The organism is Pseudomonas monsensis (assembly GCF_014268495.2).
GTDB classification, from domain to species: Bacteria; Pseudomonadota; Gammaproteobacteria; order Pseudomonadales; family Pseudomonadaceae; genus Aquipseudomonas; species Aquipseudomonas monsensis.
Genome location: NZ_CP077087.1, coordinates 874,045 through 931,119, shown reverse-complemented (window position 1 = coordinate 931,119; position 57,075 = coordinate 874,045). Strand labels below are relative to the sequence as shown.

At 60.5% G+C, this 57,075-nt stretch carries 53 protein-coding genes (2 of these 53 cut by a window edge); 29 read left to right on the top strand and 24 right to left on the bottom strand.

Annotated elements, in window-relative coordinates:
- From urtA to ureC, 11 genes are all read left to right on the top strand, one after another.
- Positions 1–788, top strand: the 3' portion of a protein-coding gene (gene urtA / locus HV782_RS03960; protein WP_123471008.1) for an urea ABC transporter substrate-binding protein. 478 nt of this gene lie to the left of the window's left edge; only the last 788 of its 1,266 coding nucleotides appear in the window; the start codon falls outside the window, past its left edge; the stop codon is at positions 786–788.
- Positions 789–1,466: 678 nt separating this feature from the next.
- Positions 1,467–2,969 carry an urea ABC transporter permease subunit UrtB gene (urtB, locus tag HV782_RS03955; RefSeq protein WP_186747498.1) on the top strand — a complete coding sequence of 501 codons (1,503 nt, stop codon included), beginning with the start codon at positions 1,467–1,469 and terminating at the stop codon, positions 2,967–2,969.
- A complete protein-coding gene (gene urtC, locus HV782_RS03950; protein WP_123471004.1) occupies positions 2,969–4,048 on the top strand; it encodes an urea ABC transporter permease subunit UrtC in 1,080 nt (359 codons plus the stop codon). Before urtB ends, urtC begins: the two co-directional genes overlap by 1 nt.
- Positions 4,045–4,914, top strand: a complete 870-nt coding sequence (urtD, locus tag HV782_RS03945) for an urea ABC transporter ATP-binding protein UrtD (protein WP_123471002.1) — start codon at positions 4,045–4,047, stop codon at positions 4,912–4,914. Before urtC ends, urtD begins: the two co-directional genes overlap by 4 nt.
- A 116-nt stretch (positions 4,915–5,030) precedes the next feature.
- A complete protein-coding gene (urtE, locus tag HV782_RS03940; RefSeq protein ID WP_128616172.1) occupies positions 5,031–5,729 on the top strand; it encodes an urea ABC transporter ATP-binding subunit UrtE in 699 nt (232 codons plus the stop codon).
- A 43-nt stretch (positions 5,730–5,772) separates the two neighbouring features.
- Positions 5,773–6,612 (top strand): urease accessory protein UreD, encoded by an 840-nt coding sequence (locus HV782_RS03935; protein ID WP_186747500.1) that lies wholly within the window; start codon positions 5,773–5,775, stop codon positions 6,610–6,612.
- A gap of 755 nt (positions 6,613–7,367) precedes the next feature.
- Positions 7,368–7,670 carry an urease subunit gamma gene (gene ureA, locus HV782_RS03930; protein ID WP_003221215.1) on the top strand — a complete coding sequence of 101 codons (303 nt, stop codon included), beginning with the start codon at positions 7,368–7,370 and terminating at the stop codon, positions 7,668–7,670.
- A 9-nt stretch (positions 7,671–7,679) separates the two neighbouring features.
- Positions 7,680–8,213 carry a GNAT family N-acetyltransferase gene (locus HV782_RS03925; protein ID WP_123470997.1) on the top strand — a complete coding sequence of 178 codons (534 nt, stop codon included), beginning with the start codon at positions 7,680–7,682 and terminating at the stop codon, positions 8,211–8,213.
- A gap of 5 nt (positions 8,214–8,218) precedes the next feature.
- Complete coding sequence (locus tag HV782_RS03920; RefSeq protein WP_123470995.1) at positions 8,219–8,755, top strand: GNAT family N-acetyltransferase; 537 nt, start codon at positions 8,219–8,221, stop codon at positions 8,753–8,755.
- On the top strand, positions 8,752–9,057 hold the full coding sequence (locus tag HV782_RS03915; protein WP_123470994.1) for an urease subunit beta: 306 nt from the start codon (positions 8,752–8,754) through the stop codon (positions 9,055–9,057). Before HV782_RS03920 ends, HV782_RS03915 begins: the two co-directional genes overlap by 4 nt.
- Before the next feature lie 124 nt (positions 9,058–9,181).
- Positions 9,182–10,882: an urease subunit alpha gene (ureC, locus tag HV782_RS03910; RefSeq protein ID WP_123470992.1), complete on the top strand. Its 1,701-nt coding sequence runs from the start codon at positions 9,182–9,184 to the stop codon at positions 10,880–10,882.
- A gap of 188 nt (positions 10,883–11,070) precedes the next feature.
- Here the strand turns inward: ureC and HV782_RS03905 are convergent, their stop codons facing one another.
- Positions 11,071–11,376 (bottom strand): chaperone modulator CbpM, encoded by a 306-nt coding sequence (locus tag HV782_RS03905; protein ID WP_123470991.1) that lies wholly within the window; start codon positions 11,374–11,376, stop codon positions 11,071–11,073.
- Between the two features lie 22 nt (positions 11,377–11,398).
- Positions 11,399–12,349: a DnaJ C-terminal domain-containing protein gene (locus HV782_RS03900; protein WP_123470989.1), complete on the bottom strand. Its 951-nt coding sequence runs from the start codon at positions 12,347–12,349 to the stop codon at positions 11,399–11,401.
- A gap of 292 nt (positions 12,350–12,641) precedes the next feature.
- Here HV782_RS03900 and HV782_RS03895 point away from each other — a divergent pair, with 292 nt between their 5' ends.
- Positions 12,642–13,916: an Hsp70 family protein gene (locus HV782_RS03895; protein WP_186748281.1), complete on the top strand. Its 1,275-nt coding sequence runs from the start codon at positions 12,642–12,644 to the stop codon at positions 13,914–13,916.
- 154 nt (positions 13,917–14,070) lie between these two features.
- Here HV782_RS03895 and HV782_RS03890 read toward each other — a convergent pair whose 3' ends face one another.
- The 3 genes from HV782_RS03890 to HV782_RS03880 form a co-directional block, all read right to left on the bottom strand.
- On the bottom strand, positions 14,071–15,084 hold the full coding sequence (locus HV782_RS03890; protein ID WP_186748282.1) for an AI-2E family transporter: 1,014 nt from the start codon (positions 15,082–15,084) through the stop codon (positions 14,071–14,073).
- A 441-nt stretch (positions 15,085–15,525) separates the two neighbouring features.
- Positions 15,526–15,831: a PsiF family protein gene (locus tag HV782_RS03885; RefSeq protein WP_007950613.1), complete on the bottom strand. Its 306-nt coding sequence runs from the start codon at positions 15,829–15,831 to the stop codon at positions 15,526–15,528.
- A 63-nt stretch (positions 15,832–15,894) separates the two neighbouring features.
- Positions 15,895–16,689, bottom strand: a complete 795-nt coding sequence (locus HV782_RS03880; protein WP_123470983.1) for an AraC family transcriptional regulator — start codon at positions 16,687–16,689, stop codon at positions 15,895–15,897.
- A 96-nt stretch (positions 16,690–16,785) separates the two neighbouring features.
- Here HV782_RS03880 and HV782_RS03875 point away from each other — a divergent pair, with 96 nt between their 5' ends.
- Positions 16,786–17,673, top strand: a complete 888-nt coding sequence (locus HV782_RS03875) for a DMT family transporter (RefSeq protein ID WP_186748283.1) — start codon at positions 16,786–16,788, stop codon at positions 17,671–17,673.
- A gap of 122 nt (positions 17,674–17,795) precedes the next feature.
- Here the strand turns inward: HV782_RS03875 and HV782_RS03870 are convergent, their stop codons facing one another.
- From HV782_RS03870 to HV782_RS03860, 3 genes are all read right to left on the bottom strand, one after another.
- The gene (locus tag HV782_RS03870) at positions 17,796–18,674 is read right to left on the bottom strand and encodes an esterase/lipase family protein (protein ID WP_123470979.1); all 879 of its coding nucleotides are present in this window, start codon (positions 18,672–18,674) and stop codon (positions 17,796–17,798) included.
- A 91-nt stretch (positions 18,675–18,765) separates the two neighbouring features.
- Complete coding sequence (locus HV782_RS03865) at positions 18,766–19,071, bottom strand: DMT family transporter (protein WP_123470977.1); 306 nt, start codon at positions 19,069–19,071, stop codon at positions 18,766–18,768.
- Positions 19,072–19,710, bottom strand: coding sequence for an FMN-dependent NADH-azoreductase (locus tag HV782_RS03860; protein ID WP_128614212.1), 639 nt, complete (start codon positions 19,708–19,710; stop codon positions 19,072–19,074). It abuts the gene before it with no gap.
- Positions 19,711–19,819: 109 nt separating this feature from the next.
- Between HV782_RS03860 and HV782_RS03855 the strand changes: the two genes are divergently transcribed.
- Complete coding sequence (locus HV782_RS03855) at positions 19,820–20,779, top strand: LysR substrate-binding domain-containing protein (protein ID WP_225931056.1); 960 nt, start codon at positions 19,820–19,822, stop codon at positions 20,777–20,779.
- Positions 20,780–20,870: 91 nt separating this feature from the next.
- On the top strand, positions 20,871–21,404 hold the full coding sequence (locus HV782_RS03850) for a ferritin-like domain-containing protein (protein ID WP_186748285.1): 534 nt from the start codon (positions 20,871–20,873) through the stop codon (positions 21,402–21,404).
- Between the two features lie 92 nt (positions 21,405–21,496).
- Here HV782_RS03850 and HV782_RS03845 read toward each other — a convergent pair whose 3' ends face one another.
- Positions 21,497–23,572 (bottom strand): AsmA family protein, encoded by a 2,076-nt coding sequence (locus HV782_RS03845; protein WP_186748286.1) that lies wholly within the window; start codon positions 23,570–23,572, stop codon positions 21,497–21,499.
- Between the two features lie 384 nt (positions 23,573–23,956).
- Between HV782_RS03845 and HV782_RS03840 the strand changes: the two genes are divergently transcribed.
- The 7 genes from HV782_RS03840 (at position 23,957) to HV782_RS03810 (ending at position 29,172) form a co-directional block, all read left to right on the top strand.
- Positions 23,957–24,463, top strand: a complete 507-nt coding sequence (locus tag HV782_RS03840) for a hypothetical protein (protein ID WP_186748287.1) — start codon at positions 23,957–23,959, stop codon at positions 24,461–24,463.
- A 156-nt stretch (positions 24,464–24,619) separates the two neighbouring features.
- Entirely contained in the window at positions 24,620–25,252 is a 633-nt protein-coding gene (locus HV782_RS03835) for a TetR family transcriptional regulator (protein WP_007966952.1), read from the top strand.
- 207 nt (positions 25,253–25,459) lie between these two features.
- A complete protein-coding gene (ureE, locus tag HV782_RS03830) occupies positions 25,460–25,960 on the top strand; it encodes an urease accessory protein UreE (RefSeq protein WP_186748288.1) in 501 nt (166 codons plus the stop codon).
- Positions 25,957–26,631: an urease accessory protein UreF gene (locus HV782_RS03825; protein ID WP_123470965.1), complete on the top strand. Its 675-nt coding sequence runs from the start codon at positions 25,957–25,959 to the stop codon at positions 26,629–26,631. Before ureE ends, HV782_RS03825 begins: the two co-directional genes overlap by 4 nt.
- A gap of 12 nt (positions 26,632–26,643) precedes the next feature.
- Positions 26,644–27,258 carry an urease accessory protein UreG gene (ureG, locus tag HV782_RS03820; RefSeq protein ID WP_123470963.1) on the top strand — a complete coding sequence of 205 codons (615 nt, stop codon included), beginning with the start codon at positions 26,644–26,646 and terminating at the stop codon, positions 27,256–27,258.
- 26 nt (positions 27,259–27,284) lie between these two features.
- On the top strand, positions 27,285–27,857 hold the full coding sequence (locus HV782_RS03815; RefSeq protein WP_186748289.1) for a HupE/UreJ family protein: 573 nt from the start codon (positions 27,285–27,287) through the stop codon (positions 27,855–27,857).
- A gap of 181 nt (positions 27,858–28,038) precedes the next feature.
- On the top strand, positions 28,039–29,172 hold the full coding sequence (locus tag HV782_RS03810) for an AGE family epimerase/isomerase (RefSeq protein ID WP_186748290.1): 1,134 nt from the start codon (positions 28,039–28,041) through the stop codon (positions 29,170–29,172).
- A 135-nt stretch (positions 29,173–29,307) separates the two neighbouring features.
- On the opposite strand, the gene HV782_RS03805 is transcribed toward HV782_RS03810, so the two are convergent.
- From HV782_RS03805 to amaB, 9 genes are all read right to left on the bottom strand, one after another.
- Positions 29,308–30,213 carry a cation diffusion facilitator family transporter gene (locus HV782_RS03805; protein WP_186748291.1) on the bottom strand — a complete coding sequence of 302 codons (906 nt, stop codon included), beginning with the start codon at positions 30,211–30,213 and terminating at the stop codon, positions 29,308–29,310.
- Between the two features lie 175 nt (positions 30,214–30,388).
- Complete coding sequence (locus HV782_RS03800) at positions 30,389–31,153, bottom strand: SDR family oxidoreductase (RefSeq protein ID WP_186748292.1); 765 nt, start codon at positions 31,151–31,153, stop codon at positions 30,389–30,391.
- Between the two features lie 840 nt (positions 31,154–31,993).
- A complete protein-coding gene (locus tag HV782_RS03795) occupies positions 31,994–32,710 on the bottom strand; it encodes an ABC transporter ATP-binding protein (protein ID WP_123470957.1) in 717 nt (238 codons plus the stop codon).
- Positions 32,707–33,579 (bottom strand): ABC transporter ATP-binding protein, encoded by an 873-nt coding sequence (locus HV782_RS03790; RefSeq protein ID WP_128615917.1) that lies wholly within the window; start codon positions 33,577–33,579, stop codon positions 32,707–32,709. Before HV782_RS03790 ends, HV782_RS03795 begins: the two co-directional genes overlap by 4 nt.
- Complete coding sequence (gene livM, locus HV782_RS03785; protein ID WP_128615916.1) at positions 33,576–34,877, bottom strand: high-affinity branched-chain amino acid ABC transporter permease LivM; 1,302 nt, start codon at positions 34,875–34,877, stop codon at positions 33,576–33,578. The genes HV782_RS03790 and livM overlap by 4 nt, the downstream gene beginning before the upstream one ends.
- 3 nt (positions 34,878–34,880) lie before the next feature.
- Entirely contained in the window at positions 34,881–35,795 is a 915-nt protein-coding gene (locus HV782_RS03780; RefSeq protein WP_034151619.1) for an ABC transporter permease subunit, read from the bottom strand.
- A 240-nt stretch (positions 35,796–36,035) separates the two neighbouring features.
- Positions 36,036–37,169 carry an ABC transporter substrate-binding protein gene (locus tag HV782_RS03775; protein ID WP_123470951.1) on the bottom strand — a complete coding sequence of 378 codons (1,134 nt, stop codon included), beginning with the start codon at positions 37,167–37,169 and terminating at the stop codon, positions 36,036–36,038.
- A 368-nt stretch (positions 37,170–37,537) separates the two neighbouring features.
- Positions 37,538–38,821, bottom strand: coding sequence for an L-pipecolate oxidase (gene amaA, locus HV782_RS03770; protein ID WP_186748293.1), 1,284 nt, complete (start codon positions 38,819–38,821; stop codon positions 37,538–37,540).
- A gap of 90 nt (positions 38,822–38,911) precedes the next feature.
- Positions 38,912–40,402, bottom strand: coding sequence for an L-piperidine-6-carboxylate dehydrogenase (gene amaB / locus HV782_RS03765; RefSeq protein WP_186748294.1), 1,491 nt, complete (start codon positions 40,400–40,402; stop codon positions 38,912–38,914).
- A gap of 163 nt (positions 40,403–40,565) precedes the next feature.
- Between amaB and HV782_RS03760 the strand changes: the two genes are divergently transcribed.
- Entirely contained in the window at positions 40,566–41,471 is a 906-nt protein-coding gene (locus tag HV782_RS03760; RefSeq protein WP_186748295.1) for a LysR family transcriptional regulator, read from the top strand.
- A gap of 91 nt (positions 41,472–41,562) precedes the next feature.
- Here the strand turns inward: HV782_RS03760 and HV782_RS03755 are convergent, their stop codons facing one another.
- Entirely contained in the window at positions 41,563–42,372 is an 810-nt protein-coding gene (locus tag HV782_RS03755) for a helix-turn-helix domain-containing protein (RefSeq protein ID WP_186748296.1), read from the bottom strand.
- A gap of 171 nt (positions 42,373–42,543) precedes the next feature.
- On the opposite strand from HV782_RS03755, the gene HV782_RS03750 reads away from it, so the two are divergent.
- From HV782_RS03750 to nadE, 4 genes are all read left to right on the top strand, one after another.
- Positions 42,544–43,965 (top strand): alanine/glycine:cation symporter family protein, encoded by a 1,422-nt coding sequence (locus HV782_RS03750; protein ID WP_186748297.1) that lies wholly within the window; start codon positions 42,544–42,546, stop codon positions 43,963–43,965.
- 437 nt (positions 43,966–44,402) lie between these two features.
- The gene (locus HV782_RS03745) at positions 44,403–44,657 is read left to right on the top strand and encodes a hypothetical protein (protein ID WP_186748298.1); all 255 of its coding nucleotides are present in this window, start codon (positions 44,403–44,405) and stop codon (positions 44,655–44,657) included.
- Between the two features lie 50 nt (positions 44,658–44,707).
- Entirely contained in the window at positions 44,708–45,931 is a 1,224-nt protein-coding gene (pncB, locus tag HV782_RS03740; RefSeq protein ID WP_186748299.1) for a nicotinate phosphoribosyltransferase, read from the top strand.
- Positions 45,932–45,935: 4 nt separating this feature from the next.
- A complete protein-coding gene (gene nadE / locus HV782_RS03735) occupies positions 45,936–46,763 on the top strand; it encodes an NAD(+) synthase (RefSeq protein WP_186748300.1) in 828 nt (275 codons plus the stop codon).
- A 198-nt stretch (positions 46,764–46,961) separates the two neighbouring features.
- Here the strand turns inward: nadE and azu are convergent, their stop codons facing one another.
- On the bottom strand, positions 46,962–47,408 hold the full coding sequence (gene azu, locus HV782_RS03730; RefSeq protein WP_123470942.1) for an azurin: 447 nt from the start codon (positions 47,406–47,408) through the stop codon (positions 46,962–46,964).
- A gap of 339 nt (positions 47,409–47,747) precedes the next feature.
- Here azu and HV782_RS03725 point away from each other — a divergent pair, with 339 nt between their 5' ends.
- Positions 47,748–48,335 (top strand): cytokinin riboside 5'-monophosphate phosphoribohydrolase, encoded by a 588-nt coding sequence (locus tag HV782_RS03725; RefSeq protein WP_128615913.1) that lies wholly within the window; start codon positions 47,748–47,750, stop codon positions 48,333–48,335.
- Between the two features lie 68 nt (positions 48,336–48,403).
- The gene (locus HV782_RS03720; RefSeq protein WP_123470938.1) at positions 48,404–48,589 is read left to right on the top strand and encodes a hypothetical protein; all 186 of its coding nucleotides are present in this window, start codon (positions 48,404–48,406) and stop codon (positions 48,587–48,589) included.
- 181 nt (positions 48,590–48,770) lie between these two features.
- Here HV782_RS03720 and HV782_RS03715 read toward each other — a convergent pair whose 3' ends face one another.
- From HV782_RS03715 to HV782_RS03700, 4 genes are all read right to left on the bottom strand, one after another.
- Positions 48,771–49,661 carry a transglutaminase family protein gene (locus HV782_RS03715; protein ID WP_128615696.1) on the bottom strand — a complete coding sequence of 297 codons (891 nt, stop codon included), beginning with the start codon at positions 49,659–49,661 and terminating at the stop codon, positions 48,771–48,773.
- A complete protein-coding gene (locus HV782_RS03710; RefSeq protein ID WP_186748301.1) occupies positions 49,661–52,147 on the bottom strand; it encodes a circularly permuted type 2 ATP-grasp protein in 2,487 nt (828 codons plus the stop codon). The genes HV782_RS03715 and HV782_RS03710 overlap by 1 nt, the downstream gene beginning before the upstream one ends.
- Before the next feature lie 88 nt (positions 52,148–52,235).
- Entirely contained in the window at positions 52,236–55,511 is a 3,276-nt protein-coding gene (locus HV782_RS03705) for a transglutaminase family protein (RefSeq protein ID WP_186748302.1), read from the bottom strand.
- An 862-nt stretch (positions 55,512–56,373) separates the two neighbouring features.
- A protein-coding gene (locus HV782_RS03700) for a YgiQ family radical SAM protein (protein ID WP_186748303.1) crosses the window boundary here: on the bottom strand, positions 56,374–57,075 show its final stretch. 1,611 nt of this gene lie beyond the right edge of the window; the window shows 702 of its 2,313 coding nt (coding positions 1,612–2,313); the start codon falls outside the window, past its right edge — the gene reads right to left on this strand; its stop codon occupies positions 56,374–56,376.

Genomic DNA, 57,075 nt, shown 5'->3' with positions numbered 1-57,075 from the left:
GCGAAGAAGGCGGCAGCGCCAAGCGCTTCTTCCTGCTCGGCACCGACTACGTCTACCCGCGCACCACCAACAAGATCCTGCGCTCGTTCCTGCATTCCAAAGGCGTCGCCGACAAGGACATCGAAGAGGTCTACACCCCGTTCGGTCACAGCGACTATCAAACCATCGTCGCCAACATCAAGAAGTTCTCCGCCGGTGGCAAGACTGCGGTCATCTCCACCGTCAACGGCGACTCCAACGTGCCCTTCTACAAAGAACTGGCCAACCAGGGGCTGAAGGCCACCGACGTACCGGTGGTGGCGTTTTCGGTGGGTGAAGAAGAACTGCGCGGCATCGACACCAAGCCGCTGGTGGGCAACCTCGCAGCGTGGAACTACTTCGAGTCCGTCGAGAACCCGGTGAACAAGAAGTTCGTCGCGGACTGGAAGGCCTACGCCAAGAAACACAACCTGCCGGGCGCCGACAAAGCGGTGACCAACGACCCGATGGAAGCCACTTACGTCGGCATCCATATGTGGGCGCAGGCGGCGGAGAAAGCCAAGTCCACGGATGTCGACAAGGTCCGCGAAGCGCTGGCCGGCCAGACCTTCGCCGCGCCGTCGGGCTACACCCTGACCATGGACAAGACCAACCACCACCTGCACAAACCGGTGATGATCGGCGAGATCCAGAGCGACGGTCAGTTCAATGTGGTGTGGCAGACCGAAGGGCCGATCCGCGCGCAACCGTGGAGCCCGTTCATTCAGGGCAACGACAAGAAGCCGGATTATGCGGTGAAGAGCAACTGAGTCCGACTTGGGCTTTGAGGTGGGGCGGAGATCCTTTCCCCCTCACCCCAACCCTCTCCCCCCAGGGGGCGAGGGGGAAAGGGAGCCGATCTTCGTGCTTTTCAAAGCTTGAGTTCGACTCGAATTCGCAAGTCGCAGCACATGGTCCAAAACACCTCGGTCAGTCCCCACGATTGCATGAGGGAGAGGGGGAAAGGGAGCCGATCTTCATGCTTTTCAAAGCCTGAGTCCGGCTCGAATTTGCAGGTCGCAGCACATCGTCCAGACACCTCGGTCAGTCCCCTCGATTGCATGAGGGAGAGGGGAAAGGGAGCCGATCTTCATGCTTTTCAAAGCCTGAGTTCGGCTCGAATTTGCAGGTCGCAGCACATGGTCCAGAACACCTCAGTCAGTCCCCTCAATTTCACGAGGGAGAGGGGGAAAGGGAGCCGATCTTCATGCTTTTCAAAGCCTGAGTCCGGCTCGAATTTGCAGGTCACAGTACATCGTCCAAACACCTCGGTCAGTCCCCTCAATTTCAAGAGGGAGAGGGGGAAAGGGAGCCGATCTTCATGCTTTTCAAAGCCTGAGTCCGGCTCGAATTTGCAGGTCACAGTACATCGCCCAGACACCTCGGTCAGTCCCCTCTCCCTCCGGGAGAGGGTTAGGGTGAGGGGGCGGTTGAACAGGACACCACTAATGCCCACTGCCATATACCGCTTGTTTCTGATCATCGCACTGCTGTTGCCGATGACTGCCTTTGCCGGCGACGCCGAAGACTTCGTCGCCGCCAATCCCGTGCAACAAGCCAAACTGCTGGAAGCCTGGGCCGCGCAGCCCGAGCCGGCGCGTGTCGAGCTGATCAATGCCTTGCAACAAGGCGAACTGACGATCGACGGCCAGCCAAAAACCCTGCGCCTGAACAACCGCCTGCGGGGTCTGATCGACACCGCGCTGGCCAGCCACCAATTGCTCGCCGCCGACGCCAAAATCCGTCTGGCCGCGGCGCAGCAATTGCAGAAAAGCGCGAAACCCGCGCAGCTGAAATTCCTCGACCAGCAACTGGCTGGCGAAAAAGACCCCGGCGTGCACGATGCCCTGAGCCTGGCCCTGGCCAATCTGCAACTGGTGGATACCGACCCGGCAGTGCGTCTGGCCGCCGTGCGCCTGCTCGGGGAAACCGGCGACCCACTGGCCCGCACCCGCCTCGAAGGCTTGCTCGAACCCGGCGTCGAAAGCGATGGCGGTGTGCGCACGGCCGTCGAAACCAGCCTCGCCCAAGTCAAACGCAAACTGTTGATCGGCGAAGTGTTGGGGCAGGCGTTCAGCGGCATGTCCCTCGGCTCGATCCTGCTGCTCGCCGCGCTCGGTCTGGCGATCACCTTCGGCCTGCTCGGGGTGATCAATATGGCCCACGGCGAGATGCTGATGCTCGGCGCCTACTCGACCTATGTCGTGCAGTTGATGTTCCAGCGCTATGCCCCGCAAGCCATCGAGTTCTATCCGCTGATCGCGCTGCCGGTGGCGTTCTTTGTCACGGCGGCGATCGGCATGGCACTGGAACGCACGGTGATTCGTCACCTCTATGGCCGGCCGCTGGAAACCCTGCTCGCCACCTGGGGCATCAGCCTGATGCTGATCCAGTTGGTGCGCCTGCTGTTCGGCGCGCAGAACGTCGAAGTGGCAAACCCGGCGTGGCTGTCCGGCGGCATTCAAGTGCTGCCGAATCTGGTGCTGCCGTACAACCGCATCGTGATCATCGCCTTCGCCCTGTTCGTGGTGGTACTGACCTGGCTGCTGCTGAACAAAACCCGTCTGGGTCTCAACGTCCGCGCCGTCACCCAGAACCGCAACATGGCCGCCTGCTGCGGCGTGCCCACCGGGCGCGTGGACATGCTCGCCTTCGGCCTCGGCTCGGGCATCGCCGGCCTCGGTGGTGTGGCGCTGAGCCAGATCGGCAACGTCGGTCCGGACCTCGGCCAGAGCTACATCATCGACTCGTTCCTGGTGGTGGTACTCGGCGGTGTCGGGCAACTGGCCGGTAGCGTGCTGGCCGCGTTCGGCCTGGGTATCGCCAACAAGATTCTTGAACCGCAGATCGGTGCGGTGCTCGGCAAAATCCTGATCCTCGCGCTGATCATTCTGTTTATCCAGAAACGTCCGCAAGGCCTCTTCGCACTGAAAGGACGGGTGATCGACTGATGAATCAGCCTCTGTTAGTCACGGCCACACAAAAGGCCGGACCGAAAGTCACGATGGCGGTCGGTGCGGTGATTCTCGCGCTGCTGATCGCCCTGCCGTTGCTGTCGTTGTTGGCGCCGGACAATGCGCTGCACGTCTCGGCCTACACGCTGACGCTGGTCGGCAAAATCCTCTGCTACGCCATCGTCGCCCTGGCGCTGGATCTGGTCTGGGGTTACGCCGGCTTGCTGTCGCTGGGCCATGGCCTGTTCTTCGCCCTCGGCGGTTACGCGATGGGCATGTACCTGATGCGTCAGGCGGCCGGCGATGGCTTGCCGGCGTTCATGACCTTTCTGTCGTGGACGGAACTACCGTGGTACTGGAGCGGCACCAGCAGCTTTGTCTGGTCGATGTGCCTGGTGGTGTTGGCACCGGGTCTGCTGGCGCTGGTGTTCGGCTTCTTTGCCTTCCGCTCGCGGATCAAGGGTGTGTATTTCTCGATCATGACCCAGGCCCTGACCTTCGCCGGCATGCTTCTGTTTTTCCGCAACGAGACCGGGTTTGGCGGCAACAACGGCTTCACCAACTTCCGCACGATCCTCGGTTTCGGCATCACCGAGCCAGGCACCCGCGCGGTGTTGTTTCTGGCCACGGTGCTGTTGCTGGTCGCCAGTCTGTTCATCGGCTGGCGCCTGGCGCAGAGCAAGTTCGGCCGGGTGCTGACCGCGCTGCGCGATGCAGAAAACCGCTTGATGTTCTGCGGCTACGACCCGCGCGGTTTCAAGCTGTTTGTCTGGGTGTTGAGTGCGGTGTTGTGCGGACTGGCCGGTGCGTTGTACGTGCCGCAGGTCGGCATCATCAACCCCAGCGAAATGTCGCCGACCAACTCGATTGAAGCGGCGGTGTGGGTGGCCCTCGGCGGCCGTGGCACGCTGATCGGCCCGCTGCTCGGCGCCGGCGTGGTCAACGGCATGAAGAGCTGGTTCACCGTGGCCTTCCCCGAATACTGGCTGTTCTTCCTCGGCGCGCTGTTCATCGTCGTGACGTTGTACCTGCCCAAAGGCGTGATCGGTCTGCTGAAGAAACGAGGTGAATCATGAGAGTGACAGCCACTGCCGAATTCATGCTGGAACCGGCGTTTTTCCCGGTGGAGCCGAACAAGGACGAGGGCACCAGCCGCGACTCGATCGGCCTCGGCCAACGCGTCGGCCCGGGCCTCGACACCCGGCACGGCACGATCCTGACCCTGGAGGACATCAGCGTCAGCTTCGACGGCTTCCGCGCCCTGAACAATCTCAACCTGTACATCGGCGTCGGTGAGCTGCGTTGCATCATCGGCCCCAACGGCGCGGGCAAGACCACGCTGATGGACGTGATCACCGGCAAGACCCGGCCCAGTCACGGTAAGGCCTGGTTCGGTGAAACCCTGGACCTGACGCAAATGAGCGAAGTGCAGATCGCCCAGGCTGGCATTGGCCGCAAGTTCCAGAAGCCGACGGTGTTCGAAGCCCTCAGCGTGTTTGAAAACCTCGAGCTGGCGCAGAAGACCGACAAGTCGGTGTGGGCCAGTTTGCGTGCGCGGTTGAGCGGCGAGCAGCGTGATCGCATCAGCGAAGTGCTGGAGACCATTCGCCTGACCACCTCGGTCAATCGCCCGGCGGGTTTGCTGTCCCACGGCCAGAAGCAGTTCCTGGAGATCGGCATGCTGCTGATGCAGGACCCACAACTGCTTCTGCTCGACGAACCGGTGGCGGGCATGACCGACGCCGAAACCGAGTTCACCGCCGAGCTGTTCAAATCGCTGGCGGGCAAGCATTCGCTGATGGTGGTTGAACATGACATGGGCTTTGTCGGCTCGATTGCCGACCACGTCACCGTGTTGCACCAGGGCAGCGTGCTGGCTGAAGGCTCGCTTGAGCAGGTGCAGGAAAACGAGCGGGTGATCGAGGTCTACCTGGGCCGATGAATCGGCCAGCTGCAAGCGACAAGCTTCAAGCAGCAAGTAAAAGCAAAGTCATAAACAGTCCTGCTCTTGCTTGCAGCTTGCAGCTCGCGGCTTGAAGCCCAACTAACGGAGTTCCGATGCTACAGGTCCAACAACTTCATCAGTACTACGGCGGTAGCCACATCCTCCGGGGCCTCAGTTTTGATGTGAAGGTCGGCGAAGTCACCTGCCTGCTCGGACGCAACGGCGTGGGCAAGACCACCCTGCTCAAATGCCTGATGGGCCTGTTGCCGGCCAAGGAAGGTGCGGTGAACTGGGAGGGCAAACCGATCACCACGTTCAAGCCGCACCAGCGCGTTCACGCCGGTATTGCTTACGTGCCGCAAGGCCGGGAAATCTTCGGACGGCTGACCGTGGAAGAAAACCTGTTGATGGGGCTGTCACGGTTTCCCGGCAGCGAAGCCAAAGAAGTGCCAAGTTTCATCTACGAACTGTTCCCGGTGCTGCTACAAATGAAGCAGCGTCGCGGCGGTGACTTGTCCGGCGGGCAGCAACAGCAACTGGCAATCGGTCGCGCACTGGCCAGCCGTCCGCGCTTGCTGATCCTCGACGAACCCACCGAAGGCATCCAGCCGTCAGTGATCAAGGAGATCGGCGCGGTGATCAAGACACTCGCAGCCCGTGGCGACATGGCGATTTTGCTAGTCGAGCAATTCTACGATTTCGCCGCCGAGCTGGCCGATCAGTACCTGGTGATGTCCCGGGGCGAGATCGTCCAGCAAGGTCGCGGTGAAAATATGGAGGCCGAGGGTGTACGCGGACTGGTCACGATCTAAGGCAACGTTCTAATCTGTAGCTTCCTAACGATAATCACACACCATGAATTCGACTGTTTCACCTGCCCTGTTTACCCCGAGCTGGCATGCCGAGCTGGAGCTGGCCTACGCCCGCTTCGGCGACTGCACGCGCCCGGTTCAGCGTCGACACATCGGTCCGCTGCGGGTGCAAAAGCATCTGTACGCCGAAGGACCTGAAGTCTGCCAACACATCATCGTCCACCCGCCGGGCGGGATTGCCGGCGGCGACCGACTGGACATCAGCGCCCGCGTCGAAGCGCACGCCTGGGCGCAGATCACCAGCCCCGGCGCGGCGAAGTGGTATCGCGCGGGCGGGCCGGCTTATCAGAAGCTCGACTTGCAAGTCGCGGCCGGGGCGACGCTGGAATGGCTGCCGCAGGAAACCATCGTCTACAGCGCGGCGCAGGCTGAGCTGAGCACTTCGATTGAACTGGAAGGCGATGCCCGGCTGTTCTACTGGGATGTGGTGGCGCTGGGTCGCCCGGCCAGTGGTGAACGTTTCGACCGCGGGCATTTTCAGGCGCATCTGGATATTCGCCGTGATGGTCGATTGCTCTGGCACGAGCGCCAGCGCGTTGTTGGCGGTGACGGCTTGCTTGATTCACCGATCGGGCTGGACGGTAATCCGGTGTTTGCGACGTTGTTGGTCACCGGTGAGATTGAGGCTGAAATGCTTGAGCGCTGCCGCTCGCTGGGCCACGAAGTGCGAGGGGATCTGACGCAATTGCCGGGGCTGTTGGTGGCCCGTTGTCTGGCCAGTGAGGCATTGCTCGCCCGCGCCTGGCTCATCGACTTATGGCGTTTGCTGCGGCCGGTGCTTCTGGATCGCGAGGCGGTGTCACCGAGAATATGGAGCACCTGAAAGCCCCCCTCACCCCCCGCCCTCTCCCGGGGGGAGAGGGAGCCTGACCGAGTCGTTTGAAATGAATTAACTGCCTGAACGAATACTGCTGACTGAACCGGCCATTGAAAACAACCGAGATCAGTCCCCTCTCCCTCGAAAGAGGGAGCCTGACCGAGTCGTTTGAAATGAATTAACTGCCTGAACTAATACTGCTGACTGAACCGGCCATTGAAAACAACCGAGATCAGTCCCCTCTCCCTCGAAAAAGGGAGCCTGACCGAGTCGTTTGAAATGAATTTAACTGCCTGAACGAATACTGCTGACTGAACCGGCCATTGAAAACAACCGAGATCAGTCTCCTCTCCCTCGAAAGAGGGAGCCCGACCGAGTCGTTTGAAATGAATTTAACTGCCTGAACGAATACTGCTGACTGAACCGGCCATTGAAAACAACCGAGATCAGTCCCCTCTCCCTCGAAAAAGGGAGCCTGACCGAGTCGTTTGAAATGAATTCAACTGCCTGAACGAATACTGCTGACTGAACCGGCCATTGAAAACAACCGAGATCAGTCCGCTCTCCCTCGGGAGAGGGAGCGTGAGCGAGTCGTTTGAAATGAATTAACTGCCTGAACGAATACTGCTGACTGAACCGGCCATTGAAAACAACCGAGATCAGTCCCCTCTCCCTCGGGAGAGGGCTAGGGTGAGGGGCTGCTCCAACTGGCACCCCGCACCCACAAGAACCTCAAAAATCTGCCCTGATGGAACGACACAATGGACCTGACCCCACGCGAGAAAGACAAGCTGCTGATCTTCACCGCCGGCCTCGTCGCCGAGCGGCGACTGGCCCGCGGCGTGAAACTCAATTACCCGGAGGCCATGGCCTACATCTCCGCCGCGCTGCTGGAAGGCGCGCGTGATGGCCAGACCGTGGCCGAGCTGATGCACTACGGCACCACCCTGCTGAGCCGCGAGCAAGTGATGGAAGGCATCCCGGAAATGATCCCCGAGATCCAGGTCGAAGCGACGTTCCCCGATGGCACCAAACTGGTCACCGTCCACCAACCGATCGTCTGAGGCCGCGCCATGACTTACACGATTCGCGACGCCCTCCACGCCGACCTGCCGGCGATCCGTGACATCTACAACGATGCGGTGCTCAACACCACGGCGATCTGGAACGAGTCGGCGGTCGACCTCGGCAACCGTCAGGCCTGGTTCAGTGCACGTCAGGCCCAGGCGTATCCGATTCTGGTGATCGTCGGCGGCGACAACGCGGTGCTCGGCTACGCTTCATTCGGTGACTGGCGGCCGTTCGACGGCTTTCGCCATACCGTCGAGCACTCGGTCTATGTGCGCAGCGATCAACGCGGCAATGGCCTTGGCCCGCAATTGATGGGCGCCCTGATCGAACGGGCAAGGGCCTGCGGCAAACATGTCATGGTCGCCGCCATCGAAAGTGGCAACGCCGCCTCCATTCGTCTCCATGAGCGCGCCGGTTTCAGCATCACCGGCCAGATGCCGCAGGTCGGCACCAAGTTCGGTCGCTGGCTCGACCTGACGTTCATGCAACTGACCCTCAACCCCGGCGCGGAGCCGCCTGACGCCAACAAGGAGTGATACCGATGAACGCTGCCCAACTGCGCCGCGTCAACGCTGAAAGTTTTGCGCACTATCGTCAGGGCCTGATCGACCTGCTGCTCGATGCGGTGGGCTATGGCGCCAGCGTCGGCTTCATGGCCGACCTCGATGCCGCCCAGGCCCGCGCCTATTTCGATGAGGTCCAGGACAACGTGAACAAGGGCAGCGTGTTGCTCTGGGTGGTGGTCAAGGACGAACAGGTGCAGGCCAGCGTGCAACTGAGCCTGTGCCAGAAGGCCAACGGTCTCAATCGCGCCGAAGTGCAGAAACTGCTGGTGCGCGAACACGCCCGCCGACGCGGCCTCGGCCAGCAATTGATGAGCGCGCTGGAACTCGAAGCGGCCAAGCACAAGCGCGGCATGCTCTACCTCGACACCGAGGCCGGTTCCCCCGCCGAAGATTTCTACAAGGCCCTGGGTTACAGCCGCGCCGGTGAAATTCCCGACTACGCCTGCGACCCGCACGGCACCTATCGCCCGACCGCCCTCTATTACAAGATCCTGCAAGGAGCCCGGCCATGATTCCCGGCCAGTACCAGATCCAGCCCGGCGACATCGAACTCAACGTCGGCCGCCGCACCCTCAGCCTGAAAGTCGCCAACAGTGGCGACCGGCCGATCCAGGTCGGTTCGCACTATCACTTTTTCGAGACCAACGACGCCCTGACCTTTGACCGCGCCGCCAGCCGTGGCATGCGCCTGAATATCCCGGCCGGCACCGCCGTGCGCTTCGAGCCGGGGCAGAGCCGCGAGGTGGAACTGGTGGATTACGCCGGGCACCGGCGGGTGTTCGGGTTTGCCGGGCGGGTCATGGGTGATCTCTAAAAAAGCAGCTTCAAGCTGCAAGCCTCAAGCTGCAAGAGAAAGCAGTTTTGTGGCGCCCGCACATTCGCTTTTTACTTGAGGCTTGCAGCTTGAAGCTTGCAGCTCAATTCCGAGGAACGAGGAAATGAAGATCTCCCGTCAAGCCTACGCCGACATGTTCGGCCCCACCGTCGGCGACAAGGTGCGCCTGGCCGATACCGAGTTGTGGATCGAAGTCGAAAAGGACTTCACCACCTACGGCGAAGAAGTGAAATTCGGCGGCGGCAAAGTGATCCGCGATGGCCAGGGCCAGAGCCAGTTGCTCGCGGCCGAAGTGGTCGACACCTTGATCACCAACGCGCTGATCATCGACCACTGGGGCATCGTCAAGGCCGACGTCGGCCTCAAGGACGGGCGCATCGCCGCGATCGGCAAGGCCGGCAACCCGGACGTGCAGCCCGACGTGACCATCGCCATCGGCGCCAGCACCGAAGTGATCGCCGGTGAAGGCATGATCCTCACCGCCGGCGGCATCGACACCCATATTCACTTCATCTGCCCGCAGCAGATCGAAGAAGCGCTGATGAGCGGCGTCACCACCATGATCGGCGGCGGCACCGGGCCTGCCACCGGCACCAACGCCACCACCTGCACCTCCGGCCCGTGGCACCTGGCGCGCATGCTCCAGGCCGCCGACGCGTTCCCGATGAACATAGGCCTCACCGGCAAGGGCAACGCCAGCCTGCCGGAGCCGTTGATCGAGCAGGTCAAGGCCGGTGCCATCGGCCTCAAGCTGCACGAAGACTGGGGCACCACCCCGGCAAGCATCGACAATTGCCTGAACGTCGCCGACCAGTACGACGTGCAAGTGGCGATCCACACCGACACCCTCAACGAATCCGGCTTCGTCGAAACCACCCTCGGCGCGTTCAAGGGCCGCACCATCCACACCTACCACACCGAGGGAGCCGGTGGCGGCCATGCGCCGGACATCATCAAGGCCTGCGGTTTCCCGAACGTGCTGCCGAGTTCCACCAACCCGACCCGGCCGTTCACCCGCAACACCATCGACGAACACCTCGACATGCTGATGGTCTGCCATCACCTGGACCCGAGCATCGCCGAAGACGTCGCATTTGCCGAAAGCCGCATCCGCCGCGAGACAATTGCCGCCGAAGACATCCTCCACGACCTCGGCGCGTTCTCGATGATCAGCTCCGACAGCCAGGCCATGGGCCGTGTCGGCGAAGTCATCACGCGCACCTGGCAGACCGCCGACAAGATGAAGAAGCAGCGCGGCCCGCTGCCGCAGGACGGCGCAGGCAACGACAACTTCCGCGCCAAGCGCTACATCGCCAAGTACACCATCAACCCGGCGATCACCCACGGCATCAGCCACGAAGTCGGCTCGGTGGAAGTCGGCAAATGGGCGGATCTGGTGCTCTGGCGCCCGGCATTTTTTGGCGTGAAACCGACGCTGATCCTCAAGGGCGGCGCGATTGCCGCCAGCCTGATGGGCGATGCCAACGCGTCGATCCCGACCCCGCAACCGGTGCACTACCGCCCGATGTTCGCCAGTTACGGCGGATCGCTGCATGCCACCAGCCTGACCTTTATCAGTCAGGCGGCGCAGGAAGCCGGGTTGCCTGAAGCGTTGGGATTGAAGAAGAAAATCGGCGTGGTCAAAGGCTGCCGTGATGTGCAGAAGACCGACCTGATCCACAACGATTATCTGCCCAACATCGACGTCGATCCGCAGACGTATCAGGTCAAGGCGGACGGTGTGTTGCTCTGGTGTGAGCCGGCAGAAACCTTGCCGATGGCACAGCGGTACTTTTTGTTTTGAGCACAAAAAAGGCCCTTCGGGGCCTTTTTCAATGGTGAATCAGAATGACCGTGTAACCGTTCTTCGCTGGCAAGCCAGCTCTCACAGGTTCTGCGTCGAACTGAAATCCCTGTTTCAACCCAAAACCCTGTGGGAGCTGGCTTGCCAGCGATGAGGCCAAATCAACCGACACAAAGTTTTCAGGCTATCTACTCAACCACCAACCGCCCCAAGCGCTGGCGCAACATGCGGTTCTCGGCGCGCAACTCGCGCACTTCTTCCAGCAGATCCAGCGCCAGGGCGACGCCTTCCCACTCCAGTTCCAGTTCGCGGCGCAATTTCGCCGCACGTTTGGCCAAGGCCAGTTCGTAATCGGTGAAGCGCCATTCCCGGGGCTGTGCACCCTGAGGTTCGAGGATGCCGTGTTCGACGATTTCGATCACGTAGGCATCCGACAAATCGGCCGCCTCACAGAATTCTGCCAAGTCCAGTTGAACGATCAGGGGGCTGCTCATGATGGGCTACTCCGTCGTCGAATCAGAAGTTCTCTCGCGGATTGAAGGCGGCTTTCTTCGCCAGTTCCTGCCACAGCGCCTTGACCTCATCGTCCGAGGCTTTCGGCATCACGGCTTTGAGCTGCACGAACAGATAACCGCGCTCACCGGCCTTGTTTTTCAAACCATGACCCTTGGCGCGCATGCGCTGGCCGTTCTGGCTGCCCGCCGGCACCTTGAGGTTGATCTTGCCGGTCAGGGTCGGCACGGCCACTTCAGCGCCCAGCGCCAGTTCCCACGGCGCCAGCGGCAGGGTGATGATCAGGTTTTCGCCTTCGACATCGAATTTCGGGTGCGGCGCAAAGCGAATGGTCAGGTACAGATCGCCATTGGCCCCGCCACCGATCCCAGGTGCACCCTGGCCCTTGAGGCGGATGCGCTCGCCGTCGGTCACGCCCGCCGGGATCTTCACGTTCAGGCTCTTGCTGGTGTTGCTGACGTGCTGGCCGTTGGCGTTGTATTGCGGCACCTGGAAGGTGACCTTCTTCGACTCGTTCGCCAGCGTCTCCTCGAGGAAGATCGGCAGTTCCATTTCCACGTCTTGTCCCCGGCGCCCGGTACTGCGTTGTTGCCGACCTTCGCCGCCACCGAAACCGGGGCCGCGATTGCCGAAGATCGAACTGAAGAAGTCCGAGAAGTCGCCGGTGTCGCCACCGCCGCCGCCAAAGCCGCCACGGCTCTGCCAGCCCGGTGGGCCCTGGAACGGCTGACCATGCTGGCCATAGCGGCGCAGTTCGTCGTATTCGGCGCGCTTGTCGGCGCTTTTCAGCGCTTCATAGGCTTCCGAGGCATCCTTGAACTTGGCCTCGGCGTCTTTTTCCTTGCTGACATCCGGGTGGTATTTGCGCGCCAGCTTGCGATAGGCCGCCTTGATCGCCTTGTCGTCCGCCGTCGGCTCCACGCCGAGTATCTTGTAATAGTCTTTGAAGTCCATCGAAGGAATCACCGTCCGTTATCGATTTCGCGCCGAGCCCAGCATGCGCTCATTCGCGCGTGCCGGGTTGACCGATCTCAAGTTTGTGACCGGGTGGCGCTGCAGAAGTTTATCGGCAGTGGGCGACGGTTCTTGTGACCGCCGGTGTGTCTGCCGGCCCATGCCAGCAAGTTTGGGGCAAAGTCCGGGCTTTCAAGGCAGTTTAGTCGTGAAATAGCAGATGACCGGCCTTCGAATCTGTCGCGCACTGACATACACTGCGCGGCCGTTTTTTAGACCGGAACCGAAAGACATGAAAGACGCCTCTCCAGCCCGTGCCTGCGGCATCGACTTCGGCACGTCCAACTCCACCGTCGGCTGGCTGCGCCCCGGCATGGAAACGATGATCGCGCTGGAAGACGACAAGATCACCCTGCCGTCGGTGGTCTTCTTCAACATCGAGGAACGTCGCCCGGTGTACGGTCGCCTGGCGCTGCACGAGTACCTGGAAGGCTACGAAGGCCGGCTGATGCGCTCGCTCAAGAGCCTGCTGGGCTCCAAGCTGATCAAGCACGACACCAGCGTCCTCGGCACCGCGATGCCGTTCAAGGACCTGCTCGGCCTGTTCATCGGCCAACTGAAGAGCCGCGCCGAAACCGCCGCCGGTCGGGAATTCGAGCAAGTGGTCCTCGGTCGCCCGGTGTTCTTCGTCGATGACGATCCGCTGGCCGACCAGGAAGCCGAAGACACCCTGGTCGAAGTGGCGCGCAAGCTCGGCTTCAAGGACGTGTCGTTTCAGTACGAACCGATCGCTGCGGCCTTCGACTACGAGTCGACCATCGAAAAAGAAGAGCTGGTGCTGATTGTCGACATCGGCGGTGGTACCTCGGACTTCTCGCTGGTGCGCCTGTCGCCCGAGCGTCGCGGCATGGACAACCGCCACGATGACATCCTCGCCACCGGCGGCGTGCACATCGGCGGTACCGATTTCGATAAACAGCTGAGTCTGCAAGGCTTGATGCCGCTGTTCGGCTACGGCAGCCGCATGAAGAGCGGCGCCTACATGCCGACCAGCCACCACATGAACCTGGCGACCTGGCACACCATCAACTCGGTCTACTCGCAGAAATCCACCCTGGCGCTGGGCAGCATGCGTTACGACATCGAAGACACCGGCGGCATCGACCGCCTGTTCAAGCTGATCGAACAGCGCGCCGGCCACTGGCTGGCGATGGAAGTAGAAGAAACCAAGATCCAGCTGACCCACACCGACAGCCGCCATGTGCCGCTGGACCGGATCGAGCCCGGCCTGAGCGTTGAGCTGAGCCGCGCCCTGTTCGAATCGTCCATCGACGCACTGCTTGAGCGCGTGCGCGGCAGCGTCACGCAGCTGTTGAACGATGCCAACGTGTCGGTGGATCAGGTCGATACGGTGTTCTTCACCGGCGGTTCGAGCGGCATTCCGGCGCTGCGCAACAGTGTTTCGGCGATGTTGCCGAACGCACGGCATGTTGAAGGGAATATCTTTGGCAGCATTGGCAGCGGTCTGGCGATTGAGGCGATGAAGCGTTACGGCGCAATGGCCTGATCACAATCGCTGTGGCGAAGAGCCTTTGTGGCGAGGGGATTTATCCGCGTTGGGTCGCGAAGCGGCCCTCGACTTTTGAAAGCAGGGGCCTGCTGCGCAGGCCAGCGGGGATAAATCCCCTCGCCACAGATGCATTCGCTACAGATGCCTGGCCTTAGACCATCCCACCCAGCTTCAACTCACTCTTCAGGTACGCGTAATAAATCGGCCCCGCCACCACTCCCGGCAGGCCGAACGCGGCTTCGAACACCAGCATCGCCAGCAGCAACTCCCACGACTTGGCACTGATCTGCCCGCCGACGATGCGCGCGTTGAGGAAGTATTCGAGCTTGTGGATAAAGATCAGATAACCCAGCGCCGCCACCGCCACCCAGATCGACAGCGACAGACCGACGATGGTGATCAGCGTGTTCGACATCAGGTTGCCGATCACCGGCAACAGGCCGAGCAGGAAGGTCAGGACGATCAGGGTCTTGGTCAGCGGCAGCTTGATGCCAAACATCGGCAGGATCACCGCGAGGAAGATCCCGGTGAAGATCGTGTTGAGCAGGGAAATCTTGATCTGTGCGAAGACGATGTTGCGAAAGGCCTGGACCAGCAGGTGCAGGCGATCGAACAGGGCGGCGGCCAGCGGCTTGCGCTTGGTCACGTCCGGTATCCGCTGCAGGGCGATGATCGCGCCAAGGACCATGCCGATCAGCAGGGTGACAAACATGTGCGCCGCGTCCTTGCCCACCAGTTGCAGTTCGGACAGGTGCTTGCTTGCCCATTGACCGATGGCGACACGGAACTCGGCGGCGCTGGCAGGCAGGTAGGCATCGAGAAACGGCGGCAGTTGCCCGCGCGCACGATCGACCACGCCCATGAATTTATCGAGAGAAGCGCCGGGGTTTTCTGCTTCGTGCAGCAGGAAACTGATAGCGCCGGCGAAGATCAGCGCCAGCACACTGACCACCAGCGTGCCCAGCAACGCCACCGCCAACCAGCGCGCGCGCCGGCCTTCGATCAGCCGTTGCAGTTGCGGGGTGAGCATGTTGACCAGCTCATAGACCAGCAGACCGGCCAACAGGCTGGGCAACAAACGCAGCGGCAGCACCAGCAGCAAACCGCCAAAAATAATGATGCAACTGACCCAGAACACAACATGACGCTCAGAAAACGTTGGCATACAGCCTCAAAACGAACGGCGTAAAAGGATTGGCAGTCTGCCAGCGATCCAGAGAGAGCACTAGGGATATGCGGTGCTTCAGGTCCCCTCACCCTAGCCCTCTCCCAAAGGGAGAGGGAACCGATTGGGGGATGCTCTGCGTATCCAGTGACCTGAAACAGCGACATGGAATCCAAAATCGACCGGTTTTTTCAGGTCGACGAGTTTCTTGAGATTTGCCCTCACCCTAACCCTCTCCCAAAGGGAGAGGGAACCGATTGGGGGATGCTCTGCGTATCCTGTGACCTGAAACAGCGACATGGAATCCATAATCGACCGGTTTCTTTCAAGTCGACGAGTTTCTTGAGACGCTGCGGTCAGTCCCCTCTCCCTCCGGGAGAGGGTTAGGGTGAGGGCAAATCTCAAGCGGACGCGTCGACCCTGACACGCCACAGAAGCGGGTTATTTTTTCTTCAGGCAGTCACTCATGAAGGTCTTGCGCGCATCGCCGGTCAGGGCTTTGGTTTTCGCGTCGGCGTTGCAGGTTTTCATTTTTTCCTGCTGCGGGGTCAGGGCCTTGGCATCGTTGGCCGCCGGCGCTGCCTTGAGGCAGGTGCTCATGAAAGTCTTACGCTCATCGCCCTTGAGGCTCTTGGCGGTCGCATCGGCATTGCAGGTGGTCATTTTGTTCTGCTGCGCGGTGGCGGCGAAACCCTGGGAGCACAGCAGCAGACCGATCATCAACAAAGGGACACGCAACATCTTCATGGAGTTTTCTCCTTGTCGCCGCACCGATGGATGCGGCCTCTGCTGAAGTGTAGCCAAATCTTGTTACACCTTCCCGCCTTCCAGGTGGCTGCGCCGATACTGCTCCGGCGTGCATCCGGCCTGACGGGCAAACATGGCGATGAAGGCCGAGCCACCGCTGTAACCCAGATCGAAGGCGATCTCCTGCACGCTCTTCGAACTTTCCAGCGCCTCGATCGCTGCCAGATAGCGCAGACGCTGACGCCATTCGCCGAAACTCATCCCCAGCTCACGCACGAACTGCCGGGCCAGCGTGCGCTCGCTGACGTGTACCTGCGCCGCCCAGTGCGCCAGCGGTTGGTTACTGCCCGGATCGGCCTGCAATGCATCGAGAATCGCCAGCAACCCGGGATTACTCGCATACGGCAGATAACATTCATGCACCGGCGCCTGTTGCAGTTGATCAACCAGCACCTGGGCCAGTCGCCGGTCGGCTTCGAGCTCGGGGATTTTCACATCGCGTGCGGCGAAGTCCTTGAGAATCGCCTTGAGGATGTCGCTGATTGCCAGCGTGCAGGCCCGTGCCGGCAGTTCGGCGCAGACCTTGGGGTCGAGGCACACCGCACGATAGTTGACTGGTTGGTGGCTGTAGAAACTGTGCTCGACCTGCGGCGGTACCCACACCGCGTACTGCGGCGGCGACATGAAGCGGTTGCCATCGACGTCCATGTGCAGCACACCGTGCGCCGCGTACTCCAGCGTGCCCCACGGATGCCGGTGCGGCGCGGCGTATTCATGGGCGTTGAAGTCGGCGTAGCGGAAGTACACCGCTGACGGCAGTTCGCTGAAATCCAGCAGATCGATGTGTTTACTGTTCATGCTGTCCGGTTGCAGAGGCAGGTTGTCCGGTTCGCAGTATAGGGCTGCATCCAGACAGGGGATAATCACCGTTCATCAACGTTCTGGTTTTAACCCATGCAATACGCGTTTCCCCTGCTGGCGATTTTCATTTGGGCCGGCAACACCGTGATCAACAAACTGGCGGTCGGGGCGATCTTCCCGGCCGAGATCGGTTTCTACCGCTGGCTGCTTGCCGGCCTGCTGTTCACCCCGTTCATGCTCAAAGCGGTCATCGCGCACTGGCCGCAGATCCGCCCGAACCTGGGCAAGATCTTCATCCTTGGCGTGCTCGGCATGGCGGTGTATCAGAGCCTCGCCTACTTCGCCGCGACCCTGACCACGGCGACCAACATGGGCATCATCCTGTCGCTGATGCCGCTGATGTCGCTGGCCATGGCGATCATCAGCCTCGGCCAGCGCCTGACTGCCGGCGCCTTGTTTGGCGCGGTGCTGTCGTTTGCCGGCGTATTGGTGGTGGTCTCGTCAGGCAGCCTTGGCGCTCTGTTGCAACACGGCGTGAACCTGGGTGACGCGATGATGCTGATCGCTACCCTCGCCTATGCGATCTACAGCACCTTGCTGAAAAAATGGCAGCTGCGCCTGCCGCCACTGGTGTTGTTGTACTTGCAGGTGCTGGTGGCGATCGTGGTGCTGTTTCCGCTGTACGCGATGTCGCCGAAAACCGGGCTGACCCTGCAGAACATTCCGTTGGTGCTGTATGCGTGCCTGCTGGCGTCGATGCTCGCGCCGCTGGCGTGGATGCAGGCCGTACAGCGTCTGGGGCCGAGCCGGACGACGTTGTTCTTCAACTTGCTGCCGCTGATCACTGCGCTGATTGCAGCGCTGGTCTTGAAGGAACAGCTGGCGATGTATCACCTGGTCGGTGGTCTGCTGACGTTGGGCGGGGTGATTCTTTCCGAGCGCTGGACCACGGTGTTGGCCCGCAAGGTCAGCGTTGCCTGACCCGACGCCATCGCTGGCAAGCCAGCTCCCACAGGGTCGGTGTCGCACACACATTTTTGTGAACGCCACGAAGCAGTGTGGGAGCTGGCTTGCCAGCGATGAACGATAACGCGGTGTGCCTGCTAAACCCCGGCAGCCTCAAGCCGCGCCGCATGCTCGACGAACAGCCGCACCGGATCCGCGCCCTTGCCCACCAGTCCCAGCGACTGGTTGACGATGTCGAAGTGATCCAGCGGATAGTCATCGCCAATCACCGTGCCCAGATGCGAGCTGTAGCGCCCGACCATCCCGTCACACTGCCCCGGTTCGCGCACAAAGGTTTTCGCGAACAAGCGGCAGCTGCGATTGGTGCCGTCGAACAGGTTGCCGCCGCGGTCGGTCTTGCCCGGCTGCAGCGTGCCCGACCACGAGTAATAGCGCACACCGTTGACCTCTTCCGGCCCGTGTCCGCCCCAGGTGTCAGGCAGGCCTTGTGGATAACGCTGATTGAACAGCGCCACGCCTTCGCTGGTCAGCGATTGGTGCGAAGCGTGGATATCCACCGGCAGCTTCGGCCCGCGGTAACCGGTTTCCAGTAACGCCATCAGCCAGCCGACAACGCGCAACAACACCTCAAGGACGCGTCCTCTGGCGCTGTCCGCCGGATAGTGTTTTTGCAGATAGTCGGCCAGTTCCGAACCGTGATTGGGTCCGGCCACCGAGGTCACCGACGCGACCAGATCCGGACGTTTGGCCGCTGCATAGCGTGCGGTCAGCGAACCCTGGCTGTGGCCGAACAGGTTGACCCTGGCCGCGCCGGTCTCGCGCAGGATCTCGTCGATCCGCGCCAGCAATTGCTCGCCGCGCACTTCGGTGGAATTGAGCGGCGACACCTGCACCGCAATGACCGTCGCACCACCACGGCGCAAGGCTTTGATGATTCCGTACCAATACGGATAGAGCACCAGCCGGATAAACCCGAGCATGCCCGGCACCAGCACCAGTGGATAACGCGTCGACATGGGCAAACATCCTTGTGGTCGATGAGTGGATGCAAGGCGTGCAAAACGCCCGCCAAGCATCCTCCCTGATGATGACAACTCAACGACCAGCCTACTTCAGCCCCGCCACCCCCGCCACAATCAGACCTACCGAGAGCAGTTTGACCAGCGTCAGGCTTTCGCCGAGCAACGCGAACCCCAGGAACACCGTGCCCAGCGAGCCAATCGCCGTCCAGACCGGATAGGCAATGCTCACCGGCAATTCACGCATGGCCAGCGTGAGAAAGTAGATCCCGCCGATTGCCGCAATCACGGTGATCAACGACGGCCACAACCGGGTGAAGCCTTCGGCGTACTTCATGCCCATGGCGAAGGTGACTTCGAACCCGGCGGCGATCAGCAGGAACAGCCAGGCCATCTAGAACGCCCCGGCGAGGTCGAACAAGCGCTGCTCGGCCTCCGCCACCGACGCTGCGAAGGTGCGTTCAGCGGATTCTTCACCCTCGGCCGCGACTACGGTGACGTCGTTGATACCGATAAAACCCAGCGCCGTGCGCAGCCATGGATCGGCATGGTTCAACGCCTCCAGCTCACCGCCCGGGCCAAAACCGAAGCCGCCGCGACTGGTGACGATCAGTGCCTTCTTGCCTTGCAACAGTGGCGTGTAGTTGGCAACGCCGTTATCCAGCGTGTGATCGAACGTCAGCCCCAGCCGCACGATCTGATCGACCCAGGCCTTGAGGCCGCTGGGCACGCTGAAGTTGTACATCGGCGTGGAGATCAGCAGCAGATCATGCTCGAACAGCTCGCCGACCAGTTGATCGCTGAGCGCCAGATCGGCCTGCATCGACAACGGCCGTGCTTGCGGCTCCGGGTAGAACGCCGCCGCTACGAACGCCTCGTTGACCGCTGGAATCAAGGCCCGACCGACTTCGCGGCGAGTGACGCGAGCCTGTGGATGATGCGCCTGCCAGGCGCTGAGAAAACCTTCAGCCAGACGCCGCGAATGCGAACGGTCACCGCGCGGACTGGCATGGATCACAAGAATCTTGCTCATCTGTCTTTCCTCCGGACTAGAATCAAACGGCTTGTGGCGTGCAGCTTGAGGCGCGCCGCTGCTGTCCTTCAAATGAGCAAAAATCAGTCGGGATGAATTCATTTCATCCGTGGAGTTTTCAATGTTCGCCTCGCTGCCGCTGACCGCCCTGCGCGCTTTCGAATCCGCTTCGCGCCTGTTGAGCTTCAAGGCTGCTGCCGAAGAGCTGTCGGTCACCCCCACAGCGATCTCTCATCAGATCCGCTCGCTGGAAGACTGGCTCGGCGTCGCCCTGTTCGAACGTCTGCCGCGTCAGGTGCGCCTGACCGAAGGCGGCGAGCGCCTGTTTCGCAGCCTGCACGGTGCCTTGCTGGAAGTGGCGCAAAGTGTCGACACCCTGCGCCCGCAACGCAGCGGCAGCAGCCTGACGCTGTCGACCACGGCCGCGTTCGCCGCGCTGTGGCTGGTGCCGCGCCTGGGGCGGTTTTATGCGCAGCATCCGAACATCAACCTGCGCCTCGATACCCATTGCGAGGTGATCGATCTGCATCAGGACGCCAGCGTCGATCTGGTGTTGCGCTACAGCCTCGATGACTATCCGAACCTGTATGGGCAGTGCCTGTTCGACGAGTCGTTCGGCGTTTACGGCTCGCCCGAGCAAGTGGCGCTGGCCGCGCGGCGCACGCCGACGCTGATCAGCGTGCGTTGGCACAACTCGAAGCTGTATGCCCATGGCTGGGAAGCCTGGTGCGCGCAGTCCGGCGAGCACTGGCTGCAGCAGCATCCGGTGAGTCGTGAATACGACGAAGAGCATTACGCCCTGCAAGCGGCGATTGCCGGGCAAGGGTTGGTCCTGGCAAGCAATATTCTGGTGTCGGAGAGTGTCAGCAGCGGGCTGCTGGTGCCGTACAAAGGCGAGATTCAGGTCGATGGCGCCGGGTACAGCGCGTTGTGCGTGCCGGGGCGCGAACGGCATCCACCGGTGCGGGCGTTTTTTACCTGGCTGCATGAGGAAGCGCTGTTGTCCGGGCTGACACGCAGATCGCAACCGTCGGCAGCGTCTGTAGAGCAGGCGGCAAAAATCTCATAAAACTTTTTGCTTCGCGCAGGACTCACAACTGGGGTAGGCGAGCACGCCTGTAGAGCGTGGCGCCAATCGGATTAGCCTCCAGGAGATCGAAATGAGCGACGACCTGCATCTGTCAGATGTCCAAACCCTGCGCGACCGTGCGCGCCAACACGTCGAGAACGGCGCCGTCACCGAAAGCTACAGCGCCGACCGTGAAGAGGTACTGCGCTTGCTCAACGCATCGCTGGCCACCGAACTGGTCTGCGTATTGCGTTACAAACGCCACTACTTCATGGCCTCCGGGGTGAAAGCCAGCGTGGCCGCCGAAGAGTTTCTTGAGCACGCCACCCAGGAAGCCCAGCACGCCGACCGCCTGGCCGAACGCATCGTGCAACTGGGCGGCGAGCCTGAGTTCAACCCCGACCAGCTGTCGAAAATGGCCCACGCCCAATACGTGGCCGGCTCCACCCTGAAAGAAATGGTCTACGAGAATCTGGTGGCCGAGCGGATCGCCATCGACAGCTACCGCGAGATCATTCAGTACATCGGCGAGAAAGATCCGACCACCCGGCGCATCCTGGAAGACATCCTCGCGCAGGAAGAAGAACATGCCGATGACATGGCCGATATCCTGAAAGACCTCTAAACCCTATCGCGAGCAGGCCCACGCCTACAGAGGAACGCATTCCCAATGCAGGAGTGAGCCTGCTCGCGATGGCGTCGTTATACACGCTGAAGTTATTGGGTTGGTTTAACGGTGACAGGCGCCTTGCCTGCCTTCATCTGCTCCAGCAACGGCGCACACTGATTAGGCTCGCCGCCGCTCGGTGCCACCAGGGCCAACAGCCCTGCCGCCGGCGCCGCAATCACACCCAGCGCCACCATACCCGCCCCACGCAGTATCAACGGCACGGCCTTGACCCCGGCATCCGGCTTGATGAACTTGCCGCGCACATACAAAGGTGAACGCAGGGAAATCAAACGCCAGCCCTTGGACTCCGGGGTCACCGTCAGATCGAGTTGCTCGGTGGCCATGTTGGCTGTGCCGTCGATATAGATGATCGCGTTCTCGGTATCGAAGACAAACAATCGCGTGGTCGCCAGACCCGTCTTGATGTCGAAGTCGGCCGCCGCGCAGTTGATCTTCACTTCCTTGTCACCAAAGATCTTGCCGACCACATAGTTACCGACGTTCAGCCCCGCCAGTTCCATCAGTTCGCGGCTGATTGCGCCGTCGTTGATCAGCATCTTCAGGTTGCCGTTGGCGCCGCCGAGCAACTTCGCCACCGAATTGCCGCGCCCGCTGATATCGGCATCACCGTTGAGCTCACCGAAACTGGTTTTCATCGGCTCGAAGGTGGGGAACAGTTCCTTGAGCTTGAACTTGCGCGCAGTCAGTTTCGCCCGGCCTTCCAGCGGCTCGGTGCGGCCGTCGAGGCGGATTTGCGCATCGAGGTTGCCGCCAGCCACGCCGAAGCGCAGCGGTTCGAGGCTGAGTTCGCCGTCGTTGAGTTTCAAATGGGTATAGAGGTCGGTGAACGGCAGTTTCTCGCTGTGGACAATGCGTTTGCCGGTGAACTCGACATCGGCGTCCATCGCGCGCCAGCGATCGGTCTTGAACTCTTCCACCGGCAACACTTTATCGGCCGGCTGCTTGCTCTCGCCGCCTCGGGCCTTTTGCTTGGCGTTGGAGTCGGCGCCGATCAGCGGGGCGAGGTCGGCGAACAGCAATTGGTTGGACAGCAACGCGCCGCTGAGTTTCGGCCGCGGCTGGCTCGCGACATAAGTCAGGTCGCCGTGGATATCACTGCTGCCGATCTTGCCGTTGAACTGCTCATAGGTGAACGTCGCCCCGGCCACGTCATGCAGTTTGGCGATCAAGTGACCGTCGGTGGAATAGGGTGGTGTGTCGGGCAGGGTCACGCCGGTCAGCGGATACAGGTTACCCAGGCTCGCGCCGGCCAGTTTCAGGCGCAGATTTAGAGCGCCGAGGTTAAGCGGGTCAGTCAGGGTGCCGGCCAGGTCGAGGCTGGTGTCGCCGATCTTTGCCTGCGCCTGCAGCGGGAACGGTTTGCGCGCGTCCTGCAAGGCCAGCAGCCCGCCGATCTTGCCTTGGCCGGTGAGGCTCTGGCCGTGGTACTGGCCTTTGACCTTCAACGCAAACGCATAATCCTGGGGCGCGCCGCCCTTGTCCTGGGCGGTCTTGGCCGCTTTGTCACCGACGATTTCGCTGAATGGAATCGGTTTGCCCAGCGGATCGATCAGCACATCGAGGCTGGTCTTGAGGGTCTGATCGTCGAGGGTCACATGGCCCTTGTCGAAACCGATGGCGCCGATGTCGACCACCCAGTTCGACGGCTCGGCATTCGGGTCCTTGGGATCGAACTTGAACACCCAGTTGGCGCGACCGTCCGCCAGCCGCTGCAACTCAGCGTTGGGCTCGGTCAGGTCGATACGCGGAATCACCACGCGCTGCGCGAGCAAGGCCAGCGGCGAGATGCGCAACTCGACCCGCTTGAGGGTCACCATCTGCGGCTTTTTCGACCAGTCCGGATTGCCCAGGCTCAGGTCTTCGGCCACCACGTGCGGCCACGGCACCCACGACCGCCAGCCGCCCTCATCGGGCTCGCGCTGCCAGATCACCGCGAGGTTGCCATTGATGGCGAACGGTCGGTGCAGTTCTTCCGAGACTTTGGCGTTGAGCGGCGGTTTGATCCGGTTCCAGTCGAAGAACACGATGATCAACACCAGCACAGCCAGTAGCAGCACGAGAATGGTGAGGGTCCAGCTGAAGATTTTTCCAGTGCGCGTCATGCACAAAGCTCCTGATCACGACCGCACGCAAAGACTGCGGCGTACGGCTGAAACGGCGGGCCAAAGCGGCCCTCATGAAATCTACGACTGGCAAACGGGCCGCAGGTTTAATCGAAAGGCCAATTACCGCGCAAAAAGCCGCGCGAAATCTGACCGATCAGTCGAGCAGCGTTACCGCGCCCGCACTTTTGCGAGGCGCGAGTGAGTCGAAAATACCCACTGCAGTGCAAAAGCGTCGCTCTGAAAGGCCCGATCTAGAGCCTCCCGGCTGAACAATCAATTCTGTTGATTATTACCATTGCGTTTATGAACTTTTATATCGACTTATCGAGAGTAGCATTGCCTCCGTACCCACTTTATCGCCCTCCCAAGGAGCAACCCATCATGAAACGCCAATTACTGTTCAGCCTGACCCTGTCGATGCTAGCCAGCACTGCTTTCGCCCTGCCCGCTGCCGATCAGGCTACCCCGCAAGTGAAATCCAGCCACTCGGTGTTCAGCCAAACCGTAGCGGCTGATGGTTCGGACCGCACGCCACAAGGCCAGACGCTGGCTGAAAACGGTCGCAACCGCCTGGAAGAAAAAGGTCTGGTGCAAGACGGCTCCGATCGCACGCCACAAGGCCAGGCGCTGGCTGAAAACGGCCGTAATCGCCTGGAAGAGAAAGGTCTGGTTCAAGACGGTTCCGATCGCACCCCACAAGGTCAAACCCTGGCGTCTGACGGCAGCGATCGCACCCCACAAGGTCAGACCCTGGCTGCCGATGGCAGCGACCGCACCCCACAAGGTCAGACCCTGGCTGAAGATGGCTTCGACAAAACCCCACTGGGCCAAGCCGTTGCCGAAGGCGGTGGTGACCGTGTGATCGAACGCAACAGCCAATTGAGCTAAGCCCGTGGTGGCCTGGAAAAAAAGCCCGATCAAGCGATTGGGCTTTTGACTTTTCAGTCCCGGTAAAATCCTGCCTGACCTGCCCCTGCGGTTCGACGCCGACAAAGTCGATTTGCTAGAGTGCGACGCTTGTCCTGCCGAAGAACACACCTTGCGATGCTGCCCCGCGCCGAACAGAAACAACAGACCCGCAACGCCCTGATGGACGCTGCCCGCCACCTGATGGAAAGCGGCCGAGGATTCGGCAGCCTGAGCCTGCGCGAAGTGACGAAGACCGCCGGCATTGTACCCACCGGTTTTTATCGGCACTTTGCCGATATGGACGAACTGGGTCTGGTGCTGGTCAGCGAAGTCGGCCAGACCTTCCGCGAAACCATCCGCCTGGTGCGGCACAACGAATTCGTCATGGGCGGCATCATTGATGCGTCGGTGCGGATCTTTCTCGATGTGGTCAGCGCCAATCGCTCGCAATTCCTGTTCCTCGCGCGCGAGCAGTACGGCGGCTCGCTGCCGGTGCGCCAGGCGATCGGGCGTTTGCGCGAAAACATCAGCGCCGACCTCGCCGCCGACCTGACGCTGATGCCCAAGCTGCAGCATCTGGATGCGGCCGGGTTGAGCGTGATCGCCGACCTGATCGTCAAATCGGTGTTCGCCACTTTGCCGGACATCATTGATCCCCCCGCCGAAGCCTTGCCGGAGCATCTGACGCCCCAGGCGAAGATCACCCAGCAACTGCGCTTCATCTTTATCGGGCTCAAGCACTGGCAAGGGCTGGGCAGTACCGAGTAACAACCTCTTCCTTACTGACACCCCTACAAAGGTGCGGCGTCACGGCCTCCATTTGGTGCATGTAAAAACCTTCATGCACCAAAACACCCCAAAACTCCGCAACATCTTGAAACATCCACTACGCTCCGACAGGGATTTCCTACATCCCGTCCGATTGGCAAGGCCCTTGCTCTAGCCTGAGCATTGTCCATAGCTGGAAGTTTTCCGATGCTGGTGATTCACCGCAGAATCGAGTCTCAACCCGTCTGGGCCGCCGAGTTGCACCTGACCTTCGAAGCCCGGAGCAAAAGCCGTTTGCGCTGTTTCAGTGCCGAGGGTGAAGACGTCGGGTTGTTTTTGGAGCGCGGCCAGCCCCCGTTGTTTGATGGTGAGTGCCTGCAGGCCGAAGACGGCCGCATTGTCCGCGTCTGCGCCCGCCCCGAGCAATTGCTGCACGTCACCTGCGCCAATACCTTTGAACTGACCCGCGCCGCATATCACCTGGGCAACCGCCATGTGGCGCTGCAGGTCGGCGATGGCTGGCTGCGCTTACTCGACGACTATGTGCTCAAGGCCATGCTTGAACAGCTCGGTGCACAGGTCGAAGCGATCGAAGCGCCGTTCCAGCCAGAGCACGGCGCCTACGGTGGCGGCCATCACCATTCGCGGCACGGCGACGAAGATTTCAACTACGCGCCAAAACTCCATCAGTTCGGCGTACGCCTGTGAACCCGGCCTGGGCGCTGCTGCGCCTGGCCAGTCCGCAATTGCCGATTGGCGGCTACAGCTATTCGCAAGGCCTGGAAATGGCGGTGGAAAACGGTCGCGTCAACAACCCGGACAGCGCCCGGCGCTGGATCAGCGATCAGTTGCTGCTCAACCTCGCACGCTTCGAAGCGCCACTGCTGCTGGCCCACTGTGCGGCAGCGGCGGAGCAAAACTGGGATGAATTAAGGCAGCTGTGCGAATCCCACCGCGCCAGCCGCGAGACCCGCGAGTTGCATCTGGAGAGCCGGCAGATGGGCTACTCGTTGCAACAACTGCTCAGCGGCTTGCCGGAACTCGACACCCCCGCTCGCGAATTTCTTGATCAGTGTGCTGAACCGCATCTGGCTCTCGGCTGGGCACTGGCGGCGCGTGCCTGGGGCATCAGTGCGCAAGACGCCCTCGCCGCCTGGCTCTGGAGCTGGCTGGAAAACCAGCTCGCGGTGCTGATGAAAACCCTGCCGCTGGGCCAGCAAGCCGCCCAGCGCCTGACCAGCGAACTGCTGCCGCTGCTGCAACAGGCGCAGCAGGACGCCACCCGAATCCATCCCGAACACATCGGCAGCGCCGCGTTCGGTCTGTCCCTGGCGTGCATGGCCCATGAGCGCCAGTACAGCCGTCTGTTCCGTTCCTAGGAGAAACACCACATGAACGCACAACCTCTGCGAGTCGGCATCGGCGGCCCGGTCGGCTCCGGCAAAACCGCGTTGACCCTGGCCCTGTGCCTGGCCCTGCGCGAGCGCTATAACCTCGCGGTCGTCACCAACGATATCTATACCCGCGAAGACGCGGATTTTTTGGTGCGCAACGAAGCACTGGCACCGGAGCGGATCATCGGCGTGGAAACCGGCGGCTGTCCGCACACGGCGATCCGCGAAGACGCCTCGATCAACCTCGAAGCGGTCGACCAACTGAACCGGCGCTTTCCGGGGCTCGACCTGATCCTGGTGGAGTCCGGCGGCGACAACCTGTCGGCGACGTTCAGTCCGGAACTGTCCGACCTGACCATTTATGTGATCGACGTCTCGGCCGGCGACAAGCTGCCGCGCAAGGGTGGGCCCGGTATCTGCAAGTCGGACCTGCTGGTGATCAACAAGATCGACCTGGCGCCGCTGGTGGGCGCGTCGCTGGAGATGATGGACAGCGACACAAAACGCATGCGCAACGGCAAGCCGTTCGTGTTCAGTAACCAGAAAACCGGTCAGGGCCTGGAAGACATCATCGCCTTCATCGAACGCCAGGGCCTGCTGACCGCTGCCTGATCAATGACCAACAAGGAAGCTTATCCATGACACTTAATCGCATTCTGGGCGCTGTCGCGCTGCTGCTGACCCCGGCGCTGGCCTTCGCCCACCCGGGGCATGGCGACTCTGGCCTGGTTGCCGGCATCAGCCATCCGATCGGCGGCCTCGACCATTTGCTGGCGATGATCGCCGTGGGCCTGTGGGCGGCACAGCAGCAAGGTGCCGCACGTTGGGCGCTGCCGTGCACGTTTGTCGGCACCATGCTGATCGGCGGCATGCTCGGTTTTGAAGGGCTGGAATTGCCAGCGCTGGAAAGCGGGATTGCCGCATCGGTGCTGGCATTGGGTCTGGCAGTGGCCTTGGCGGTGCGGCCGCCGTTGGTCATGGCAGTAGCGGCGACGGCGCTGTTTGCGTTGTTCCATGGCGTGGCGCATGGTCTGGAACTGCCAGACATGAGCAGTCCTTGGACGTATGCGGCGGGTTTCGTTGTGGCGACCGCCGCTTTGCATGCCGTCGGTTATGGCGTGGTTCGCGTGTTGCCGCAGGCAGCGGCGCCGCTGGTGCGGTTGGCGGGTGCGGCTTCGGCGGTGACTGGGGCTTGGTTGCTAGCAGGCTAGTTTTTATTGTCTGAACTGGCCTTTTCGCGAGCAAGCTCGCTCCCACATTGGATTTGTGGCGAACACAAAACCTGTGGAAGCGAGCTTGCTCGCGAAGGCGGCCGATCAGACGCCGCATCGCTGATGTCAGTCTCTCTGCTACCATGTCGCGCAATCGCCCCAGCCGTGACGACGTCCGCCCATGCCCCACGCTTCCCGCTCCAACCTCCTGCCTGAATTGACCGCCCTGTTCAGCGACGTGCACCAGCACTTCGTCAACGTCATCGTGCCGCTCTGGCAAGGTCCGGGCTGGAACGCCGACATGGCGCTGCCTTACGAAGCGCTGGACGCCGCCCACCAACCGCTGCCACCGCAACGCTATCGGGCGATGGCCTGCGCACGGCAGCTGTACCTGTTTTCCAGCCTGATCGGGGTTGTGGATAACGCCGAAGTCCGTGCGGCGGCGCTGTTTCGCTCGTTGCAACGGCACTTTCACGATGCCGAGCATGGCGGCTGGTTCTACAGCGTCGATGCCCAGGGCAAACCGCTGGATCAGCGCAAGGATCTCTACACCCACGCTTTTATCCTGTTTGCCTGCGCGCATTACTGGGCAAAATCCGGCGATCCGCTGGTCGAGTCGACGTTGAATGCGGCGCTGGAAATCATCGGCCGGCGCTTCGCCACCGGCGATGGCTTGTACGAAGCCTGCCTGGAACGCGACTGGATCACCCTGCAAACCGGTCCACTGCAAAACCCGCTGATGCACCTGGCCGAAGCGTTCCTCGCCACCCTCGCCGTGCGCGAAGATGCCCAGACGCAGACAGCGTTGCTGGCGTTATGCACAGCCATGCACAAGCAGTTCGTCGATCCGCAATATGGCGTGTTGATGGAGAAGCCGCTCGGGGCTGTGGATAACTGGTATGAGCCGGGGCATCAGTTCGAATGGTATTTCCTGCTCGAATCGTCGCCGTTATTGCGTGGTTCGAAACTGCATGCGGCGCTTGAACGGGCGTTTGCCTTCACCGAGCAATACGGTGTGGTGCAGCCATCCGGCGCAGTACGGGCGATGCTCGATCTGGAAACGGACGGACGCCCGCGAGACTCGACCCAGCGGATCTGGGCGCAAGCAGAATATCTGCGCGCGCTGACCTTGCGTCAGGGCAGTGAAGCGGTGGTGCTGCGCCAGTTACAGGCGTTGCAGCAGCGGTTTCTGCATGCCGGTGGCTGGCATGAGTGCCGGGATGAGTTGGGGGAAGTCAGTCGCAAGGACATGCCATCGACGACCCCTTACCACTTGGCGACTTGCTACGGCGGCCTGGCTGAATATCTTCGCTGACGGATAAATAGCTATCGCGAGCAGGCTCGCTCCCACAGGTGATTGTGCGGCTCACAAATAGTGTGTTCAGCGCAATTCAATGTGGGAGCGAGCCTGCTCCGGGCGGCGATCCGACGAATGGCCGTTATGCGGTCGTTAGGCAATCCACTTCTTGTCCCCGGTAAAGCTGATGGTCAACCACCGCGCCGCATCCGGCTTGCCCAGCTTCGCGGAAATCTCTTCGCGCAACGCATCCAGTTGCCCGACATAGCTCAGCGCATAATCCGCCGGCAACACCACATGAATCTCGATAAACCGCGCCCGCCCGTGCTTCTGCACGTACGACACATAATCGTCGAAACCGTGTTCGGTTTTCGCCGCGTCCATCACCTGGCGCACCTGATCATCCAGCGTGTCCGGGGCAATCCCCAGGACATCTCGCAGGGCCGGGCCAAGAATCTTGAACGCCGGCGGCAACATGGTCAGGGCCAGCACGATCAGGATCAGCGGGTCGACATACACCGCCCACTGCCCATAGCCCTTCGACTTGAGCAGCAGCGCCGCGAGGAAACTGATCAAAAGGCCCACGGACAGCATCGCGTCCACCAGCCAACTGATGTTGTCGAACTGGATCAGGCTGGATTTGAGCTTGCGGTTACGGTGCCGGACGTAGAAAAAGTAGGCGAACTCGACCACGGTAAACACCGCCGCATAAATGATCACCAGTCCTAACTCGATGTCGCGGCCACCGTTGATGATGCCGAACACGCCATTGAGAAACGCATAGATCGCGATCAGCATCAGGAAACTGCCTTCGATCAGCAGCACCATCGGCTCCAGATGCCAGAAACCGAACTGGAAACGGTGGTTGCTTTCCTTGGCGATCAGCTTGGCCGTGATCAGCATCAGGACTTTGATGAAGGTTGCGATCAGCGAGAAAAAACCATCAAACAGGATGGATTGGGAACCTGAAACAAAACCGGTGACGATCCCGGCAATCGCCACAGCCAACATCAGAATGGTCGATTGTTTGAGCAGTGCCTGCTCACCTCGGTTACTCACTTTGACTCCTCGAAAAACCCTGAAAACCGCGGGGTGCGGTTGGGTTGTTGCGAGGGGAGTTTACCTTATCGGGATTTATTGCCTGTGACGGCCCCTTCGCGAGCAAGCTCGCTCCCACATGAGACCGCGATCAAATGTGGGAGCGAGCCTGCTCGCTAAGGGCTCCAGCGCGGTCTTAAGCCTTGTTCCGCTCAATGGCAAAACCCGCCCAGGTCTGGCTCACCGGCATCAGCTCGAGGCTGTTGATGTTGATGTGCGCCGGCGTGTTCATGACCCAGAAGATCGTCTCGGCGATGTCCTGCGGCTGGATCGGCTCGGCGCCAGCGTAGGTCGCGTTGTAGCGCTCCTGGTCACCGGCAAAACGCACCAGCGAGAACTCGCTTTCGCACAGGCCCGGCTCGATGTTGCTGACGCGCACGCCCGTGCCCTGCAGGTCGCAACGCAGGTTCAGCGAGAACTGTTTAACGAACGCCTTGGTCGCGCCATACACATGGCTGCCCGGGTACGGATAGTTGCCGGCGATGGAGCCGAGGTTGACGATACCGGCGCCACGGCCATGCGCGATCAGGCGTGGCAGCAGCAGACGTGTGGCGTACATCAGGCCTTTGACGTTGGTGTCGACCATGGTGTCCCAGTCATCCAGGTCGCACTTCGGCGCCGGGTCAACACCCAGCGCGAGGCCGGCGTTGTTGATCAGGCCGCGCAGCTTGGCGAACGATGGCGGCAGGTTGGCGATCGCCTCTTCCATCGCCTTGCGATCGCGTACATCGAGCACCAGACCGTGGACTTCAGTCTGCGTGGACAACTCGGCGCACAGGGCGGTCAGGCGTTCTTCACGACGGCCTGTCAGCACCAGTTTCCAGCCGGCCTCGGCAAAACGGCGGGCACAGGCTTCACCAAAACCGGACGTCGCGCCGGTGATAAACAGGGTGTTGGACATCGTGTTCTCCTTGCTTCGGCCGCCGAGGCGGCCCTTGGAATAGAAAATCAGCAGGCAGCATGCCCGCCCGCGCATGCACGGGCAACACCCACAAGCTGTACAAAAAACAACCAAGCCTGCCAACACCATAGCCACCGTGGCCTGCAGCCATGTGCACGCATGTTATCCACAGTCCCTTCCACAGTTTCCGGGGGCAAGTGCAAACGCGCAAAGCCGCGCCACATAAGGCTTTGCGGGGGAAATAGAAAGTTTTTTGCTTGACCCTGAAGTGGCAGTTGTGCCGGACGTGGCATTTTGCACGACCGACCGGTCACACCAGTGATTGCGCGAGGCCAGCAATTACGGCCCTCAGCGCGGTCTTTCCAGAGTTTAATCACAGACTTATCCACAGGCTTGTTCACATGGAACAGCCTGATAGTCGACGCCCAGAAAAAGGTTGACAACGAAGGTGTCAGCTCCTGCAAAAAAGCCTGATCAAAAAACAGCCACCGCCTTGCAGGCCACGTTTTAAAAGGCTTGCAGCCAGATACACCCACCTTATTCACAGCCAGCTCCACAGCAAACGGGGACAAGTCAAAACTGTGGAAAAACAGCCATTTGCAGCGTCTATATGTCGCGCTTTGGCAGCAGGCGGAATTTGTTTTCCACAATTCGCGAATCCGGCGCAAATCAACTGAAAGAGTGAGCCTGCTCGCGATCGCGGGTTCCCATTCGCCATCACCGCTGGCTGATACACCGCGATCGCGAGCAGGCTCACTCCTCCGGGGTTTTGCGGTGGGTTTAAGAGATAAAAAAGCCCCGGGACTTGCGTCGCCGGGGCTGTGCATAACGTGGGAACAATCAGTGCCCGCCCAGATAAGCGTTACGCACCTCCTCATTCACCAGCAGTTCCTTGCCTGTGCCAGTCAGGCGAATCTCGCCGTTGACCATCACATAGGCCCGGTCCGACAGCTTCAACGCGTGGTTGGCGTTCTGCTCGACCAGGAAGATGGTCATGCCGGTTTTCGCCAGTTCGCGCAGGGTGGCGAAGATCTGTTTCACCACAATCGGCGCCAGGCCCAGGCTCGGTTCGTCGAGCAGCAACAGCTTCGGCCGACTCATCAGCGCGCGGGCGATGGCGAGCATTTGCTGTTCGCCGCCGGACATGGTCATCGCCCGCTGCGTACGCCGTTCCTCGAGCCGCGGGAACAGTTCGAACATGCGCTGCATGTCTTCCTTGGCGTACTTGTCGCCAATCGGGATGGTGCCCATCAGCAGGTTCTCCTCGACGGTCATGTCGGGGAACACCCGCCGCCCTTCGGGCGACTGCGCAATGCCGTTGGAGGCGATGTAGTGCGAGGACTTGTGGGTAATGTCGACGCCTTGATAGAGGATCTGCCCGCCCGCCGCCCGTGGCTGGCCGAAGATCGACATCAGCAGCGTCGACTTGCCCGCGCCGTTGGAGCCGATGAGGCTGACGGTCTCGCCTTCGTTGATTTCAAGCGACACGCCTTTGAGGGCCTGGATCGGGCCGTAGAACACGTCCAGGTCCTTGAGTTGGAGGATCGGTTGGGTCATGCCACTTCCTCTTCATCGGCGCCGAGATAGGCGGCAATCACTTTCGGATCATTGCGAATCGCTTCAGGGCCACCTTCGGCGATGACCACGCCGTGGTCCAGCACCACGATGTGGTCGGAGATGCTCATGACCATGCCCATGTCGTGTTCGATCAGCACCACGGTCAGATCGTGCTCGTCGCGCAGCAGCCGGATCATCGCGCTCAGCGCTTCGGTTTCCTGAGGGTTGAGGCCGGCGGCCGGTTCGTCGAGGCAGATGATCTGCGGCCGCGTGCACATGGCCCGGGCGATCTCCAGGCGGCGCTGTTGGCCGTAGGACAGTTCACCGGCGAGACGGTTGGCGCAGTCCACCAGATCGACCACTTCCAGCCAGTAGAACGCGCAATCCAGCGCATCGCTTTCGGCCTTGCGGTAGCCCTTGGTGTTGAGGATACCGGCGAGCATGTTGCGGTTGACCCACATGTGCTGGGCCACCAGCAGGTTTTCCAGCACCGACATTTCCTTGAACAGGCGAATGTTCTGGAAGGTCCGCGCCAGTCCCGCACGGTTCACCAGATGCGTACCGCCGAACATCTTGTAGTACAGACGGCTGAGGAACGACTTCGGCGAAACGAAATCGGTCGGTTTGAACGATTCGCCCAGCAACTGGATGACGTTGGTCTGCTTGCCGCGCACGTTGAGTTCGATCTTGCCGCCGGAGGCCTTGTAGAACCCGGTCAGGCAGTTGAACACCGTGGTCTTGCCCGCACCGTTGGGGCCGATCAGGGCGAAGATCGAGTTGCGTTTGACCTTCAGGCTGACATCGCTCAAGGCCTTGATGCCACCGAAATGCATCATCAGTTTTTCCACAGAGAGTACGACTTCACTCATGGCGCAGCCCTCTCATAGTGAATGGCACCTTTGCGTGGAGTGACCCCGGTACGGCTGATGCGGATCAGCCCTCGTGGTCGCCAGATCATCATTAACACCATCAGGATGCCGAACAGCAGCACGCGGTATTCAGCGAAGCCGCGCAGCAGCTCCGGAGCAACCGTGAGCACGAACGCCGCAATCACCACGCCGATGGTCGAGCCCATGCCGCCGAGCACGACGATGGCGAGGATCAGCGCTGATTCGAAGAAGGTGAACGAGGTCGGGTTGACGAAACCCTGGTAAGTGGCGAAGAACACACCAGCGAGGCCGGCCGTCGACGCACCGATGGTGAACGCCGAGAGCTTGACCAGAACGTGGTTGAGGCCCATCGAGCGGCAGGCGATTTCGTCTTCACGCAGGGCTTCCCAGGCGCGGCCCACCGGCATCTTCACCAGCCGATGCTTGATGTACAGCACGGCCAGTACCACGAGGAACAATACCGCGTAGATGAAGTAATACTTCACGTCCGGGTTGTAGGCGATGCCGAAGAACTCATGGAACGGCACCCCGCCATCCTTCGCCCGCTTGCCGAACTCCAGACCGAAGAACGTCGGCAACGGCGCCGGCATACCGTTCGGGCCGCCGGTCAGTGACAGCCAGTTGTTGAGGATCAGGCGAATGATTTCACCGAAGCCCAGCGTCACGATCGCCAGATAGTCGCCATGCAGGCGCAACACCGGGAAACCGAGGATGCAACCGGCCAGGCCGGCAGTGACCGCCGCCAGTGGCAGCACGGTCCAGAACCCCAGCCCGAGGTACTGGTAACCGAGTGCCAGACCGTAGGCGCCGATGGCGTAGAACGCCACGTAACCGAGGTCGAGCAGACCGGCCAGGCCGACCACGATGTTCAGCCCCAGCCCCAACAGCACGTAGATCAACCCGAGGATGACCACGCCCAGCAGGTACGAGTTGGAGACAAACGGCACGATGACCGCGAGCACAATCAGCAGCGGGATGATCCAGCGCAGACTGGATTTGTGGTCGGACGGCAATACATGCACGCCCGAACCGCTGCTCTCGAACCCGTCGAGAATCTTCAGGCCCTTGGGCGTTTGCAGGAACAGGCTGAGGGCGAAGCGGCCGAGCATGACGATGCCGATGATCCACGCAACACGGGTCGGCTCGAGGTTGAAGCTGTAGCCGTCGAGTACCACGCCGACAATCGGGCCGAACACGATCAGGGCAATCAGGCCGGCCAGAATCGCCTCAACCAGGCTTTTTTTGATATCAATGCTTTTTTGAGTGGTTGAAGACATCGCTTACACCTTCGACACAAGAGGACGGCCCAACAGGCCCTGCGGCCGGAAGACCAGAACAAGTACGAGCAGCGAGAAGCTGAACACGTCTTTGTAGTCGGAGTTGACCAGGCCGGAGAACAGCGACTCGGAGATGCCGAGAATGATCCCGCCGAGCATCGCGCCAGGCAGCGAACCAATACCGCCCAGCACCGCCGCGGTGAACGCCTTGATGCCGATAATGAAGCCGGCATAGAAGTCGAAAGTGCCGTAGTTCATGGTGATCAGCACGCCGGCCAGCGCCGCCATGGCTGCACCGATGATGAACACATAGGAAATGACCCGGTCGGTGTTGATGCCGAGGATCGAGGCCATCTTGCGGTCTTGCTGGGTCGCGCGGCACATGCGGCCGAGCTTGGTGTACTTGATCACGTAGGTCAGCAGACCCATGCCGACGAAGGCGGCCACCAGAATGAAGACTTTGGTGTAGGTCAGTTGCACGAAGCCAGTACCGACTTCAACGCGCCACGCACCGCTCAGCAGGGTCGGCACACCCTGTTGTTTGGCGCCCTGGGCGATCTGTGCATAGTTTTGCAGGATCAGGGAGATACCGATGGCGCTGATCAACGGTGCCAGTCGGGTGGAGTTGCGCAGGGGTTTGTAAGCGACTCGCTCGATGACCCAGCCATACACCGCCGTGATCACGATGGTGAAAATCAGCGTGCCGAGCATCAGCAGCGGGAAGGATTCAATACCGAAGTAAGCCAGCAGAGCCAGACTGATTGCCGCCAGGTAAGCGGAAATCATGTAAACCTCGCCGTGAGCGAAGTTGATCATGCCGATGATGCCGTAGACCATTGTGTAGCCGATGGCGATCAGGCCATAGACCGACCCGAGGGTCAGGCCGTTGACCAGTTGCTGCAGGAAAATACCATCCATAACGCAATCTCACGCAGTGAGAACCTGCACATCGGTGATGTGCGGTTCTTCTAGGAAAAATACAGATTTACGTCGGAGCAATGTCAGAGCGCGAACAGTTCGAACACCACTGGACCTTGTGGGAGCTGGCTTGCCAGCGATAGCGGTAGAACATTCAACACAGTTGTCGACTGTCAGGCCGTCATCGCGGGCAAGCCCGCCCCACAGGGATTTGCGGAGTTCAAAGGGTCGCGTCAGCCCTTACTTCTGTTTTTCCAGCTGGTGATATTTGCCGTCCTTGTCCCACTGGTAAACCACGTAGTCGGAGACTTTCAGGTCGCCCTTGGAGTCCCAGGTTTTTTCGCCCATCACGGTTTTCACCGGGTTGGCCTTCAGCCACTTGGCAGCGGCTTCGCCGTCGTTTTTCTTCGCGCCGTTGAACGCGGCCGCCAGGGTTTGTACCGAAGCGTAGGCGTACAGGGTGTAGCCCTCAGGTTCGGTACCGGCCTTGCGGAAGGCGTCTACCACGGTCTTGCTGTCTGGCAGCAGGCGTGGGTCGGCGCCAAAGGTCATCAGCACGCCGTCGACGAATTGCGGGCCACCGGCGGTGGTCACCAGTTCGTCGGTCACAATGCCGTCATCGGACATGAACTTGACGTCTTTCAGGCCTTGCTCACGCAGTTGGCGAACCAGCGGACCGGCCTCCGGGTGCAGGCCGCCGAAGTAGACGACATCGGCGCCAGCGCCACGGATCTTGGTGACGATGGTGCTGAAGTCTTTTTCGCCACGGGTCAGGCCTTCGTACAACACGGGCGTCACGCCGCGTTTGACCAGTTGTGCCTTGGTGGCATCCGCCAGGCCTTGGCCGTAGGTGTCTTTGTCGTGCAGCACGACGACTTTCTTGCCCTTGAGCACGTCGACGATGTAGTCGCCGGCCACAATGCCTTGCTGGTCATCACGCCCGCACATACGGAACATCGCGCTGAGGCCACGCTCGGTGACTTGTGGGTTGGTCGAACCCGGGGTGATCGCGATGATCCCGGCTTCGTCGTAGATTTCCGACGCTGGAATGGTCGAAGAGGAGCAGAAGTGACCGACTACACCGGCGACTTTCTGGTTGGTGAGGTCCTTGGCGACCGTCACGGCCTGCTTCGGTTCGCAGGCGTCATCGCCCTTGACCAGAACGATTTTCTCCCCGTTGACGCCGCCCGCCGCGTTGACCGCGTCCGCCGCGGCCTGTGCACCCTTCATGTACTGCTCGCCAAATGCCGCGTTGGCGCCAGTCATTGGACCCGCTACACCGATTTTCACATCAGCTTGAGCAAACGCAGAAACACCCAGCGCAGTAGCGACTGCGAGGGCCAGAAAGCCTTTCTTGTAAAACGTCTGGGACATGAGGTGGTGCTCCAAGGTTTTTTTTAGTTGGCACTGCGACTTCACTTCACTGATTGCTCTGAGCAAGCGCCGTGCCATCGGTTTTTTATTCTTCAAAAAGTCGCTGCTTTCTTGTTATTTCGACTGTTTCGTTCCCATTTTCATTGGGCGTGCAACCGTCTAAACCGCGGAAGGTGAAACCTTTTAAAATCTCAGGCGCAACCCGCTTGCGCCATCATTGCAACCGCGGCACCAAACGACGTGCAACCAGCCTGTAACAGCCCGCGTCACCGAACTGCACACTGCTGGTGCGGGACTGCTACAACCCGCACCATTACAGGCTAGTCGCTGCATCGAAAAGCGCCGCTTCCGGCAACATATTTCAACACTCAGATAACGATGCGCAGGCACTGGCCCGCGTGATACAGCGAGAACCCGGCCTCGTACAGGCAACTGCGCAGGCCCACACCCGCCAGGGGCTGCATCGGTGCAAAAGGAATCGGCAAGGCTTGAGGATTGCCGTGACACAGGTAATCGGCGAACGCCTTGCCAACCACCGTGCCGGTGGTAACGCCACGCCCGTTGTAACCGGTGACGGCCACCAGTCCCGGTGCCGGCTCGAACAGGCGCATCAGGTGATCGGGGGTGAAGGCGATGCGCCCGGTCCAGGTGCACTCCCATTCCACCGGCTTCAGGTTAGGGAAGTAGTGTTGCTGCACACGATCGGCCCAGGCCTTGAGAAACCACGTGGGTTTCTGATTGCCGTTGCCGAGGCTGCCGAGCAACAACCGTCCGTCCTTGTCGCGGCGGATGCTGCTCAACACTTGCCGGGTATCCCACGAGCCCTGCCCGCCCGGAAGAATGGCTTGCGCCGCGTCTTCGGTCAGTGGCACCGACGAGACCTGATAGTAGTAGCCGGGGAAGAAGTTACGTTTGAGTTCAGTCCAGTCGCCTTCGGTGTAGGCGTTGGAGGCGATCACCACTTGCTCGGCGAGCACCGAACCCTGCCCGGTCTGCACCGACCATTGCGGGCCCTGGCGTTCAAGGCGGGTGACCGGCGAGTGATCGAACATCTGCCCGCCCAACCCCTTCACAGCGTTGGCCAGACCGGTGACATAGGCCATCGGGTTGAGCGTGCCGGCGCGGCGATCGAGCAATGCGGCGGCAATCTTTTGCGTACCGGTGGCCTGTTCACAGGCCTTGCCGGTGAGCAATTCGACCGGCGCACCACGACGCTTCCATTGCTCTTCGCGACTGCGCAGATCCGCCTCACCCTTGGCGTTGTGCGCCATGTGCAGAGTGCCTTCGCGGCGCAACTGGCAGTCGATGTTGTATTTATCCACCAGGCTGAACACCAGCGCCGGCGCCGCCCCGAGCATGCGGTTGAGCTGACTGCCGACCGCTTCGCCGAAACCGGCTTCGATCTCGTCCGGTGGAATCCACATGCCGGCATTGACCAGCCCGACGTTGCGCCCGGAACCGCCGTGCCCGGCGCGATGCGCTTCCAGCACGCAGACGCTTTTACCTTTTTCCAACAGATGCAGCGCCGCCGACAACCCGGTAAACCCGGCACCGATCACGCAGACATCGACCTTGACCTCGCCGCGCAGCGCGGTGTTATCCGGGCGTTGCGGCGTGAGTTTTTCCCACAGACATTCTTCGCGTAACGGCATTGCCAAGCTCCTGTCGGAGCAGCTGCAAGCTTTAAGCTACAAGCAGCAAGCCGATCTGCTTGTAGCTTGGGGCTTGAGGCTCGCTGCTGCTTAATCGAATGTAATGCCCTGCGCCAGCGGCAACTCCAGCGAATAGTTCACGGTGTTGGTCTGGCGGCGCATGTACGCGCGCCATGCGTCGGAGCCCGACTCACGACCGCCACCGGTTTCCTTCTCGCCACCAAACGCGCCGCCGATTTCCGCGCCGCTCGGGCCGATGTTGACGTTGGCGATGCCGCAGTCACTGCCGACCGCTGACATGAACCGCTCGGCCTCGCGCACGTCGGTGGTGAAAATGCACGACGACAGGCCTTGTGGCACCGCGTTGTTCAGGCGCAGCGCTTCCTCGAAATCGCTGTAGCCGACCACGTAGAGGATCGGCGCAAAGGTTTCGCTGCAGACCACATCGCTCTGCTCCGGCATTTCAACGATGGCCGGCGACACGTAGTAGGCATTGGGGAATTGCTCTTCGAGCTGACGCTTGCCGCCGAATACCCGGCCACCCTCGCTCAGCGCCTGCTCCAGCGCATCCTGCATGTTTTCGAAGCTGTGCTTGTCGATCAGCGGGCCGATCAGATTGCCTTCCAGCGGATGACCGATGCGCACTTTCGAGTACGCAGCTTTAAGGCGAGTGACGATCTCTTCCTTCACCGACTCATGGGCGATCAACCGACGTAATGTGGTGCAACGCTGGCCGGCAGTGCCGACCGCGCTGAACAGAATCGCGCGTACCGCCATGTCGAGATCGGCGCTTGGGCCGAGGATCATCGCGTTGTTGCCGCCGAGCTCCAAAATGCTACGGGCAAAACGCGCGGCGACTTTCGGCGCCACTTCGCGGCCCATGCGGGTGCTGCCAGTGGCGCTGATCAGCGCGACACGTGGGTCATCGACCAGCGCTTCGCCGGCATCGCGGCCACCGATGATCACTTGGCACAAGTTGGCCGGGGCATCGGTGAAATTCTTCACCACACGATCAAACAGTGCCTGGCAGGCCAGTGCGGTCAGCGGGGTTTTCTCCGACGGCTTCCACACCACCGGGTTGCCGCAGACCAGCGCCAGCGTAGTGTTCCACGCCCACACCGCGACCGGGAAGTTGAACGCACTGATCACGCCGACCACGCCCAGTGGATGCCAGGTTTCACGCATGTGGTGGCCCGGGCGCTCGGAGGCGATGGTCAAGCCGTACAACTGACGGGACAGGCCGACGGCGAAGTCGCAGATGTCGATCATCTCCTGCACTTCACCCAAACCTTCCTGGGTGATCTTGCCCGCTTCCCACGACACCAGCTCGCCGAGATCGGTCTTGTATTCGCGCAACACTTCGCCGAACTGACGCACCAGCTCGCCACGACGCGGGGCCGGAACCTTGCGCCATTGCTCGAACGCATGATCTGCGCGACTGATGTGCTGCTCGACTTCGGCCGGGCCTTCCCAGTTCACCGCAGCGATGCGGCTGCCGTCGATGGGCGAATGCACCGGCACCTTGCCGTTCTGGTACAGGGCCGGGTTCACACCGAGACGATCAAGCAATGCGGCAACCATGGGTCACTCCTCAAGCAAAAAACTGAATGTGTGCGGACGCTTTTTCGCGACCGGGCAGGCCTTTAGTTGTAGCGTCACAATGGCGAGGCAACAAACGACCTTTACGCGAGATATCATTCCGTTTATTCATGCTGCGCTGAGAAAGACAAGAAAAGGACCACCCATGCTGAATAAACGCCACCTGCCGTCGATCACCGCGTTGCAGTGCTTCGAGGCCGTGACCCGGCACTTGAGTTTCACCCGGGCCGCCGAGGAGCTGAACCTGACCCAGAGCGCCGTCAGCAAACAGGTGGCGCAGCTTGAGGAATTGTTGCAGCACTTGTTGTTCCGCCGCGTGCGTCGTCGCCTGCAGATGACCCCGGCCGGGGATTTGTACCTGGTGGAAGTCCGAAAAATCCTCACCCAGGTGGAAATGTCGACGCATTACCTGCGTTCCTACGGCGGCGAGACCGAAGTCCTGCGCGTGTCTACGCCTTCGACCTTCGGCGCCCGCTGGCTGGTGCCGCGCCTCAAAGGCTGGCGCCTGCGCCACCCGTCGATTCACCTCGATCTTTGCAACGAGCAGGAGGCGGATGATTTGCTGCAAGGGCGCAGCGATCTGGCGTTCTACTTTGGCCAGGGTTCACGCCCCGGCACCGAGTGCCTGAAGTTGTTTGGCGAGGAGCTGGTGCCGGTCTGTGCGCCGGGCAGCCTGCCGGACAAACCCTTCACGGACCCGACGCAACTGACCGACCTGGTGCTGCTGCAAAACGCCTCGCGCCCGCAGGCCTGGCACGACTGGTTCGACAGCCAGGGTTACCAGACCGAGCACAGCTACCACGGGCCACGCTTCGAAACCTTTTATATGTGCATCCGCGCCGCCCAGGTCGGTTGCGGTGTGGCGTTGTTGCCACGGTTTCTGGTGGAAGAGGAATTGGCCGACGGCAAACTGGTCATTCCCTGGCAGCATGCGATGCCCAGTTCCGACGCTTATTACCTGGCCTATCCGGAGCACGCGGCGGAAGTGCCGAAGGTGCGCGATTTTGTGAAGTGGATGCTCGAACAGATTGATAGCCCGGATGCCTACTGACCTCTCTGAGCTGCCGAAGGCTGCAATCTTTTGATTGTCAAAAACGAGGTCAAAAGATCGCAGCCTTAGGCAGCTCCTACCAGAGAATTTGTCAGGCGATCACAAACAAGTTATCCACAACCTGGGCTTGAGCGAGACGTGCGCGCAGATCGGCGTCTATAGCGCAATCATCCGGCTTGTACAACCGAACGCGCCGATAAGCATCGACCCGATTGATATCGTGCCCAAGAAACTCCCAAACGACCCTTGTACAAGAAGGAGCACGGTGATCAGCAGCAGAAACACCCAGCTTCAAACCATTGAGCCGCGTGATACAGCTTTTGAAACTCGGGATGAGAATGGTTTGGCTGATCTCGTTTGAAGTCAGCGATTCATAATCGACAAAAAAAAGGCGATCCCGCAGGTAATAAGCAATACCCAGATACTGATACCGTTCAAAATCCCCTCCCGCTCCGGCAATCTGTAAGCGCTCGTTTCGTTCATAAACAATGTCATCATCTTCCTCGCGTACATGCACAAGCGAACACAGAATGGAGCCAGGTTCGGTCATGGCATGGTAGTACTCGTAGTAATAACCGACATGGGTTTTCAGTTCGGGTGAAGACTGTTGACGCAGGTGTTCATGCATTATCCGTGATGCCACCACCGCTCCCGAGGCCTGATTCTTATTAGCCTTATCGCCAATCAAAGCGATAAATTGCTCCGGTGGCAGACCTATCTCAAATTCTTCCACACCAAAAAAATCACAAATGCGTTTGAGATTGAAAGGTGTTGGAACGCTTTTTCCACAAAGATACTTATTGAACTGCCCACGATTAATTCGAAGTTTCCTACAAACTTCTGCGACGGATCTGTAGTGACTACACAGCAGCTTCAAGTTAGCCGGAAAAAATTCACACATACAATGACCCAACAGAAATCAAGAGGCGGTAACCATAGCACCAACTCGCATCACATTTAAGCAACTTGAGAAATTGCACCGAATGAAATATGGCTGGATATTACGACTCCTGAAACGCAGGACTGATGACACCATTAATATGCCAGCACTCTAAATAGCAAGGAGCTTTGAATGCTAGACATCATCAACGATTTTCTGTCGGGCAAGGTATTAATACCTTTAGTTCTAGGACTGGGAAGCTACTTCACCCTCCGGTCGAAATTTGTCCAATTCAGATATTTCCCCCATATGTTCGGTGTTTTACAGGGGAGCTGGCGTGCCAGCGGCCATCACTTGAGTTCATTTCAGGCACTGACGCTCAGCCTTGCCGGCCGTGTCGGTACTGGCAATATAGTTGGCGTCGGGATTGCAGTGAGCATGGGCGGGCCCGGCGCAGTATTCTGGATGTGGGTGACCGCTCTATTAGGCATGTCGAGCAGCTTCTTCGAGTGTACGTTAGGGCAACTGTACAAGCGCAGCGATGGCAAAGGCGTGTATCGAGGAGGCCCGTCCTGGTACATCCAGCACGGTCTGGACAAGCGCTGGCTCGGGATGATCGCGGCTGTGCTACTGCTGGTGACCTTTGGTTTTGCAATCAATGGTCTCGAGTCCCATGCTGTATCACACTCGTTAAAAGATGCGTTTGGTCTGCCGCCGATGTGGTCGGGGCTCGTACTGTCTTTGATGCTGGGAGTTGTCTTCATTGGCGGGATAAAACGTATAGCTGCGGTAGCCGATCTTCTGGTTCCACTAAAGGTTCTTTCCTATGTTGGCGTCACGGCCTATGTGATCGTTCTACAGTTCGATCAGGTACCGGCAATGCTTATGACCATTATCAAAAGCGCATTCGGTCTGGATCAGGCGTTTGGTGGACTGGTTGGCAGCGCAATCATCATGGGTGTCAGACGAGGCGTTTTCTCCAACGAGGCAGGACTCGGCAGTGCTCCCAATGTCGCCTCAGTAGCGAAGATCGAACACCCGGTTGCACAGGGTGCCGTACAAGCGTTGAGTGTTTTCATCGATACATTCGTCATCTGTACCTGTACTGCGTTATTAATTTTGCTATCCGGATTCTACACGCCGGGTTTTGAAGGTGACGGGATTGCTCTGGCACAAAACTCGCTGGCAGCCGTCGTCGGGGAATGGGGACGCATGTTTATCAGCGTAGTGCTTGCGTTATTCGTATTTACCGCAATGCTGTACAACTATTACCTGGGAGAAAACAGCTTGCGGTTCATATGGGATGAACCACGAAAAATGCTGATTTTCTATCGTGTACTGGTATTGATATTAGTGTTCTGGGGCTCCGTCGAAGATCTATCTACTGTTCTGGCTTTTGCAGACATCTCCATGACGCTGCTCGCGCTCGTCAACCTCGTAGCCATGTTCCTGCTCTTCAAAATCAGCATGCGTGTTTTACGCGATTACGACGAACAACGACGTGGCGGAATCAAGGCTCCTGTTTTCGACTCAAGCAAATTCCTTGATCTGGATCTTGATCCGTTAGCGTGGCCGCCACAAAACGGCTGTCCAGGCACGATAATTCGTAGCTAGCCGGTTCTTTCGTCGAACGCGAGCAAACAGCCTACTCACGCTTAGATCAGGTAAGTGCAAAGCCATTAGCAACTAATGGTTTTGCAGCAGCCACCTCAATATACGTCAAACATAGAATACTGAAAAATAATAAATTCCACGATCTGTCACGCCTAAAAAAACAGGACCTTATTCAATGAATCGCTTTTACCCTCTCAAAGCAAATGCAACCAATACTCCAACATACTTCATAGACTCGCACGCCACACCCAATCAATTATTTGAAGACGCCTGCTTCAGAATTCGAGCCGCCGCAGGCCTCTTGGAATCTTTCACAATAGTCACACTTAAAGGAACTAACGACTCTGATTTCTATAGACTAATACTTCCAGCCTATTTGTTACTTCAGGACGGCGTAGATACACTGGAACAGATCACCTTCAAGGGAGGTGTAATTCATGTATAAAATAGTCACCCAAGAAATGCTCAGAGCAGCTTTTATCAGAGCGATTGAAATCAATCTGATACCAAGACACCGTCTATTGGCTGAGTATTTAAAAAGCGGCGAAAAACTTGAACAAGTCATTCAAGCTGCACTTGAAGCGCAACCGAAAATAGCCAAGTTTTGCGGGCTCAGATGTACGGCATCAGAGGAACTTTCACCCGAAAGCAAAAAAGCGCTGGCAATCCCTGCCGCTGATATGCGCCACTAGCACCATTGTTTGATACCGCGCCGGGCGCGGTGCACCTGGAGACCCCGTTTATGAGCGAGAGTGTGTTTGCCGATCGCATCGTGCAGAACCTGCTCGACACCGACTTCTACAAACTGACGATGATGCAGGCGGTGCTGCACAACTACCCCAACGTCGAAGTCGAATGGGAGTTCCGTTGCCGTAACGCCGAGGATCTGCGCCCGTATCTGGCCGAGATCCGCTTTCAGGTCGAGCGTCTGGCCGAATTGAGCCTGAGCGCCGACCAGTTGAGTTTTCTTGAGCGCATCAGCTTCATCAAACCGGATTTCCTGCGTTTTCTCGGGCTGTTCCGCTTCAACCTGCGCTACCTGCACACCGGCATCGAGAACGGCGAGCTGTTCATCCGCCTGCGCGGGCCGTGGTTGCATGTGATCCTCTACGAAGTGCCGTTGCTGGCCATCGTCAGCGAAGTGCGCAACCGCTATCGCTACCGCGACACGGTGCTCGAGCAGGCCCGCGAGCAGCTTTACCGCAAGTTCGACTGGCTCACCGCGAATACCTCTGCCGATGAACTGGCGCAATTGCAGGTAGCCGATTTCGGTACCCGTCGGCGCTTCTCGTACCGCGTGCAGGAAGAAGTGGTGAACGTGCTCAAGCACGATTTCCCCGGGCGCTTCGTCGGCACCAGCAACGTGCACCTGTCCCGCGAGCTGGACATGAAACCGTTGGGCACCATGGCCCACGAATGGATCATGGCCCACCAGCAACTCGGCCCGCGGCTGATCGACAGCCAGATCGCTGCGCTCGATTGCTGGGTCCGCGAGTACCGTGGCTTGCTGGGGATCGCCCTGACCGACTGCATCACCACCGATGCGTTCCTCGGCGATTTCGACCTGTTCTTCGCCAAGCTGTTTGACGGTTTGCGTCATGACTCCGGCGATCCCGTGGCCTGGGGTGAAAAATGCATCGCGCACTACCACAAGCTCGGCATCGACCCGATGAGCAAGACCCTGGTGTTCTCCGACAGCCTGACCCTGCCCAGGTCGCTGGAAATTTTCCGCGCCCTGCACGGCCGGATCAACGTGAGCTTCGGCATCGGCACCAACCTGACCTGTGACATTCCAGGTGTCGAACCGATGAGCATCGTGCTTAAAATGACCGCCTGCAACGGCCAGCCGGTGGCGAAGATCTCCGACGAGCCAGGCAAGACCCACTGTAAAGACCCGAATTTCGTCGCCTATTTGCGACACGTGTTCCAGGTTCCTGCCGATTCCAGTCTATCTAGCAAGGAGTGAATTCATGCAAGCCGTACAGCGTGAGATTGCTGAACAGCTCAAGGTGCAACCGCCGTTCGCTGACTATCAGGCCCTGCAGGCCGAAGTCGCCCGGCGCATTACCTTTATTCAGGATTGCCTGGTCAATTCCGGGCTCAAGACGCTGGTGCTGGGCATCAGCGGCGGTGTCGACTCGCTGACCGCCGGCCTCCTGGCCCAGCGTGCCATGCGTGAACTGCGCGAGCGCACTGGCGACGACAGCTACAAGTTCATCGCCGTGCGCCTGCCGTACGAAACCCAGTTCGACGAACACGACGCCCAGGCCTCGGTGGATTTCATCGCCCCGGACGAGCGCCACACCGTCAACATCGGACCGGCGGTGAAGTCGCTGGCCAGTGAAGTTGCGGCGTTCGAAGGCAAGCACGCGGTGTCGGTGGATTTTGTGCTCGGCAACACCAAGGCGCGGATGCGCATGGTCGCCCAGTACACCATCGCCGGCGCGGCCCACGGTCTGGTGATCGGCACCGACCACGCGGCGGAAGCCGTGATGGGTTTCTTCACCAAGTTCGGTGACGGCGCCTGCGATCTGGCCCCGCTCAGCGGCCTGGTGAAAAACCAGGTCCGGGCGATTGCCCGCAGCTTCGGTGCGCCGGAGTCGTTGGTGGAGAAAGTGCCGACCGCGGACCTGGAAGACCTGTCGCCGGGCAAACCGGACGAAGCCTCCCACGGTGTGACCTATGCCGAGATCGACGCCTTCCTGCATGGCGAGCCGGTGCGTCAGGAAGCGTTCGACATCATCGTCAACACCTACAACAAGACCCATCACAAGCGCGTCATGCCGTTCGCACCCTGATCGGTGATGGAATGAAAAAGCCCGCTGAGGCGTGATCCTCAGCGGGCTTTTCTTTGGCCAGAACATCGCTTGAGGCGGATGGCCTCTTCGCAGGCAAGCCCGCTCTCACAGGATTTCAGGTGTACACAAAAGTTGTGGCAGACATAGAACCTGTGGGGGCGGGCTTGCCCGCGATGAACGATGACACGGTGGCCCGCCTTACTTGACCGTAATGGTGCCTTTCATCATCGAGATGTGGCCCGGGAACGAGCAGAAGAAGCCGTATTTTTCAGCGGCATTCAGTTTCGACACGTCGAAAGTCAACGAGTCGGTTTCCTTGGCACCGATGATCTTGGTGTGAGCGATGACGCGCGCGTCGCCGTCTTTCAGGTAGTTCTTGTCGATGCCGGCGGCCAGGCCGTCAGTAGCAATCGGCTGCATGTCCGCTTCTTTGCTGATCACCAGGTTATGGCCCATGACGTTTTTCGGCAGGCTGCCGGAGTGGGTCAGTTCGACGGTGAAAGTCTTGCAGCTCTTGTCGATCACGATTTCCTTGGTGTTGAAGGACATCTGATCGGTGGAGTCAACGGTGGTTTTGCACTCGGCAGCCATCAATTGGCTGCTGGCCAGCGCCAGCAGGGATACCGCAACAACTTTGGAAAACATGGTGAATCTCCAAGGCAGGGTTAACAAAACACGAATGATGGAAAGACTGCCTGAAATCTTCGCAAGTTCCTATGACTTGAGTCAAAAATTGTATACAACTTTCAGGCTATGACACTCATCGAAACAATCTACCGGCCAGATGCAACGGACGCCCCTATGATCGGCCCATCTACTGAGACGGAGTGCCTGTCATGTTCTTTAACGGTCTGTTGTGCAGTTTGCTTGCCGCCTATGCCTGCGGCGCCAGCGGTACTTTTGAATCGCCGGAGCGAGAAGTCTAGCCCTTGGATCAGGGCGTGCCAGCCGTTACCCTGTGACGGATTGACCCAGGAGGAAGGCATGTCTCTCACATCCGTTTGTGTATTTTGCGGTGCCAACGCCGGTACCGATCCGGCTTACACTGAAGCCGCCAAAGCCCTTGGCCGCGCGCTGGCCGAGCGCCAGCTGACCCTGGTCTACGGCGGTGGTGCCGTGGGCTTGATGGGGCTGGTCGCCGATGCCGCACTGGCCGCCGGTGGTGAAGTGATCGGGATCATTCCGCAGAGCCTGATGGACAAGGAGATCGGCCACAAAAGCCTGACACGCCTGGAAGTGGTCGACGGCATGCACGCGCGCAAGGCGCGCATGGCTGAACTCAGCGATGCATTCATCGCCCTGCCCGGCGGCCTCGGCACGCTGGAGGAGCTGTTCGAAGTCTGGACCTGGGGCCAGCTCGGCTACCACGGCAAGCCGCTGGGGCTGCTGGAAGTGAACGGTTTTTACAGCAGGCTCACCGCTTTTCTTGACCATATCGTCGGCGAAGGCTTCGTTCGTGCGCCACACCGTGACATGCTGCAAGTGAGCGAATCGCCAGACACCCTGCTCGACACCCTCGATCAGTGGAAGCCGACCGTCACGCCGAAGTGGGTCGACCAAAAACCCGGCTAACCGCCGGACACCGATACAGGGCAGAATACGCGCCGCTCAACCTCACCTTCGACCCCAGAGGATCGCCCATGGCCAAACCCAATTACTCCTTCGCCAAACGTCAACGAGACCTGGCAAAGGAACAGAAGAAAGAGGAAAAGCTTCAGCGCAAGAAACAAATGGCTGAAGAAGCGGCACTGAACCCTGACGGTGAAGTGGCGACTGATGACGATGATGATGTTGAAGCACCGAAAGATCAGGCGCCCGACGCCTGAGCTGATTGCTGATTCGCTCCCTGAGGGAGCGATCTGTGGCGAGGGGATTTATCCCCGATGGGTCGCGAAGCGGCCCCTGTGTCCGGCCTAATCGAATGAGTTGTCTGGACTGGGCGACTGCTTCGCAGCCGATCGGGGATAAATCCCCTCGCCACAAAAGCTCCTCACGCTCGAGTTGTCTTCAGTCCAGTGGCATCACAGTGACCCGCACTTCCGGGTCGTGGCTACCGCCCCCCAGAATTACCCCTCGCAACGGCGACACATCGGAAAAGTCCCGGCCCCACGCCAGGGTGATGTGCTCCAGCGCCGGCTGCACATTGTTGGTCGGATCGAAATCCACCCAACCCAATACCGGACAGAACACTGACACCCAGGCGTGCGACGCATCGGCGCCGATCAGACGTGGCTGTCCCGGCGGTGGCTGGGTCAGCAGATAGCCGCTGATGTAACGCGCCGCCAGCCCTCGCGAGCGCACACAGGCGAGCATCAGGTGGGCGAAGTCCTGACACACGCCACGCCGGCGCTCCAGCACCTCCACCAGCGGCGTCGCCACCTGCGTGGCCTCGGCATCGAACGTGAACTCGCTAAAAATCTTCTGCATCAAGGCCTGCACTCCCAGCATCAAAGGCCGGCCCGGCGGGAAGCAGCTTTCGGAGAACTCGACGAAGCTGCGTTTCAGGTGCACGTAGGGTGACTGAAAGCGATAACGACAAGCCTCCAACATTGCGGCGGACAACGGCTGACTGCTGTAGGTCAGCGCATTGCACGTCTGCTCCCACGCCGGGGACAGATTGAAGTCCGCCGGCGGTCGCGCCAGCACTTCAACGGTGAGCCGTGCGTTGACCTGCAACTCGTCGTGCGGCCGCTCGAAGGCCAGACGGGTCAGCGGATTGCCGAAGACATCGAGTTCGTCACGCCGGGTTGTCGGCTCCGGACTGATCAGCAATTGCTGTTCGGTGCAGCGCTGCCATGTGCATTCTCGGGGCCACAAGTGCGCCAATTGCTGCGCCAGCGACACCGGGCTGTCGTAGTGATAACAAGTGTCGTGGAAGATCTGGTAATTCGCGCTCATCAGACCGACACCGTACGCTGGCTGACATCATCGACATGGGCAAAGTGGCGCAGGGCCAGGCGATCCGAGACTTGCCCGCTGGCCTCGGCGATGTCTTGCAGCAAGTCCGCCAGACCATCGAGTGCGGCGCGCACGCTGGATTCGCCGAACAGCGAATTCTCCAGACAACCCAGATCAAAGCGTGCCAGACGCTCGACCAGTTGCGGCAGTCCGGCCTCGCGGGGCACGCCGAAATCATCGTTCAGGCGTTTCAGCGTGCGGGTCACCAGTTTCAACTGGAACAACACTGCATGCGGGTTCTGTTCGTCGAGCAGCAACAAGTCGAGCACCGGGATCAACTGCGCCACCGCCAGATAACGAGAACGGTAAGTGATGCTGCTGTTGCCCAGCTCCAGCAGCCACTCAAGCCCCGCCTGATCGAACGCGGCGCTCCCTCGCAGGAACGCCGCAAGGCTGCTGCTGAGAAACTGCAGGCGTTCGATGCGCCGGCCGATCATCAGGAAGCGCCAGCCTTCGTCGCGGGTCATGTCGTCCAGGGCGAACCCGGACAGCGCCGCCAGCGACATCACCAGGCGGTTGAGAAAGTCCAGCAACTCGCCGAAGTCCGGCGCGTCGGTGTCCAGTTCCATGGCTTCGCGCTGCAACTCCACCAAGGCCTGCCAGTTTTCCCGGGAGAGCTTGCCGCGCACCTGCGAGGCGGCCCACTGCAAGCGCTGCAGGTTGGAACGCAGGCTGAATGACCAGTCTTCACCGAGCAATGCGGCGAGCAGTCGCTCCGGCAATTCACCTTCGTCTGGCAACAACGTCAGCCGCTCGCCGAGATCGACCGCCGCTTGCAAGGCCTGCGGATCATCGCCATCGACATACCGCGCGAGCATGATGCGCAGCAATCGCGCACTGTCATCGCAACGCTCGCAATAGCGGCCGAACCAGAACAGGTTTTCCACCACCCGTGACGGCAGATATGGATCGCGGCGCACCAGATCATGCACACCGACATTACGCTGGGTTTTCCATTGCTCACCACTCGGCGGGCGCTCGCCCAACACCCAGGTGTCCTTGCTCGCACCGCCGCGTTGCATCGACACCACTTCGGCATCGGCCTCGGCGGCCACCCGGGTCAGGCCACCGGGCAGCACGCGGTAGCCGTCGCGACTGGCCACGGCGTACATGCGCATGCCGATGGCCCGCGGTTGCAACTGGCCGTCCTCGGCTTGCCAGATCGGCGCCTGTGACAGCTGCGCCAGCTCTTGCGCCACGTAGGCATAGGGCCGGGCCTGCATGCGCTCGGCGAGCGCCTGACGCTGTTGCTCACTCAGATCCCGGCCGAACACCGGGGCAAAACTTTGTGAGGGGAAGGCCGGTTTGATCAGCAGCTCCGGCAGTTTTTCCAGGGCCTGCGCCAGCACCGGCACCTCGCCGCACCACCAGGTGGCGATGGACGGCAGGATCAGCTCTTCGCCAAACAGGTATTGATTGATCTTCGGCAGAAACCCGAGCAACCCCGGTGACTCCAGCACACCGCTGCCCAGGGCGTTGGCCACCAGCACCCGACCCTGCCGCACCGCTTCCAGCAAGCCGGGCACGCCGAGCGCCGAATCGGTACGCAGCTCAAGCGGATCGCAGAAGTCATCGTCGAGCCGGCGCATGATCGCGTGGACCCGGCGTAAACCGCTGAGGGTTTTCAGGAACACCGTGGCATCGCGCACCGTCAGATCGCCGCCTTCAACCAGCGGATAACCGAGCTGGCGCGCCAGATAAAGGTGTTCGAAATAGCTTTCGTTGAAGCGTCCGGGCGTCAGCAGCACCACCAGCGGCGCGTCGTCGTCACAGGGCGCCTGCCGCGCGAGGGTTTCCTGCAAGGTACGGAAGAACCCCGCCAGGTGCTGCACCTTCAGATCGCGGTACAACTCGGGAAACGCCCGCGAGACGATGGTGCGGTTTTCCAGCGCATAACCGGCCCCCGACGGCGCCTGGGTGCGATCCGCCGTCACCCACCAGCGCCCGTCCGGCGTGCGCGCCAGATCCACGGCGTACAGATGCAGAAAAGTCGCTTCCGGCGGCGCAATGCCTTGGCAAGGCCAGAGAAAATTGTTGTGACCGAAGACCAGCTCCGCCGGCAACAGCCCTTCGCTGATCAACCGTTGCGGGCCGTACAGATCGGCCAGCACCGCATTGAGCAGGCGCGCCCGCTGGGCGATTCCGGCTGACAGGTGCTGCCACTCGTCAGCGGCGATCACGTGCGGCAGCAGATCCAGCTCCCACGGCCGATCAGCGCCCTTCGGGTCGGCGTAGACGTTATAGGTGACGCCGTTTTCCTGAATCTGCCGGGCCAGCAACGCCTGACGCTGCACCAGTTGCGCCGGGCTGCTGCGCTGTAAATGATCGAACAGCCGCTGCCAGTGCGGGCGCACTGCACCACTGCCATCGAGCAGTTCGTGATAAGTGCCCGCAGTGAGCGGGTAGCGGTCTAGCAGGTCAGGCATGGAAAGCTCGGCAGACAGCAAGGAACGGTCAGACTAACGCAGGCAGATGACGCCCGGATATACGAAAAATCCGCACGTCGCGCAGGAATTAGAAACGTCGCAAATCGAGCGTCATCGGCAGTTCGTCGGAAACGGTCGGATTCGGTATCGGAAGTTTCCCCGGCGTGTGCCCGATGCGGAAGAAACGCGCCATGCGCCGGCTCTCCGCCTCGTTGGCATTGACCGGCAGTGTCTCGTAGTTGCGCCCGCCCGGGTGCGCCACGTGGTACTGACAACCGCCCAGCGAACGTTGCATCCAGGTGTCGAGCAGGTCGAACACCAGCGGCGCGTGCACCGGAATCGTCGGCTGCAGGCAATTGGCCGGTTGCCAGGCCCGAAAGCGCACGCCGGCAACGAACTCGCCGATCCGCCCGGTCGGTTGCAGCGGCACCGGGATGCCGTTGCAGGTCAGCAGGTAACGCTGCGGCGGCAAGCCCTTGAGCCCGACCTGCAAACGCTCCAGCGACGAATCGACATAACGCACCGTGCCACCCGCCGTGCCCTCCTCGCCCAACACATGCCAGGGCTCCAGCGCCTGCCGCAGTTCCAGTTCGATGCCATTGACCGCGTAATCGCCCACCTTGGGAAAGCGGAATTCCAGATGCGCGGCGAACCATTCGGCGCGCAATGGATAACCGGCATTGTTGAGTTCGACGATGACGTCGGCGAAATCCTGCTCGATGAAATGCGGCAGCATGAAGCGGTCGTGCAGTTCAGTCCCCCAGCGCGCCAGTTTCGGCGGCGCATAGGGCTCGCGCCAGAACCGCGCAACCAGCGCCCGCAACAACAACTGCTGAGCCAGACTCATGCGCGCATGGGGCGGCATCTCGAAGGCGCGCAACTCCAACAGACCGAGGCGCCCGGTGGCACCGTCCGGGGAATACAGCTTATCAATGCAGAATTCGGCGCGATGGGTGTTGCCGGTGACGTCGATCAGCAAGTTGCGCAACAGCCGGTCGACCAGCCACGGTGCACACTCCTCGCCCGGCGCCGGCATTTGCGCGAAGGCGACTTCCAGCTCATACAACGCATCGTTACGCGCCTCGTCGACCCGTGGCGCCTGGGAGGTCGGGCCGATGAACAAGCCGGAAAACAGATACGACAGCGACGGGTGGTTGTGCCAATAACTGATCAGGCTGCGCAGCAGGTCCGGACGGCGCAGAAACGGCGAGTCCGCCGGTGTCGCGCCGCCGAGCACGAAATGGTTGCCCCCGCCGGTGCCGGTATGGCGGCCGTCGATCATGAATTTCTCGGTGGTCAGGCGGGTCTGGCGTGCCTGCTCATAAAGAAACTCGGTACGTTCGACCAACTCGTCCCAGGTTGCCGACGGCTGCACGTTGACCTCGATCACGCCCGGATCCGGGGTGATGCGCAAGTTGCTCAGGCGCGGATCGCCCGGCGGTTCGTAGCCTTCCAGCAGCACCGGGCAACGCAGTTCTGCGGCCGTCGCCTCAATGGCCGCGACCAGCTCCAGATAGTCCTCGAGCCGCTCCAGCGGCGGCATGAACAGGTACAAACGCCCCTCGCGAGCTTCGGCGCAAAACGCGGTGCGGGTCAGCCAGTCGGCGGATTCGTCGATCTGCGGCACACGCTCGTCAACGCTCGCAGGTTCAGCGTGGCGGTTGAGCTGCGCGGTATCCGGCAACGCGGGAAAATCCTGATTCGGATCCTGAGGATGGATGAACGGATACTCGGCGGCTTTTACCCACGGCTGCGAACCGAGCGGCAGCCGATAGCCCAGCGGCGAATCCCCCGGGACCAGACGGCAATGTTCGTCACGCAGATACCAGCGCCCGCTCTGCCATTGATCGCCCTTGGCCGTGCGCGCCAGCGGCAGTACCTGGCCGATGACCTTGTCGAGCCCCTGGCTGAACACCTTGCGCAGCCGGGCGCGCTCCAGAGGTTCTTCCAGACGCGAATCCTCGGCGCTGACATTGCCCGGCAACGCCCCCTCGCGCCACAGGTAATAGAAATGGTCCTCGTAAGCCGGGAAGACAAAGCGCGCGGGCAATTTCAGACGCTCGGCGACGCTCGCCAGAAAGCGTCCGGCCAGCTCGCCGTCAGCGCCGTAGTCTTGCTGCTCATCGGCGATCAGTGCGTCGTTGTGCCAGATCGGCACGCCATCACGGCGCCAATAACAATTGAGCGACCAGCGCGGCAGCTGCTCGCCCGGATACCATTTGCCCTGCCCGAAATGCACCAGCCCTTGCGGTGCGTAACGCTTGCGCAGGCGCTGGAACAGTTCGGCCGAAAGCCGACGCTTGTCCGCCCCCAGGGCGGCGGTGTTCCATTCGGCGCCGTCCGGGTCATCAATGGAGACGAACGTCGGTTCGCCGCCCATGGTCAGGCGCACATCCCCTTCCAGCAGGTCGGCATCGATCTGGCGACCCAGCGCCTGAATCGCCAGCCATTGCTCCTCGCTGTAGGGCTGGGTGACCCGAGGGGCTTCCCAGATCCGTTCCACCGACATTTCGTGGCTGAACTCGCACTCGCACGGTTCGACCAAGCCACTGATCGGTGCCGCCGAGGACGGATCGGGACTGCAGGCCAGCGGGATATGCCCTTCGCCGGCGAACAGCCCGGAAGTGGCGTCGAGGCCGATCCAGCCGGCGCCCGGCAGATAGACTTCGCACCAGGCGTGCAGATCGGTGAAATCGACTTCGGTGCCGGACGGACCATCAAGGCTTTTCACATCGGCGGTCAGTTGAATCAGGTAACCGGAGACGAATCGCGCCGCGAGGCCAAGGTTACGCAGCAATTGCACCAGCAACCACGCCGAGTCGCGACACGAGCCAGAGGCGTGTTCGAGGGTGTGTTCCGGGGTTTGCACGCCCGGCTCCATGCGGATCAGGTAATTGATGTCCTCGCTCAGACGCTGGTTGAGCGCTACCAGAAAGTCCACGGCCGGCAACGGCGTGCGGTCGATGCCGTCCAGATAGGCTTTGAAGGTCGGCGTCAGCGGCAGGGTTTCGAGGTACGGCGCCAACTCCTTGCGCTCATCGGCGGCATAGGTGAAGGGGATTTTCTCGGCGTAGGGCTCAAGGAAGAAGTCGAACGGGTTGAACACGGCCATCTCGGCCAGCAGATCGACTTCGATGCGCAACTCATCGGTTTTCTCGGGGAACACCAGACGCGCCAGGTAGTTGCCCTGGGGATCCTGCTGCCAGTTGATGAAATGCTGCTCGGGCGAGACTTTCAGTGCATATGAAAGAATCCGCGTGCGGCTGTGGGCAGCCGGGCGCAGGCGAACGATCTGCGGGCCGAGTTCGACAGCGCGGTCGTAGCGGTAATGCGTAACGTGATGCAATGCGACATGAATCGACACGGCGTGCCTCCTGCGAGCCCAAGCGTATTCGAAAGCGCGCAAGACTTATGCCATGCTCAGGCTTGGGCGCTTTCCCGGAATGCTCAGGGCAGTACAGCACCAAAATCGGGCGATGCGGGGAAATGGTTTGGCCTCATTGCACGTAAATGTTGCGAAGAGCCCCTCACCCTAGCCCTCTCCCGGAGGGAGAGGGAACTGACCGAGTTGATCATGCGAGCTACACCGACCTGAAACTCCGAGCCGAACTTCGATTTTGAAAAGCACTCAGATCGGCTCCCGTCCCTGGCTCTTTCCCGGAGAGAGAGCGGACTGACCGAGTTGATCATGCGAGCTACACCGACCTGAAACTCCGAGCCGAACTTCGATTTTGAAAAGCACTCAGATCGGCTCCCGTCCCTGGATCTTTCCCGGAGAGAGAGCGGACTGACCGAGTTGATCATGCGAGTTACACCGACCTGAAACTCCGAGCCGAACTTCGATTTTGAAAAGCACACAGATCGGCTCCCTTCCTGGCCCTTTCCCGGAGGAAGAGGGAGCTGACCGAGTTGATCATGCGAACTACACCGACCTGAAGCTCCGAGCCGAACTTCGATTTTGAAAAGCACTCAGATCGGCTCCCTTCCCCGGCCCTTTCCCGGAGAGAGAGGGGACTGACCGAGTTGATCATGCGAGCTGCACCGACCTGAAACTCCGAGCCGAACTGCGATTTTGAAAAGCACAGAGATCTGCTCCCTTCCCCCTCGCCCCCTATGGGGGAGAGGGTTGGGGTGAGGGGGATGGATCTTGCAGCCAACATAAATCCAATCCCGGAAACGCAAAACGCCAACCCGAAGGTTGGCGTTCTGTTCAGCTCAAGTGTTGCTTAGCGCGGGACGACCGGCTTGCGCGCCGGTTTCGGCCCTTTGCCCTTGGCCGCGTCCTTACGCTCCTTGGCCGCCTGCTGGTTGCGGGCGAATGCCGCCGCCTTGGCCTGCTCACGCTTGTCCCACGGATTACCACCATCACTGGCACGCGGCGGCAGGCCGTTGTGCTGGGTGAGGATCTTGGTGGTCTTCTCTTTGCCTTCCTTCGCCACTTTATGGCTGCCGGCCGGCGTCGAGTTCTTGCGACGTGCGCTCTGGTAGCTGTCGGTGGCCGGCTGGTGCATCGGAATCAATTGGTCCTTGCCCGAACCGATCAGATCAGCGCGGCCCATGCGGATCAGCGCTTCACGCAGCATCGGCCAGCCTTTCGGGTCGTGATAACGCAAGAACGCCTTGTGCAGACGACGCTGCTCTTCGCTCTTGACGATGGTCACGCCGTCGCTCTTGTAGGTGACCTTGCGCAGCGGGTTCTTGCCCGAGTGGTACATCGCGGTGGCGGTGGCCATCGGCGACGGGTAGAACGCCTGCACCTGGTCGGCACGGAAACCGTTGCCCTTGAGCCACAGCGCCAGGTTCATCATGTCTTCGTCGGTGGTGCCCGGGTGGGCGGCGATGAAGTACGGAATCAGGTACTGCTCTTTGCCCGCTTCCTTGGTGTACTTCTCGAACATGCGCTTGAACTTGTCATAGCTGCCGATGCC

What these genes read in the sequence shown, in the direction of transcription:
- HV782_RS03745 (WP_186748298.1), top strand. Translation starts at nt 44,403, where the DNA reads ATGTATAAAATAGTCACCCAAGAAATGCTCAGAGCAGCTTTTATCAGA.
- HV782_RS03920 (WP_123470995.1), top strand. Translation starts at nt 8,219, where the DNA reads ATGAACGCTGCCCAACTGCGCCGCGTCAACGCTGAAAGTTTTGCGCAC.
- livM (WP_128615916.1), bottom strand. Translation starts at nt 34,877, where the DNA reads ATGTCTTCAACCACTCAAAAAAGCATTGATATCAAAAAAAGCCTGGTT.
- HV782_RS03795 (WP_123470957.1), bottom strand. Translation starts at nt 32,710, where the DNA reads ATGACCCAACCGATCCTCCAACTCAAGGACCTGGACGTGTTCTACGGC.
- ureE (WP_186748288.1), top strand. Translation starts at nt 25,460, where the DNA reads ATGCTGGTGATTCACCGCAGAATCGAGTCTCAACCCGTCTGGGCCGCC.
- HV782_RS03885 (WP_007950613.1), bottom strand. Translation starts at nt 15,831, where the DNA reads ATGAAGATGTTGCGTGTCCCTTTGTTGATGATCGGTCTGCTGCTGTGC.
- HV782_RS03865 (WP_123470977.1), bottom strand. Translation starts at nt 19,071, where the DNA reads ATGGCCTGGCTGTTCCTGCTGATCGCCGCCGGGTTCGAAGTCACCTTC.
- HV782_RS03815 (WP_186748289.1), top strand. Translation starts at nt 27,285, where the DNA reads ATGACACTTAATCGCATTCTGGGCGCTGTCGCGCTGCTGCTGACCCCG.
- HV782_RS03810 (WP_186748290.1), top strand. Translation starts at nt 28,039, where the DNA reads ATGCCCCACGCTTCCCGCTCCAACCTCCTGCCTGAATTGACCGCCCTG.
- ureC (WP_123470992.1), top strand. Translation starts at nt 9,182, where the DNA reads ATGAAGATCTCCCGTCAAGCCTACGCCGACATGTTCGGCCCCACCGTC.
- urtC (WP_123471004.1), top strand. Translation starts at nt 2,969, where the DNA reads ATGAATCAGCCTCTGTTAGTCACGGCCACACAAAAGGCCGGACCGAAA.
- HV782_RS03750 (WP_186748297.1), top strand. Translation starts at nt 42,544, where the DNA reads ATGCTAGACATCATCAACGATTTTCTGTCGGGCAAGGTATTAATACCT.
- azu (WP_123470942.1), bottom strand. Translation starts at nt 47,408, where the DNA reads ATGTTTTCCAAAGTTGTTGCGGTATCCCTGCTGGCGCTGGCCAGCAGC.
- HV782_RS03860 (WP_128614212.1), bottom strand. Translation starts at nt 19,710, where the DNA reads ATGAGCAAGATTCTTGTGATCCATGCCAGTCCGCGCGGTGACCGTTCG.
- HV782_RS03775 (WP_123470951.1), bottom strand. Translation starts at nt 37,169, where the DNA reads ATGTCCCAGACGTTTTACAAGAAAGGCTTTCTGGCCCTCGCAGTCGCT.
- HV782_RS03725 (WP_128615913.1), top strand. Translation starts at nt 47,748, where the DNA reads ATGTCTCTCACATCCGTTTGTGTATTTTGCGGTGCCAACGCCGGTACC.
- HV782_RS03870 (WP_123470979.1), bottom strand. Translation starts at nt 18,674, where the DNA reads ATGTCGACGCGTTATCCACTGGTGCTGGTGCCGGGCATGCTCGGGTTT.
- HV782_RS03900 (WP_123470989.1), bottom strand. Translation starts at nt 12,349, where the DNA reads ATGGACTTCAAAGACTATTACAAGATACTCGGCGTGGAGCCGACGGCG.
- HV782_RS03800 (WP_186748292.1), bottom strand. Translation starts at nt 31,153, where the DNA reads ATGTCCAACACCCTGTTTATCACCGGCGCGACGTCCGGTTTTGGTGAA.
- HV782_RS03925 (WP_123470997.1), top strand. Translation starts at nt 7,680, where the DNA reads ATGACTTACACGATTCGCGACGCCCTCCACGCCGACCTGCCGGCGATC.
- HV782_RS03835 (WP_007966952.1), top strand. Translation starts at nt 24,620, where the DNA reads ATGCTGCCCCGCGCCGAACAGAAACAACAGACCCGCAACGCCCTGATG.
- HV782_RS03875 (WP_186748283.1), top strand. Translation starts at nt 16,786, where the DNA reads ATGCAATACGCGTTTCCCCTGCTGGCGATTTTCATTTGGGCCGGCAAC.
- urtE (WP_128616172.1), top strand. Translation starts at nt 5,031, where the DNA reads ATGCTACAGGTCCAACAACTTCATCAGTACTACGGCGGTAGCCACATC.
- amaB (WP_186748294.1), bottom strand. Translation starts at nt 40,402, where the DNA reads ATGGTTGCCGCATTGCTTGATCGTCTCGGTGTGAACCCGGCCCTGTAC.
- pncB (WP_186748299.1), top strand. Translation starts at nt 44,708, where the DNA reads ATGAGCGAGAGTGTGTTTGCCGATCGCATCGTGCAGAACCTGCTCGAC.
- HV782_RS03840 (WP_186748287.1), top strand. Translation starts at nt 23,957, where the DNA reads ATGAAACGCCAATTACTGTTCAGCCTGACCCTGTCGATGCTAGCCAGC.
- HV782_RS03760 (WP_186748295.1), top strand. Translation starts at nt 40,566, where the DNA reads ATGCTGAATAAACGCCACCTGCCGTCGATCACCGCGTTGCAGTGCTTC.
- HV782_RS03915 (WP_123470994.1), top strand. Translation starts at nt 8,752, where the DNA reads ATGATTCCCGGCCAGTACCAGATCCAGCCCGGCGACATCGAACTCAAC.
- ureA (WP_003221215.1), top strand. Translation starts at nt 7,368, where the DNA reads ATGGACCTGACCCCACGCGAGAAAGACAAGCTGCTGATCTTCACCGCC.
- nadE (WP_186748300.1), top strand. Translation starts at nt 45,936, where the DNA reads ATGCAAGCCGTACAGCGTGAGATTGCTGAACAGCTCAAGGTGCAACCG.
- HV782_RS03790 (WP_128615917.1), bottom strand. Translation starts at nt 33,579, where the DNA reads ATGAGTGAAGTCGTACTCTCTGTGGAAAAACTGATGATGCATTTCGGT.
- HV782_RS03905 (WP_123470991.1), bottom strand. Translation starts at nt 11,376, where the DNA reads ATGAGCAGCCCCCTGATCGTTCAACTGGACTTGGCAGAATTCTGTGAG.
- ureG (WP_123470963.1), top strand. Translation starts at nt 26,644, where the DNA reads ATGAACGCACAACCTCTGCGAGTCGGCATCGGCGGCCCGGTCGGCTCC.
- amaA (WP_186748293.1), bottom strand. Translation starts at nt 38,821, where the DNA reads ATGCCGTTACGCGAAGAATGTCTGTGGGAAAAACTCACGCCGCAACGC.
- urtD (WP_123471002.1), top strand. Translation starts at nt 4,045, where the DNA reads ATGAGAGTGACAGCCACTGCCGAATTCATGCTGGAACCGGCGTTTTTC.
- urtB (WP_186747498.1), top strand. Translation starts at nt 1,467, where the DNA reads ATGCCCACTGCCATATACCGCTTGTTTCTGATCATCGCACTGCTGTTG.
- HV782_RS03710 (WP_186748301.1), bottom strand. Translation starts at nt 52,147, where the DNA reads ATGCCTGACCTGCTAGACCGCTACCCGCTCACTGCGGGCACTTATCAC.
- HV782_RS03880 (WP_123470983.1), bottom strand. Translation starts at nt 16,689, where the DNA reads ATGAACAGTAAACACATCGATCTGCTGGATTTCAGCGAACTGCCGTCA.
- HV782_RS03890 (WP_186748282.1), bottom strand. Translation starts at nt 15,084, where the DNA reads ATGCCAACGTTTTCTGAGCGTCATGTTGTGTTCTGGGTCAGTTGCATC.
- HV782_RS03715 (WP_128615696.1), bottom strand. Translation starts at nt 49,661, where the DNA reads ATGAGCGCGAATTACCAGATCTTCCACGACACTTGTTATCACTACGAC.
- HV782_RS03935 (WP_186747500.1), top strand. Translation starts at nt 5,773, where the DNA reads ATGAATTCGACTGTTTCACCTGCCCTGTTTACCCCGAGCTGGCATGCC.
- HV782_RS03850 (WP_186748285.1), top strand. Translation starts at nt 20,871, where the DNA reads ATGAGCGACGACCTGCATCTGTCAGATGTCCAAACCCTGCGCGACCGT.
- HV782_RS03895 (WP_186748281.1), top strand. Translation starts at nt 12,642, where the DNA reads ATGAAAGACGCCTCTCCAGCCCGTGCCTGCGGCATCGACTTCGGCACG.
- HV782_RS03755 (WP_186748296.1), bottom strand. Translation starts at nt 42,372, where the DNA reads ATGTGTGAATTTTTTCCGGCTAACTTGAAGCTGCTGTGTAGTCACTAC.
- HV782_RS03720 (WP_123470938.1), top strand. Translation starts at nt 48,404, where the DNA reads ATGGCCAAACCCAATTACTCCTTCGCCAAACGTCAACGAGACCTGGCA.
- HV782_RS03845 (WP_186748286.1), bottom strand. Translation starts at nt 23,572, where the DNA reads ATGACGCGCACTGGAAAAATCTTCAGCTGGACCCTCACCATTCTCGTG.
- HV782_RS03780 (WP_034151619.1), bottom strand. Translation starts at nt 35,795, where the DNA reads ATGGATGGTATTTTCCTGCAGCAACTGGTCAACGGCCTGACCCTCGGG.